This is a genomic window from Streptomyces sp. ISL-87 (assembly GCF_018614095.1).
Lineage (GTDB): Bacteria > Actinomycetota > Actinomycetes > Streptomycetales > Streptomycetaceae > Streptomyces.
Window position 1 is genome coordinate 54,757 of the sequence record NZ_JAGGOY010000032.1, and the last position, 47,566, is coordinate 102,322.

The 47,566-nt window shown below is 70.4% G+C and carries 51 protein-coding genes, 1 pseudogene and 1 riboswitch (1 of these 53 cut by a window edge); of the genes and pseudogenes, 23 read left to right on the forward strand and 29 right to left on the reverse strand.

Translation table 11 applies throughout. The annotated features are described in order from the left end of the window. Window positions 1–310 carry the 3' portion of an MFS transporter gene (locus J7I97_RS12395; protein ID WP_214933826.1) on the forward strand. The gene continues 977 nt to the left of window position 1, outside the view, so only the last 310 of its 1,287 coding nucleotides appear in the window; its start codon lies beyond the left edge, outside the window; it ends in the stop codon at window positions 308–310. Window positions 311–435: 125 nt separating this feature from the next. Here J7I97_RS12395 and J7I97_RS12400 read toward each other — a convergent pair. Further along, window positions 436–708 (reverse strand): annotated as a pseudogene (locus J7I97_RS12400) (Tn3 family transposase); the annotation flags it as partial. Between the two features lie 235 nt (window positions 709–943). On the opposite strand from J7I97_RS12400, the gene J7I97_RS12405 reads away from it, so the two are divergent. The 6 genes from J7I97_RS12405 (at window position 944) to J7I97_RS12430 (ending at window position 4,478) form a co-directional block, all read left to right on the forward strand. Beyond that, window positions 944–2,059 (forward strand): YihY/virulence factor BrkB family protein, encoded by a 1,116-nt coding sequence (locus J7I97_RS12405; RefSeq protein ID WP_214933828.1) that lies wholly within the window; start codon window positions 944–946, stop codon window positions 2,057–2,059. A 62-nt stretch (window positions 2,060–2,121) separates the two neighbouring features. Next, window positions 2,122–2,670 (forward strand): phosphatase PAP2 family protein, encoded by a 549-nt coding sequence (locus J7I97_RS12410; RefSeq protein WP_214933830.1) that lies wholly within the window; start codon window positions 2,122–2,124, stop codon window positions 2,668–2,670. Window positions 2,671–2,774: 104 nt separating this feature from the next. Next, window positions 2,775–3,212, forward strand: a complete 438-nt coding sequence (locus J7I97_RS12415) for a phage holin family protein (RefSeq protein ID WP_214933832.1) — start codon at window positions 2,775–2,777, stop codon at window positions 3,210–3,212. Next, on the forward strand, window positions 3,209–3,670 hold the full coding sequence (locus J7I97_RS12420) for a DUF3618 domain-containing protein (protein ID WP_214933834.1): 462 nt from the start codon (window positions 3,209–3,211) through the stop codon (window positions 3,668–3,670). The genes J7I97_RS12415 and J7I97_RS12420 overlap by 4 nt, the downstream gene beginning before the upstream one ends. Next, on the forward strand, window positions 3,667–3,924 hold the full coding sequence (locus J7I97_RS12425) for a DUF4235 domain-containing protein (RefSeq protein WP_214933836.1): 258 nt from the start codon (window positions 3,667–3,669) through the stop codon (window positions 3,922–3,924). Before J7I97_RS12420 ends, J7I97_RS12425 begins: the two co-directional genes overlap by 4 nt. 362 nt (window positions 3,925–4,286) lie before the next feature. Beyond that, complete coding sequence (locus tag J7I97_RS12430) at window positions 4,287–4,478, forward strand: cold-shock protein (protein WP_214933838.1); 192 nt, start codon at window positions 4,287–4,289, stop codon at window positions 4,476–4,478. Here J7I97_RS12430 and J7I97_RS12435 read toward each other — a convergent pair. Further along, complete coding sequence (locus J7I97_RS12435) at window positions 4,470–4,733, reverse strand: hypothetical protein (protein WP_251058733.1); 264 nt, start codon at window positions 4,731–4,733, stop codon at window positions 4,470–4,472. The two genes, J7I97_RS12430 and J7I97_RS12435, sit on opposite strands and share 9 nt — an antisense overlap. 742 nt (window positions 4,734–5,475) lie before the next feature. Further along, entirely contained in the window at window positions 5,476–6,123 is a 648-nt protein-coding gene (locus J7I97_RS12440) for a carbonic anhydrase (RefSeq protein ID WP_214933840.1), read from the reverse strand. 145 nt (window positions 6,124–6,268) lie between these two features. Here J7I97_RS12440 and J7I97_RS12445 point away from each other — a divergent pair, with 145 nt between their 5' ends. Together J7I97_RS12445 and J7I97_RS12450 are read left to right on the forward strand one after the other, a co-directional pair. Next, a complete protein-coding gene (locus tag J7I97_RS12445) occupies window positions 6,269–6,637 on the forward strand; it encodes a methyltransferase domain-containing protein (RefSeq protein WP_374103576.1) in 369 nt (122 codons plus the stop codon). 632 nt (window positions 6,638–7,269) lie between these two features. Continuing rightward, window positions 7,270–8,862 (forward strand): PHB depolymerase family esterase, encoded by a 1,593-nt coding sequence (locus tag J7I97_RS12450; protein WP_214933842.1) that lies wholly within the window; start codon window positions 7,270–7,272, stop codon window positions 8,860–8,862. Window positions 8,863–9,048: 186 nt separating this feature from the next. Here J7I97_RS12450 and merB read toward each other — a convergent pair whose 3' ends face one another. Beyond that, window positions 9,049–9,351 carry an organomercurial lyase gene (merB, locus tag J7I97_RS12455; protein WP_214933844.1) on the reverse strand — a complete coding sequence of 101 codons (303 nt, stop codon included), beginning with the start codon at window positions 9,349–9,351 and terminating at the stop codon, window positions 9,049–9,051. Window positions 9,352–9,392: 41 nt separating this feature from the next. Here merB and J7I97_RS12460 point away from each other — a divergent pair, with 41 nt between their 5' ends. Continuing rightward, complete coding sequence (locus J7I97_RS12460; protein ID WP_251058734.1) at window positions 9,393–9,620, forward strand: hypothetical protein; 228 nt, start codon at window positions 9,393–9,395, stop codon at window positions 9,618–9,620. A 57-nt stretch (window positions 9,621–9,677) separates the two neighbouring features. On the opposite strand, the gene J7I97_RS12465 is transcribed toward J7I97_RS12460, so the two are convergent. Together J7I97_RS12465 and J7I97_RS12470 are read right to left on the reverse strand one after the other, a co-directional pair. Continuing rightward, window positions 9,678–9,866, reverse strand: coding sequence for a helix-turn-helix domain-containing protein (locus J7I97_RS12465; RefSeq protein ID WP_214933846.1), 189 nt, complete (start codon window positions 9,864–9,866; stop codon window positions 9,678–9,680). After that, window positions 9,848–11,365: a PucR family transcriptional regulator ligand-binding domain-containing protein gene (locus tag J7I97_RS12470; protein ID WP_214933848.1), complete on the reverse strand. Its 1,518-nt coding sequence runs from the start codon at window positions 11,363–11,365 to the stop codon at window positions 9,848–9,850. Before J7I97_RS12470 ends, J7I97_RS12465 begins: the two co-directional genes overlap by 19 nt. 150 nt (window positions 11,366–11,515) lie before the next feature. Between J7I97_RS12470 and J7I97_RS12475 the strand changes: the two genes are divergently transcribed. The 3 genes from J7I97_RS12475 to J7I97_RS12485 all read left to right on the forward strand — a co-directional run bounded on the left by J7I97_RS12475 (window position 11,516) and on the right by J7I97_RS12485 (window position 14,372). Next, window positions 11,516–13,072, forward strand: coding sequence for a cytosine permease (locus J7I97_RS12475; RefSeq protein WP_214933851.1), 1,557 nt, complete (start codon window positions 11,516–11,518; stop codon window positions 13,070–13,072). Next, on the forward strand, window positions 13,069–13,470 hold the full coding sequence (locus J7I97_RS12480) for a nuclear transport factor 2 family protein (RefSeq protein ID WP_214933853.1): 402 nt from the start codon (window positions 13,069–13,071) through the stop codon (window positions 13,468–13,470). The genes J7I97_RS12475 and J7I97_RS12480 overlap by 4 nt, the downstream gene beginning before the upstream one ends. Before the next feature lie 86 nt (window positions 13,471–13,556). Beyond that, window positions 13,557–14,372, forward strand: a complete 816-nt coding sequence (locus J7I97_RS12485; protein ID WP_214933854.1) for a lysyl oxidase family protein — start codon at window positions 13,557–13,559, stop codon at window positions 14,370–14,372. Window positions 14,373–14,523: 151 nt separating this feature from the next. Here the strand turns inward: J7I97_RS12485 and J7I97_RS12490 are convergent, their stop codons facing one another. Both J7I97_RS12490 and J7I97_RS12495 read right to left on the reverse strand, forming a co-directional pair. Then, window positions 14,524–15,096, reverse strand: coding sequence for a hypothetical protein (locus J7I97_RS12490; RefSeq protein WP_214933856.1), 573 nt, complete (start codon window positions 15,094–15,096; stop codon window positions 14,524–14,526). A gap of 84 nt (window positions 15,097–15,180) precedes the next feature. Next, the gene (locus J7I97_RS12495) at window positions 15,181–15,795 is read right to left on the reverse strand and encodes a cysteine hydrolase (RefSeq protein ID WP_214933858.1); all 615 of its coding nucleotides are present in this window, start codon (window positions 15,793–15,795) and stop codon (window positions 15,181–15,183) included. A gap of 91 nt (window positions 15,796–15,886) precedes the next feature. On the opposite strand from J7I97_RS12495, the gene J7I97_RS12500 reads away from it, so the two are divergent. Continuing rightward, on the forward strand, window positions 15,887–16,345 hold the full coding sequence (locus tag J7I97_RS12500) for a pyridoxamine 5'-phosphate oxidase family protein (protein WP_214933932.1): 459 nt from the start codon (window positions 15,887–15,889) through the stop codon (window positions 16,343–16,345). Here J7I97_RS12500 and J7I97_RS12505 read toward each other — a convergent pair. Beyond that, window positions 16,342–17,253 carry a LysR family transcriptional regulator gene (locus tag J7I97_RS12505; protein ID WP_214933861.1) on the reverse strand — a complete coding sequence of 304 codons (912 nt, stop codon included), beginning with the start codon at window positions 17,251–17,253 and terminating at the stop codon, window positions 16,342–16,344. The genes J7I97_RS12500 and J7I97_RS12505 overlap by 4 nt on opposite strands. 74 nt (window positions 17,254–17,327) lie before the next feature. Here J7I97_RS12505 and J7I97_RS12510 point away from each other — a divergent pair, with 74 nt between their 5' ends. Beyond that, entirely contained in the window at window positions 17,328–18,314 is a 987-nt protein-coding gene (locus J7I97_RS12510) for a DMT family transporter (protein ID WP_214933863.1), read from the forward strand. Window positions 18,315–18,436: 122 nt separating this feature from the next. Here the strand turns inward: J7I97_RS12510 and J7I97_RS12515 are convergent, their stop codons facing one another. Next, window positions 18,437–19,768 (reverse strand): aminotransferase class I/II-fold pyridoxal phosphate-dependent enzyme, encoded by a 1,332-nt coding sequence (locus J7I97_RS12515; RefSeq protein WP_214933865.1) that lies wholly within the window; start codon window positions 19,766–19,768, stop codon window positions 18,437–18,439. 37 nt (window positions 19,769–19,805) lie between these two features. Here J7I97_RS12515 and J7I97_RS12520 point away from each other — a divergent pair, with 37 nt between their 5' ends. Further along, a complete protein-coding gene (locus J7I97_RS12520) occupies window positions 19,806–20,498 on the forward strand; it encodes a pyridoxamine 5'-phosphate oxidase family protein (RefSeq protein ID WP_214933867.1) in 693 nt (230 codons plus the stop codon). Here J7I97_RS12520 and J7I97_RS12525 read toward each other — a convergent pair. Then, window positions 20,480–21,511 carry a DMT family transporter gene (locus J7I97_RS12525; RefSeq protein ID WP_308369251.1) on the reverse strand — a complete coding sequence of 344 codons (1,032 nt, stop codon included), beginning with the start codon at window positions 21,509–21,511 and terminating at the stop codon, window positions 20,480–20,482. The genes J7I97_RS12520 and J7I97_RS12525 overlap by 19 nt on opposite strands. A 163-nt stretch (window positions 21,512–21,674) precedes the next feature. Beyond that, window positions 21,675–22,631 (reverse strand): DMT family transporter, encoded by a 957-nt coding sequence (locus J7I97_RS12530; RefSeq protein WP_214933869.1) that lies wholly within the window; start codon window positions 22,629–22,631, stop codon window positions 21,675–21,677. Between the two features lie 171 nt (window positions 22,632–22,802). Between J7I97_RS12530 and J7I97_RS12535 the strand changes: the two genes are divergently transcribed. Beyond that, window positions 22,803–23,231, forward strand: coding sequence for an SRPBCC family protein (locus J7I97_RS12535; RefSeq protein ID WP_214933872.1), 429 nt, complete (start codon window positions 22,803–22,805; stop codon window positions 23,229–23,231). A gap of 94 nt (window positions 23,232–23,325) precedes the next feature. Here J7I97_RS12535 and J7I97_RS12540 read toward each other — a convergent pair whose 3' ends face one another. Beyond that, entirely contained in the window at window positions 23,326–23,946 is a 621-nt protein-coding gene (locus tag J7I97_RS12540; protein WP_214933874.1) for a PadR family transcriptional regulator, read from the reverse strand. A 276-nt stretch (window positions 23,947–24,222) separates the two neighbouring features. Between J7I97_RS12540 and J7I97_RS12545 the strand changes: the two genes are divergently transcribed. Then, window positions 24,223–24,894: an SUMF1/EgtB/PvdO family nonheme iron enzyme gene (locus J7I97_RS12545; RefSeq protein ID WP_214933876.1), complete on the forward strand. Its 672-nt coding sequence runs from the start codon at window positions 24,223–24,225 to the stop codon at window positions 24,892–24,894. A gap of 364 nt (window positions 24,895–25,258) precedes the next feature. On the opposite strand, the gene J7I97_RS12550 is transcribed toward J7I97_RS12545, so the two are convergent. From J7I97_RS12550 to J7I97_RS12560, 3 genes are all read right to left on the reverse strand, one after another. After that, window positions 25,259–25,423, reverse strand: a complete 165-nt coding sequence (locus J7I97_RS12550; RefSeq protein WP_214933942.1) for a hypothetical protein — start codon at window positions 25,421–25,423, stop codon at window positions 25,259–25,261. 147 nt (window positions 25,424–25,570) lie between these two features. Next, window positions 25,571–26,455 (reverse strand): aldo/keto reductase, encoded by an 885-nt coding sequence (locus tag J7I97_RS12555; protein ID WP_214933878.1) that lies wholly within the window; start codon window positions 26,453–26,455, stop codon window positions 25,571–25,573. Between the two features lie 14 nt (window positions 26,456–26,469). Next, on the reverse strand, window positions 26,470–27,411 hold the full coding sequence (locus tag J7I97_RS12560; RefSeq protein WP_214933880.1) for an NAD-dependent epimerase/dehydratase family protein: 942 nt from the start codon (window positions 27,409–27,411) through the stop codon (window positions 26,470–26,472). A gap of 70 nt (window positions 27,412–27,481) precedes the next feature. Here J7I97_RS12560 and J7I97_RS12565 point away from each other — a divergent pair, with 70 nt between their 5' ends. Both J7I97_RS12565 and J7I97_RS12570 read left to right on the forward strand, forming a co-directional pair. Beyond that, entirely contained in the window at window positions 27,482–28,390 is a 909-nt protein-coding gene (locus J7I97_RS12565) for a LysR family transcriptional regulator (RefSeq protein WP_214933882.1), read from the forward strand. Window positions 28,391–28,464: 74 nt separating this feature from the next. Continuing rightward, the gene (locus tag J7I97_RS12570; protein WP_214933884.1) at window positions 28,465–29,292 is read left to right on the forward strand and encodes a PhzF family phenazine biosynthesis protein; all 828 of its coding nucleotides are present in this window, start codon (window positions 28,465–28,467) and stop codon (window positions 29,290–29,292) included. Here the strand turns inward: J7I97_RS12570 and J7I97_RS12575 are convergent. Continuing rightward, complete coding sequence (locus J7I97_RS12575) at window positions 29,289–30,086, reverse strand: CPBP family intramembrane glutamic endopeptidase (RefSeq protein WP_214933886.1); 798 nt, start codon at window positions 30,084–30,086, stop codon at window positions 29,289–29,291. The two genes, J7I97_RS12570 and J7I97_RS12575, sit on opposite strands and share 4 nt — an antisense overlap. 101 nt (window positions 30,087–30,187) lie before the next feature. Further along, on the reverse strand, window positions 30,188–31,723 hold the full coding sequence (locus tag J7I97_RS12580; RefSeq protein WP_214933889.1) for a glutamate-cysteine ligase family protein: 1,536 nt from the start codon (window positions 31,721–31,723) through the stop codon (window positions 30,188–30,190). A 494-nt stretch (window positions 31,724–32,217) separates the two neighbouring features. On the opposite strand from J7I97_RS12580, the gene J7I97_RS12585 reads away from it, so the two are divergent. Then, window positions 32,218–32,832: a hypothetical protein gene (locus J7I97_RS12585; RefSeq protein WP_214933891.1), complete on the forward strand. Its 615-nt coding sequence runs from the start codon at window positions 32,218–32,220 to the stop codon at window positions 32,830–32,832. Window positions 32,833–33,100: 268 nt separating this feature from the next. Next, window positions 33,101–33,307, forward strand: coding sequence for a DUF5999 family protein (locus J7I97_RS12590; protein WP_285441086.1), 207 nt, complete (start codon window positions 33,101–33,103; stop codon window positions 33,305–33,307). 169 nt (window positions 33,308–33,476) lie between these two features. Here the strand turns inward: J7I97_RS12590 and gcvP are convergent, their stop codons facing one another. After that, window positions 33,477–36,362 (reverse strand): aminomethyl-transferring glycine dehydrogenase, encoded by a 2,886-nt coding sequence (gcvP, locus tag J7I97_RS12595; protein WP_214933895.1) that lies wholly within the window; start codon window positions 36,360–36,362, stop codon window positions 33,477–33,479. Window positions 36,363–36,559: 197 nt separating this feature from the next. Then, a riboswitch (glycine riboswitch) is annotated at window positions 36,560–36,658 on the reverse strand. Between the two features lie 118 nt (window positions 36,659–36,776). Between gcvP and J7I97_RS12600 the strand changes: the two genes are divergently transcribed. After that, window positions 36,777–37,178: a PRC-barrel domain-containing protein gene (locus tag J7I97_RS12600; RefSeq protein WP_214933897.1), complete on the forward strand. Its 402-nt coding sequence runs from the start codon at window positions 36,777–36,779 to the stop codon at window positions 37,176–37,178. Window positions 37,179–37,328: 150 nt separating this feature from the next. Here the strand turns inward: J7I97_RS12600 and J7I97_RS12605 are convergent, their stop codons facing one another. From J7I97_RS12605 to J7I97_RS12650, 10 genes are all read right to left on the reverse strand, one after another. After that, window positions 37,329–38,846, reverse strand: a complete 1,518-nt coding sequence (locus tag J7I97_RS12605; RefSeq protein WP_214933899.1) for a DNA polymerase IV — start codon at window positions 38,844–38,846, stop codon at window positions 37,329–37,331. Between the two features lie 90 nt (window positions 38,847–38,936). Further along, window positions 38,937–39,575, reverse strand: a complete 639-nt coding sequence (locus J7I97_RS12610) for a MerR family transcriptional regulator (RefSeq protein ID WP_214933901.1) — start codon at window positions 39,573–39,575, stop codon at window positions 38,937–38,939. A gap of 180 nt (window positions 39,576–39,755) precedes the next feature. After that, window positions 39,756–40,229, reverse strand: coding sequence for a bifunctional nuclease family protein (locus J7I97_RS12615; protein WP_030009777.1), 474 nt, complete (start codon window positions 40,227–40,229; stop codon window positions 39,756–39,758). A 52-nt stretch (window positions 40,230–40,281) separates the two neighbouring features. Beyond that, complete coding sequence (locus tag J7I97_RS12620; RefSeq protein ID WP_214933903.1) at window positions 40,282–41,046, reverse strand: MerR family transcriptional regulator; 765 nt, start codon at window positions 41,044–41,046, stop codon at window positions 40,282–40,284. A 77-nt stretch (window positions 41,047–41,123) separates the two neighbouring features. Then, a complete protein-coding gene (locus tag J7I97_RS39565; RefSeq protein ID WP_285441084.1) occupies window positions 41,124–41,666 on the reverse strand; it encodes an FHA domain-containing protein in 543 nt (180 codons plus the stop codon). Between the two features lie 480 nt (window positions 41,667–42,146). Then, on the reverse strand, window positions 42,147–42,953 hold the full coding sequence (locus J7I97_RS12630; protein WP_251049661.1) for a DUF881 domain-containing protein: 807 nt from the start codon (window positions 42,951–42,953) through the stop codon (window positions 42,147–42,149). Between the two features lie 5 nt (window positions 42,954–42,958). Beyond that, window positions 42,959–43,291, reverse strand: coding sequence for a small basic family protein (locus tag J7I97_RS12635; RefSeq protein ID WP_214933907.1), 333 nt, complete (start codon window positions 43,289–43,291; stop codon window positions 42,959–42,961). After that, a complete protein-coding gene (locus tag J7I97_RS12640) occupies window positions 43,288–44,193 on the reverse strand; it encodes a DUF881 domain-containing protein (protein ID WP_214933909.1) in 906 nt (301 codons plus the stop codon). The genes J7I97_RS12635 and J7I97_RS12640 overlap by 4 nt, the downstream gene beginning before the upstream one ends. Window positions 44,194–44,290: 97 nt before the next feature. Beyond that, window positions 44,291–46,786, reverse strand: coding sequence for a mannose-1-phosphate guanyltransferase (locus J7I97_RS12645; protein ID WP_214933911.1), 2,496 nt, complete (start codon window positions 46,784–46,786; stop codon window positions 44,291–44,293). A 99-nt stretch (window positions 46,787–46,885) separates the two neighbouring features. After that, window positions 46,886–47,476: a CDP-alcohol phosphatidyltransferase family protein gene (locus J7I97_RS12650; protein ID WP_214933913.1), complete on the reverse strand. Its 591-nt coding sequence runs from the start codon at window positions 47,474–47,476 to the stop codon at window positions 46,886–46,888. Window positions 47,477–47,566 lie beyond the last annotated feature (90 nt).

A 47,566-nucleotide genomic window follows, 5' to 3' on the forward strand; every position in this document is an offset into this window, starting at 1 on the left:
GATGGTGCTCGGCCCCTCCCTCCGACAGGCGATCGTCCCCGCCCACCTGATGGGCCGGGCCGCCTCCACCTCCCGCATGCTCGCCATGTGCGCCGCCCCGTTCGGCGCCTTCCTCGGCGGCTGGCTGGCCACCACCTACGACGTACGCACCCCGCTCTACACCGCCGCCGGCCTCCTCCTCACCATGACCGCCGTCACGTCGACCATGACCAGCAACCGCCGGGTCGAGGCGGCGCTGCGTGCCGCCGCCCCGGCCGATGATCCAGATCACCCGGAATCCTGGGATCCCGTTCAGGAGGGTGCCATTTAGGGCTCCGCGAGGTCGTTGAGCCAGTGCTAAGCCCAGCTCGCCGTTCCTCGCCTCGGCCCCGGAGCGTCGGACGCCTGGCCTTCACGGGATGCAACGAGTGGCCCAGCGGGCCGGGTGCGCTGCCGTCAATCCTCGTCGTCCTCGACAGCCTCCGGGTCCCGGAAGGGGCGCAGGCCGTGGCCGGGTCCGCTGGCCTTGATGTTGAACAGGTAGCGGCACAGGAAGTTGATGTGCCGGTCCTTGAGCGGGGAGAGGCGGGCCACGTCCTCGTCGCTGATGTCGTGGCCCTCGGCGCGGAGCTGGGCGACGGCGGCGTCCAGGTAGCGGGTGTTCCACAGGACGACGGCGTTGAGGACCGGACCGAGGGCGGCGAGCTGGTCCTCCTGGCCCTCGCGGTACGCAACGGCCGATCAGTGCTCTGAGGCGAGCTAGTGCCGTGGCCGGCCAGGCGACGGGCCTGGGCCAGGAGCGCGCCGTTCGGGGCCAGCGCCCCGGGATCGCCCGGACCGCGCCTGTATGCCGGGTGGGCAGTTCGTCGAGGTACTCAGGACCTGCACCCCCATCGAACGCACACTGCGGGCTCACTACCTGGTCCGCGTGCGTGAAACGCCGGGCAGGGGTACTGGTGGATACATGACACGAATACGGAAACTGGGACATAAGGATCGGACGTCTGGTGACGATGGTACTCATCAGCGAGGACACCCGGAGGTTGAGCGTGGGTCGCACGGCACGCCGCGTGAGAGTGGGGAGCGGGATACAAGGTACGGCCCGGAGCCGGAGGTGGAGCGACGGGCGCCGGACGCTCCGACGGGGCTGGGCAAGAAGTCGTGGTGGGCGGTGCTGCGCCGGACGATGAAGGAGTTCAAGAGGGACGAGCTCACCGACCGCGCGGCGGCGCTGACCTACTACGCGATCCTGGCGCTGTTCCCGGCGCTGCTGGTGCTGGTCTCGCTGCTCGGGCTCGTCGGCAGGTCCACGACGGACAAGGTGCTGAGCAATCTCACCAAGTTCACCCCCGGTTCTGCCCGTGACGTGATCACGAATGCGGTGCAGCAGTTGCAGGGCAACGCCGGGATCGGCTCGGTGATGGCGATCGTCGGCCTGGTGCTGGCGGTGTGGTCGGCCTCCGGCTACGTCGCGGCGTTCATCCGTACCGCCAACGCCGTCTACGACATGCCCGAGGGTCGGCCGATGTGGAAGGTGCTGCCGGTCCGCGTCGGTGTCACCGTGGTGCTGATGATTCTGGCGGTGGTCAGCGCGCTGATCGTGGTGTTCACCGGTCCTCTTGCCCGCCAGGCCGGCACCGCGCTGGGCATCGGGGACACTGCACTGACGGTGTGGTCGATCGCGAAGTGGCCGGTGCTCGTGGTGCTCGTCACCATCATGATCGCGATTCTGTACTGGGCGACGCCGAACGCCAAGGTCCGGGGCTTTCGCTGGGTCACCCCGGGCAGCTTCCTGGCGCTGCTGATCTGGATGATCGCCTCGGCCGGGTTGGCCCTCTACGTGGCGAATTTCGCCTCGTACAACAAGACCTACGGCACGTTCGCCGGGATCATCGTCTTCCTGGTGTGGCTGTGGATCACCAACCTGGCGATCCTCCTCGGCCTGGAATTCGACGCCGAGACCTCCCGCCAGCGGGTCATCGTCGGCGGCCACCCCGAGCAGGAGGAGCCGTACGTCGAACCGCGCGACACCCGCAAGTGGGACGAGCAGGACAAACAGCGCCTGAAAGGCCAGGACTAAGTGGAGCACACGGTGGTCCCGGTCATGGTGTGAGGATCACGGGTACGGGAAAACGGCAGGTCATGAGAGTGCTGGCGGGTCTGCGCGACGGTGAGCGGCGGCTGACGAAGCGGATGGCGTCGTGGGACTCCGCGTGGGCGCGGCGGGTGCTGCCCGCGGCGGAGGAGGCGGCCGAGCACACCAAGCTGTGGTGCGGTGCGGCGCTGGCCTTGGGCGCGCTGGGCGGCTGGCGGGGCCGGAAGGCCGCGGTGGCGGGTCTGGCGGGCATGGCCGTTGCGGAGACGCTCTCCAACGCGGTGGTCAAACCGTTGTGTGACCGGCGCCGGCCGCCGAAGGAATGGTTCGAGGATCAGGATGTCGATGACCGCCCCGACAGCTCCTCTTTCCCGTCCGGGCATACCGCCGCGGCCGTTGGCTTCACCACCGCGATCGCGCCCATCTGGCCGTGGGCGGGTGCCGTCTGCGCCGTGCCGACGGTGACGGTCGCCGCCGAGCGGGTGCACAGCGGCGCCCACTACCCCTCGGATGTCGTTACCGGGGTGGTGATCGGTCTGGCCGCGGCCGGGCTCGTACGGGCCGCGCCCCGGCTCCTGCTGCGCCACCTGCGGTGAAAAGCGGCGCGCCGGGCCGAGTGGACCCAGGCCAGGCCGGGTAGCCGCGCACTGACAGGGACAACAGATGACCGCTTTGTGAGGCAACGGGCAGGTGAACGAGCATGGCCACCGTCGATCCGAACGGCAGCGCCCGCAACAGCGGGCGGCAGTCCCGCTCCGAGGAATCAGTGAGCGAGCTGGTGCAGCAGGCTTCACAGCAGTTGTCCCAGCTGGTGCGTGACGAGATGCGCCTCGCACGGGCGGAGATGGCGCAAAAGGGCAAGCGATATGGGCGCGGCGGCGGTCTGTTCGGCGGCGCGGGCCTGTTCGGGGTGCTGACCCTGCAAGCTCTGGCGGCCACCGCGATCGCCGCACTGTCCCTGACCCTGGACGTGTGGCTGGCGGCGCTGATCATCACCGCACTGCTCGCCGGGATCACCACCGTCATGGCCGCAACCGGCAAGAAGGAGATCGACAAGGCCGGATCTCCCGCGCCACAGGAAACCGTGGACAGCGTGAAGGCCGACATGAACGAGATCAAGGAGAGGGCGAAGCGATGACCCAGTCCCAGGACAAGCCACAGGGCACCGACGCCCAAGCACCCGAGGAACTGCGCGAACAGGTCGAGCAGGCCCGCCAGGAACTGGGAGAGACGGTCGAGGCGCTGGCCGCGAAAACCGACATCAAGGCCAAGGCGCAACAGAAGACCGCCGCCGTGAAGGAACAGGCGGGCCACGCGGCGACCCAAGCGCGGGACAAGGCCGCCCACGCCGGGCAGACCATGTGGGAGAAGACCCCCGAGCCCGTGCGGGAGAAGGCCAGCCAGACGGCCGCGCAGGTCCGCGACAAGGCCACTCACGCCGGGCATCTGATGCAGGACAAGGCCCCCGAACCCCTGAGGCAGAAGGCCGACCAGGTCGCCCGCGTGGCGCGGGAGAACCGCACCGCGCTGCTCGCCGCCGCGGCCGGGCTGCTGGCCCTGGCGCTGATGCGCCGTCGCAGGAAGGGACGCCGATGAAAGCCGCCAAGGTCGCCTACAAGCCGGTCGGCCTGGCCCTCGGCGCCGGCAGCGGCATGATCTCCGGAGCCCTGTTCAAGCAGGCATGGAAGAAACTCGGCCACGACGAAGACGCCCCCGACGCCACCGACGAGGAACGCACCTGGCGCGAGGTCCTGCTCGCCGCCGCCGTGCAGGGCGCCATCTTCGCGGCCGTCAAAGCCGCGGTCGACCGCTCCGGCGCCACCGCCACCCGCCGCCTGACCGGAACCTAGCCCGGCTGACGCCGGCCCGAGCCGTTACATCGCTGCTGACGAAGGGAGCGACGGATGGCACCTGGCCGTGGCCCGTACGCCGTGAGCGCGGCGGCGTCACCGTCTGCGTCCTGCTGGCACGCTGGTCGGCGACCTCCGCCTTCCGGCGCTGGCGCGCCATTACGGCCCGCCTGCCGTGGCGCCGCACAGCCTGCCCGCCCTCACCGCCCGGGGCCGGGCGGGACGCCGCGCTACACACCCTGCCGCTGGAGGGCAACCAGGACCTACGCGAGACCGAGGCCCAGCTCCAGCAGTACCCACGGCCGTATGGCACGGTGCCGCGCCGCCTGATCATTGCCGAGGGAGGCCGATATGGCACTGGCATGGTGAAGTGGTTCAACGCGGAGAAGGGATCCGGGTTCATCGAGCAGGACGGCGGTGGCCCCGAGGTGTTCGTCCACTACTCGGCTATCGCCGGCGGCGGTTACCGGGAGCTGCGTGAGGGCCAGGAGGTCCTTTTTGACGTGGCGCAAGGGCAGAGAGGGCCGCAGGCCGAGAACGTCACGTCAGCTTGACGCATCTCCTGGTCTGGCAGTCTTCACGGCGCGGGTGAGGGGTTCGAGGTCTCCGTAGAGGGCGGCGTGCAGCGCGGCGGCCAGTTCGCGGGCCCGCTGCTCGCCCTCCACGTCGTACAGCACGAAGTAGACCGGCCCTGCGGAGGAGTCCGGGCGGTTCTCGCGGGTGCGGATCAGGTGGATGACCGCGGCCCGGACGGCGTCGTACACCGCGTCATCGACGACGTGCGGGGCAACGGTGAGCGTGTCGGCCACGACCGTCCACCGCCCGACCTGGCGTTCAACGGCGATGGATACGGCGTGCTGCTGCTTGGCCTGCTTGTAGGCGGCGTTGAAGGCGTCGATCCGAGCCCGACGTCTCGCTCCGGGGGCTGGGCGACGTGTGCGTCGAGGTCTGGGACGACGAGCAGCCCGTGCAGTGGTGGACTCTCGCCGATGCGGTTGTGGTGGCCCATCAGCCCCACCCAGCCGACCCGGCACGCTACGGAAGACACACGTGACCTCGAACCAGCTCCTCGACGCCCGCACCCCGCACATCGCGCCAACCCCTCCCTCTCAAGGGCGGGCCGCAGCCCGGCGCACCCGCCTGGCGCGCAAACGGTCGCTGGCCGCCCGCTACGTCGGCTCCTTTGTCGGCGCCGGCCTCAACAGCGGCGCCGTCGTCCACCACCCCGCTCGACCCCGACCGCTACGCCCGCATCGCCCTCTACGGCGCCCTGGTCTTCCTCGCCGCCACTATCCTTTTGCCGCGAGCTGCACGTCGAGGGCACGCTCAACGACGCCATCACGCTCCTAGAAGGCGACGGCAGGATCGGGGCTGCTGATCCCCATGAGCGGGCCCAACCGCAAGTCGCGCCCAGCGACGTCAGGACGTCACCCAGACGCCGGGCTGTCCAGGACCAAGACCATCCAGCTCGCGGCAGCTGGGCGCACACCCGGCTCGCCACCCCGAGGGGGTAGCCGTCCCGCGGGCGCCGCCCACTGCAGAAGCGGCACCTCAGCCCGGCTGCCCGGCGACGGCAGCCGAGAGGTCCCGGCCGTGGGTGGTCACCAGACGGGCGCTGCCGTCCGCGAGCCGGTAGGACAGGCCCACGACCGCGGTCCGCCCGGCGGAGACCTGGTCTGCCAGAACGCGCGAGCGGTCCATGAGCAGGTCGACGGTGTGCCGTATGTGCTCGTCCACGATGTCGTCGCCCGACGTGAGGCCGGCGGCGCGGGCGGCCAGGACACTGGGGGTAACGCGCTCGATCACATCCCGGATGAACCCACTCGCCGTCACCCCGTCCTCGAGCGCGGTCCTCGTGGCGGCCACCGCGCCGCACGAGTCGTGCCCGAGTACCACGACCAAGGGGGCCCCGAGGACGCTCACACCGTACTCGATGCTGCCCAGCACCTCCGGGCCGGCCACATGGCCGGCCGTACGGACCACGAACAGGTCGCCGAGGCCTTGATCGAAGATGATCTCCGCGGCAAGGCGGGAGTCGGAGCAGCCGAACAGCACGGCGAACGGGCGCTGCAGCGGAGCGGTCTCGGCGCGCCGCGCGGCGTCCTGGTTGGGGTGCTGCGGCGTACCAGCAACGAACCGCTTGTTGCCGACCAGTAGCGTCCGCAGCGCGGCGGACGGGGTGAGGGAAGCGTCGCTCATGGCCGCAGACTACGTCCCTCCCACGGACGGCGTACCACGGGGCCCTGCAACAGGGTGGCCCCGCTCCCGCGTCCCGAGGCGCCGCATCGCCCGTCGCACGCCTTGACGATCGCGGGTACGGCACCGTCGGCTCGTATGAGCGCGCATCCGAGATGGCAGGACACCGGACTCACCGGAGTGCAGGTCCGCCGCGAAGGCCAGGCCGTCCGGGCGATCCGCCTCGGTGCACGACGTGCGAGAGCCGCTGCCGCTGGCAGACGCGTCGGTGGACGCGGTCTTCGCACACATGCTGCTGTGCATGGCCCTGTCCACGAAGGAGATCCACGCCCCGACGGGCGAGGTCCGCCGGGTACTGAGGCCGGGAGGGGTGTTCGTGTACACGGTCCGGCACACCGGCGATGCCCACTACGGCACCGGTAGGGCGTACGGCAATGGCGACGACATCTACGAGCACGGCGGCTTCGCCGTGCACTTCTTCCCACCCGACTTGGTGGACTCGCTCGCCCACGGGTGAACGCTGGAGGAGGTCCACGCGTTGAAGGAAGGCGATCTGCCCCGTCGCCTGTGGCGCGTTACCCAGACCCTGCCCCAGTAACCACGCCGCTGGCACCCGCGGCAGTAACCCTGTCCGTTCACAAGGAGGGCTGGCAGCACTACGTGGCCCAGCTCGCGACCCGCGCCGAAGCGGCGACCCGGCTCCGATGCCTGGATGGGGCAGCCCGACCAGTGCCCGCCCCAGAAGGCGGCGTCCCGCAGAGTTCGCCGCCAGGCATGTTTCCGGGCGTAGCACGGGGCCCAGACCCGAGCGCGGCCGCCTGGCTTCGGCAGGCCTCGCGGCAGCCGTGCCTCAGCGCGCAACCGTGGCGGCGACCCGCGACCAGCGGCGTTCGCTGGCCGGCACATCTCGGTGACACGACAAGTGACCGCCGGTAGATAAGGGGGCCGGTCGACGGAGCGCCGGTCCCCTCCACCCTGCGAACACGGTCCGGCCGGCGGCTTGCAGCGGCGGCTTCGCATCGGGCCCGCAGGGTGGCCGGATCCACACGGGTCGGCCCGCTGGTTGTGGGTGCCGCCGCCATAGGAGGAGGGGTCATGCGGCCGTAACCTCCCGGAAACCACGCCCTTCGAGCCCCCCATGGAGAGTTCATGAGGTCGTCACCCACTGCCCGGTTCCGCCGATTCGCAGCCGTCCTGCTGCTCGCGGGCGCGGCCCTGCTCGCGCCGGCGTCTCCAGCGGCCGCGGCCGCCCCCGTGGACGGTGAGATCAAGCCGTACACCATCGACGCCGTGTACAGCGCCGGGGTCTCTTCCGGGGGTTACATGGCCACCCAGCTCCACGTGGCCTATTCCGGTACGTTCAGCGGCTCCGCCGCGTTCGCCTCCGGCCCGTACTACTGTGCGCAGAACGACCTCAACAAGGCTCTCAACGCCTGTATGAACACCTCCCAGGATCTTCAGGCGAACACACTGGAGCAGACCGCCCGGGACTGGGCCGCCCAGGGCCTGATCGACCCGCTGGCCAACCTGTCCAGCGATCCCGTATACGCCTTCAGCGGCTCCAACGACTCGACCGTCAAGCGTCTGGTGGCGGACGCGCTGGCCGATTCCTACGGACGCTTCGGCTCGCAGGTGCTCTACAACAAGAGCACGACCGCCGGCCATGCCTGGATCAGCCCGCTGGGCCCCAACTCCTGTACCGTGACGCAGAAGCCCTGGGTCAACAACTGCGGCATCGACGCCGAACGGGACCTCCTCACCCACCTGCTGGGGTCGGTCAGCACGCCGAGCGGCAGCCCCGGCGGCACCCTGACCCGGTTCGACCAGAACGCCTACGTCCCGGGCGGGAACGCAGCAGCCATCTCCATGAGCGACAAGGGCTTCTACTACACCCCGAAGGCTTGCGCGGACGGAGCCGTCTGCAAGCTGGTGGTGGCGCTGCACGGATGCAAGCAGGGCTACGCGTACCAGGGCTTCGGCACCCAGTTCATCGACAACGCCTACCTCAACGAGTACGCCGACACCAACCAGCTGATCGTGCTCTACCCGCAGGCCATCGCCACCACCACCCTGGACAACCCCAACGGCTGCTGGAACTGGTGGGGCTACCTCGGCGACTCCGCCTACGCCCGGCACGGCGGCAAGCAGATCGAGACGATCATGGCGATGGTCCATGGTCTCAGCGGCGGGACTCCGCCGCCCGCCAAGAACGCGGTGACCATCGGGAGCACCGACGCCCAGGACGGCTACCTCAAGGCCGCCGCGGACGAATCGGGCGCTGTCGTCGGCACGCTGGAGGACTCTTACGGCCTGGCGGTCGGCCGCGGCAGCGACGGCAAGTTCAACCGGACCGTGCTCTCCTTCGACACCTCGCAGATTCCCGCAGGCAAGGAGATCACCCGCGCCTACGTGACCGTCACCCGTAGCAGCAGCTCCGGTGACCCCTGGTCCAGCCCGCCCGGCAATCGCCTGCTCGTGGACACGCAAAGAGGGTGCTTCGGCGGCTGCGCCGTGGAGACCACCGACTGGGCCGCCACCCCCACCGTGGCAGGCGCCGCCGAGATCGCCTCGTTCTCCTCGGGCAGCAAGGCGTCCACGGACCTGTCGGCAGGGGGGCTGTACGCGATCAACCGCACCGGCACCACTCAGCTCCGGCTCCGCTTCGAGGGAAGCCAGATCTCGACGGCCTACCTCTTCGTCAACAAGGACACGCAGGCGACCCTCACGGTCGAGTACCGGTAACACCTCGGCCGGGCCGCCCCCTCCGCGAATTCCGCGCGCTCGTAGGGGCGGCCACGGGTACCCGAACTCCGCCGAGGGCCGGGGCCGCATAGGCGGAGATCGCCCAGCCGCCGCCTGATGCCGCGTGCCGCCTCGCGGCCCCGGCTCTGATCAGCTACTCAGCGCTCGCGGCGTCGACGTGTCCGGCTATCCGTCGGACAGCAGCCGGCCGAAGACCTGCTCACCCAGGTCCTGTGCGCGCCGCCTGCCGATGATCTCGCCTCGCATAGCGGGGTGCCGGCCCGCCCAGGTGTGGGCGGAATCCGGACCGGCGAAGAAGTTCAGCGCGTCGCAGCAGTCCAGGGCGGCAGTGCCGTAGCACCCGCGACGGCCGACAAAGACGACGGCCGCGGCCGGCTCCCAGTCGGCGGCCGAGCCCGTGACGGTGACCCTGACACGCTCCCCGGTCTCCGGGTCCGCGGACGAGATAACCGCGTCCTTCCCGAGCATCGCGGGGATACGCGGCGATCAGGCGCGACCACCGCAGCGGCATGAAGATCCGAGAGATCGAGCGCAAGTGCAACGTGTTGTGGCGGACCGTCCGCAAGGCCGTGGACTCGGTCTGCCCGGAGCCGCGGAAGCAGTTGTCGCCACGGCCGACCGCGCTGGACCCGTACAAGCCGTTCATCGACGAGATGTTGCGGACGGACCTGGACGCGCCGCGCAAACAGCGGCAGACGATCACACGGATCTTCCACCGCTTGCGGCCGATGCTGTGACGGACGTACAGAAATGGTGCACTCCCGGATCGTGTGGCAAGCGCGACCCTGCCCGGGTCAGCCGTCGGCCGTGCCGCCGGTCAGCAGCAGCTCCGCCAAGGGCGTACGCGCGTGGTGCACCGAACGGCCCGTGCGGGTGGTGGTGAGGAGACCAGCGGCACGTAGCGCCGAGGCGTGGGCTGAGGCCGTGGCGTTGCTGACGCCGATACGCCGCGCCAGTCCCGTGGTCAGGGCAATCGGTCGCACAGGTGAGCCGCCCGTAGCGCGAGCCACACCTCGGTGAGGTCGGCTGTCGATGACAGGTTCTTGCCGCTGAGTCCGGCGAACCGGCGCAGGCGGTAGAGCAGGGTGTTGGGGTGGATGTGGAGTGCGCGCGCCGCCTCCTCGGTGGACCGGTCCCGCTCCAGCCAGGTCAGTGTCGAGAGGAGCAGTGCGCTGCCGTGCTCGGTGTCGTACCGCAGCACCGGGCCGAGCACTTGGTCCACCAGCCCGTGCAGGACGGAGGGGTCGTCGTGTAGCCAGCGTTCCGTCATGTCGTCGCTGAACACCACCATGGATTCGCCCGAGGCACCCGCCCGCCGGAGCGCCAGAACGGCTTCGCGGCGGGCGAGGCCCAGGGTGGCGCCGGGAGTGAAGGGGCGTGAGACGCCGGCTCTGGTGCGGGGCACGGCTGTGAGGGTGGAGCGGGCGTCGGGGGAGTCGGCGAGGAGCACGTACAGCCCATCGCGGCGGCGCAGCACCAGGTGGGGAACGGCAGAGTCGTCAAGGGCCTGCACCACCGCCGCGTCGTCGAGCGGTCCGTCGTCCGCTCCGTCGAGGACGGCGAGGAGGGTGGCCGCGTCGGCGGGGAATCCCAGCCGGGTGAGGTGCCGGCGGGCGGTGTCCGGGTCCAGGGCGACCTGGAGGAGTTCCGCGAGCGTCTCCGCCCCCTGGCGGCGAAGCGTCTCACGCTCGTGGCGCACCATGGACACCTGCAGTGCCGCGACGGTCGCTATGTGCTGGACGACACCGAGGCCGGCCGGTACCACGCCTTCCGCTCTCCGGTCACCCTGCCGTTCCAGGGCCAGCAGGTATCCGGCGGGTCTGCCGGGCGCTGGTACGGGCAGGACGTAGCCACCGGGGACGGTCGGGGCGGGGTCGGCTGAGTCGGGCAGCAGCGCTGCGTGCCGCGCGGCGGGAACGGGTACGCCTGGCAGCAGGGGGCCTCCGGCGGGCGTGCACAGGTAGAGCGAGTAGCCGGACAGCCGCTCCAGCCTGCGGAAGAGTTCCGCGGCGGTGAGGTCCTCGGCGGCGAGCCAGCGCAGGGCACCGAAGACCTGGAGCTGTGCACCCAGTTGACGCCGGGCGTCGGCCTGCAGGGCGGCGGCCACCTCCTGGGCCACGGCGATGAAGGGCACCTGCAAGGGCAACTCAAGCACCGGCAGGGACCGTTCCTCGGCCGTGGACAGGAACTCCTGCCGCAACGGGGGAACGTGGAGGTGGGCGGAGAGGGCGAGCGCGGACACGCCGGCGTCGGCCAGCCGCTCGACGTAGGCGCGCTGCCGGACGGCGGTCCGGGGGATCGCAATACCCGTCGTCATGATCAGCTCCGCGCCGAGGAGCCACGGGGAGGGATCCTCCAGCTCGCTCACGTGCGCCCATGACACAGGCCGGTGCAGCCCGTCCTCACCGGCCAGGACGCGAAGCTGGAGGCCGGGGGAACGCACGAGGTCGTGGACCCGGAGGGCGGCTGTCGGTGCTGTCATCGCGCACATGCTGCATCGTGGCGCCCCACAAAGGAAGGGGTCGAGTTTGAGCGTTGCACAATTGCCGCCCGGCTCACGGTGACCGCACACTCAGGCCCTCCGGTTCCGGGTCGTGGTGTCCCGGAGTGAACGGCAACGGGAGGGTCCATAGTGATCCGGACTGACCAGCGCTCAAATACCCTGCACAGCGGCGCGGATGTCATCGAAAGCCTCTCCATCCAGCACGTCCCCTTCGCCGAACGGCACGGCAAGCTGTGGAAACAGGGCCCCTTCTGGTTCCAGGGGAACTTCCAGCCCTTCACCCTGTCCCTCGGCTTCATCGGCCCCGGGCTCGGCCTGTCCATCGGATGGACGGTACTGGCCAGTGCACTCGGGCTCGTGGTGGGCACCTTCTTCATGGCGTTCCACGCCAGCCAGGGCCCGCAGCTAGGACTACCCCAGATGATCCAGTCCCGGGGCCAGTTCGGCTACCGGGGGGTGATCGTGCCCCTGGCGGCAACGCTGTTCACCTTCGTCGGCTTCAACATCGTCGACACGATCATCATCGACAACGGTCTGAACGCCGTGTTCGGCTGGGACGTCACCGCCGTCGGGGTCGGCATCACCGTCGCCGCGGTGGTCCTGGCCGTGTACGGACACGACTGGCTCCACCGGGCGTTCCAGGTGCTCTTCTGGTGCTCGGCCCCGTGCTGGCTGATGTTGTCGATCGGCATCCTCAGCGGCCGGGTGACCGGCCCCGCCGACGCCGCCCCGGTTGCCGGCGGCTTCACGCTGGTCGCCTTCATGGTGCAGTTCACCGCCGCCGCCGGCTACAACATCTCGTACGCCCCGTACGTCTCCGACTACTCGCGCTATCTGCCGCGCGACACCCCGACGTCCCGCATCGTCGCCTCCGTCTTCGGCGGCGCCGCGGGTTCGCCGATGTGGCTCATCCCCATCGGCGCCTGGATGGCCGCCACCCTCGGTGTGAACGACCCGCTGGCCGGCACACGCGACGCCGGGGACCAGGTGGTGGGCGGCCTGGGCGCCGTCCTGACCGTACTGTCGGTGCTCGCGCTGGTGGCGACCATGGGGCTCAATGCCTACAGCGGCATGCTCACGGTCCTCACCGGAATCGACTCGGTCCGCCCGCTCCGCCCCGGCCGCCGGGCCCGGGTGCTGACCATCGTCGGCCTCGCCGTCGTCTGGTGCGCCGTGGGCCTGGGCGTCTCGGCCGACTTCTCCACCGCCTTGGGCAACGCCCTGCTGCTCATGCTGTACCTGCTCATCCCGTGGACCGCGGTGAATCTGGTCGACTACTTCTTCGTCCGGCGCGGCCACTACGCCATCACCCACCTCTTCCGCACCGACGGCATCTACGGCACTTGGGCCTGGCGCGGTCTGCTGGCCTACGGCACGGGCCTGCTTCTGATGGTGCCGTTCATGGTGATGGGCCCCTTCACCGGGCCCGTCGCCCAGGCCCTCGGCGGGGTCGACGTGGCGTTCGTGGTCGGGCTCGCCGTTTCCGGGACCCTGTACTACGCCCTGACGCGCGGGATGGACCTCTCGGCGGAGGAACCCGCGGTGGCCGCCAGCGAGCGTGAACTCGCCCAGCGGGAACCGGCGGCCGCCGACGCCGCGCCGCTCCCGGCGCAGGTCGCCGGCAGCCGAACGGCTTCGGCGGACGGGCTCCCGCCCGTGGAGGGCCTCCCGGCGGTGGACCGATGAGCGCCGACGCCGAAGCCGAGGTACGGGCCGCCGCCGCCGACCTGGTGGCCGCCTTCGCCGCCCACGACACGGACCGCTACTTCGCGGCCATCGCCGAGGACGCCACATTCCTCTTCCCCACGCACCCCGGCCTCCTCGCCACCCGAGCCGCTTACGAGGCCGCGTGGCGTGCCTGGGAGCTGGACGGGTTCCGCGTGCTGGGCTGCCGTACGGACGACACCGAGGTACGCGTCGTCGCCGACGGCCTGGCCCTGCTGACCCACCGGGTGCACACCCGCCTCGCCGCGAAGGACGCCGCCGACGGCGAAGAAGTGCGGGAGCGGGAGACCGTCGTCTTCCGGCGGTTCTCGGACGGGCGCTGGCTCGTCGTCCACGAACACCTCTCGCCCGAGCCGTGATACCGGCTCCCCGACTCGGTCGGGAGGGCAGGCCACGGGCACCGCGCCCGGGCCACACGGCATCATCCACCACAGGAAGGACAGTCATGAGACGCACAGCACGGAGCGGACGCACGGCCCGCACCTGGATCGCCGCGGCGGCGATGGCACTCGGCGCGCTGCTGGCCACCGGCACCGGCCCGGCCTCGGCCACCGACGGCCCGACGGATCTGCTACCCGCCCTCGAACCGCTCCAGCGGGAACTCGCGGACAACGATCTGGTCCGTGAGCCCGTCACCGGCATCACCTGGCTCCGCTTCACCGGCGCGCCCGCGAACCTCGGCACCGGCGCACTGGAGGTAACCGGGCGGCGCACCAGGGAGGAGGCGGCCGCCGCCACTCCCGGAAACAATGTGTTGCCTGCCTACCAGCGGATCACCCACTCTGACGGTTCCTCCTACGAGGTGCCCGTCGGGCAGATGACGTACCACGACGCGCACAAGCACTTCCACATGGAAGGCATCTCCCGCTACCGGCTCATCAACGCCGCCGGCCAGGTGGTGCGGGAGTCGCCGAAGGTGGCGTTCTGCCTGGTCGACCTGGAGATCGCGGACTCCACGCTCCCCGGCACCCCGGTCAACCCCGTCTACAGCTCCTGTTCGCACAACGCCAACGCGACGTCCCTGACGATGGGCATCTCCGTCGGCTGGGCGGACGTGTACGCCAAGGATCTGGTCGGGCAGTCCTTCGACGTCAGCGCGCTGATGAATCTCCCGCCGCAGGAATACACGCTGGAGATGACGACGAACCCGCTCGGCGTCCTGCACGAGTCCAACCGGACCGCCCCCAGGACCACATCCGTGAACGTCACGATCGGCCAGGGAGTACCGGTGGGGGTCGGCGGCCCGCGTCCGGGCGCCTGACCGGAGCTGCATCCGGCATACAGCGAACCGTCCCTACGCGAAGCCGACTTCCGCGTAGGGACGGTTGTCCCGATGCCGCCAAGCCGGCGGATTACGTACGTAGTACGTCAACGCAGTCGATGTCGCCGTCCCGCTGGTGCGGCGCCATTAGCTACATCGACACTGGGAGGACTGGCTTTAGCTGACCACCGTGATCGACATCGCATCCCGCCGCCTGATCGGCCTGATCGGCCTGATCGGCTGGGCCACCGCAGACTACCTGGGCTCCCTGGCCGCCGACGCCCTCACAGCCGCCTGCCACCAACGCCGGCCCGGTCGTCTTGCATCCCGGCTGGCCAGCCAATACACCAGCCACGAATACGCGCGCCTCGCCGCCGCCCACAACATCCCGCTCGCCGTCGGGCGCACCGGCGTGTGCCGGGACCTCGGACCCGACGCCCGTTGTCCTGCTCGTGCTGGCCTGAAGAACAGCCAGAGACGGCCTTCCGTACAGAGCCTTGCTCAGTGCGGCCAAGGACGGCGCGCCATCACCTTTACCGTCGCGGTCGCGGTAGGTGCGGCACGACAGGCTTGGGACAGCACCCACGACGGCGAACGGGTCGATGCCGTCAAGGAGAATCGTGGGGGAGCCGGTCATACCCCAGCGCACGGCGTCGGCCTCCTCGCGTACCTCGACCCGTTCCACCTGTGCGATCCGCCCGGCCAGCGCGGCGGTGATCTGCACGATCCTCACCCGGCGGGACGTACGGTGCGTGCCGATCGCGCTGGTCGTCGGCACGCTGCTGTCCCTCGTGAACCAGGGCGGGCGTCAGCGCGGCGGGGCCCACTCCTTGATCAGGGCCTCGGCCGTGGTGATGGTCGCGACGAGCGCGAGGGAGTTGCGGATCACTTCGGCGGTGTAGGCGGCGGGCACCCCGGTGACGGCGTCCGACGGGACCACGACCTGGTAGCCGAGGTTCACGGCGTCGAAGACAGTGTTCGGGATCGCGATGTTCGATGAGACCCCGGTGACGACGAGCGTGCGGATGCCGAGGTTGCGCAGCAGGGCGTCCAGATCGGTGCCGGCCATCGGGGAGAGCCCGTGCAGCCGCCGTACGACCAGGTCCCGCGCACCCACCTCGATGGGCGCCGCGACCTCGACCGCCCGGCTGCCGGTGAGCTGGCGCACCGGCAGTCTCCCGGCGGCCCGGAACAGCCGCGCGTTGGAATTGGCCCCCAGCCCGTCCGGGCGCCGCTCCGCGACCGCGTGCAGCACCTGTACGCCGGCCCCGTGCGCGGCGTCGACCAGCGCGGCCACCCGCCCCAGCATCCCCGAGTCCCGGGCCTCCTCGGCCAGCTCGGGCAGGGCGCTCTCCTCGCCGACGACGCCGTTCTGGCATTCGACGGTGAGCAGCGCGGTGGTGGCGGGATCGAGTTCCGGCATGGCTCCCCCTGGCGTGGCGGCCGAAGAGCCCTCATGATTCCTGACACATAGTCAGATGTGAAGGGGTGCGGGACGGATGGACGAGACACGCGTGGACGGGACGCAGCGGCGGGGCCGCCGCATCATGATGACCGACGAGGAAGTGGACGCCTTCCTGCGCGAGCAGCGCACCTGCCGGGTGGCGACGGTCTCGCCGGACGGGCGCCCGCACGTGGGCGCCCTGTGGTTCGCCTGGGACGGCAGCTCGCTGTGGCTGTACTCGATCACCCGCAGCCGCCGCTGGTCCGACCTGCGCAAGGACCCGAGGATCTCGGTGGTCGTGGACGCAGGCGAGGCCTACGACGAACTGCGCGGGGTCGAACTCTCCGGCTCCGCGGTGTTCGTGGGCGAGGCCCCGCGCACCGGTGAGCCGTGCCCGGAGCTGGCGGAGGCCGAACGGATCTTCCCCGTCAAGAACTTCGGCATCGAGGAGATGCCGCACGACGGGCGGCACGCCTGGATCCGCCTCACCCCGGAGTCGATCGTCTCGTGGGACTTCCGCAAGCTCTAGGAACCCGTCTGGACGTTGAGGGCGGCCACTTGGAGGGCCTCGACGGCGGCCCGGATCGAGGGCCGCCGGTCGGCGTCCGCCCGCCAGACGACGTACACATGGCGGCGCACGGCGTCGCTCACCGACAGCAGCCGGACCCCGTCGGGCACGGGACCGCGGCCCAGCCGGGGCGCCACGCTCACCCCGAGCCCGGCCTCCACGAAGGCCAGCTGGGTGTGGTGCTCCTCGGCGATGTGGGCGATGCGCGGCTCGATTCCCATGCCGCGCAGGGTGGAGACCAGCCACTCGTGGCAGAACTGACCCTCGTTCCAGGAGACCCAGTCGTCGTCGGCGAACTCCGCGAGGGAGATCTCGGCGCGGTCCGCCAGCCGGTGGCCGTTCGGCACCGCGATGTCCACGGAGTCGTCGAGGAGGTGCGCCCGGGTGAGCTCGGCGGGCACCGGCATCCGCTTGTTGTGCCAGTCGATGGCCAGGGCCAGGTCGAGGTCGCCGCGGACGACCGCCGCCATACTCTCCTCGGGCTCCATCTCCCGCACCAGGGCCCGCAGTTCCGGATGCCCGGCGCGCAACGCGGTCAGCGCCTTGGGCAGCAGCCCGCGCATGGCGGTCGGGAACGCGCCGATCCGAAGCTCCCCGACGGCGCAGCCCCGCTGGGCCTCGACGTCGGCCTGGGCGAGCTCCACCTGGGAGATGATCCGGGCCGCGTGATCGGCGAGCAGGCGCCCCGCGTCCGTGAGCCGGACCCCACGCCCGTTCTTGGCGAGCAGCGGCTGGCCGATCTCCCGCTCCAGCTTGGCCATCTGCTGGGACACTGCGGAGGTGGTCACGTGGAGTCCCTCCGCAGCGCCGCTGACCGAGCCGTGGCGGGCGAGGGCGTCGAGGGTACGCAGGCGCTCCAGATTCAACATGTAAGCGATGCTACGTCGTCACAGCCAAGAAATCTCGCTTGTCCTACGAGGTTCAGGCCAGCAGAGTAGCCGTCATGAGCGCACCCGCCACTCCACGCCCCACCCCCTCCCCGCCGACGACGCCGAACCGCCGGGGCGCCACCGCCACAGGCGCCGGCACAGGCACCGGCACCACCACCGGCACCCGCACCGGCCTGGACTGGCGCCTGCGCTTCGCGCTCCTCTCGGTGATCTGGGGCTTCAGCTTCCTCCTGATCAAGGTGGGCACGGAGGCGTACGCGCCCTTCCAGGTCGCTTTCGGCCGGGTCCTCTTCGGTGCGCTCGCCCTCCTCGCCGTGCTCCTGTTCCGCCGCGAGCCCCTCCCCCGCGGCCGGCGCACCTGGGCCCACCTGACGGTGGCTGCGCTCCTGCTCAACACCGCCCCGTTCTCCCTGTTCGCCTATGCGGAACTGAGCATTCCGTCCAGCCTGGCGGGCATCTGCAACGCGACCTCGCCGCTGTGGGGCATGGCGCTGTCGATGGTCGCGCTGTCCGAGGACCGCCCGACGCGCCGCCGCTTCGCGGGCCTGGGCCTGGGTTTCCTCGGCGTGCTGACCGTCCTCGGCGCGTGGCAGGGCTTCTCGGGCGTGGACGCCAAGGGCACCGCTCTCGCGCTGCTGGCCTCGCTGTGCTACCCGATCGGCTGGATCTACGTCCGCCGCACCCTGGCGTCCGCCCCTGGCTCCCCGGTGGCCCTGACCGGTGCGCAGCTCCTGATCTCCACGCTCCAACTTCTCCTGGTCAGCACCCTCTTCACCTCCGCCCCGGCCGGCTTCCCCCTGTGGCCCACCCTCTCGGTGATCGCCCTGGGCGCGCTCGGCACGGGCATGGCCCTGCAGATGCAGTACGGCCTGGTGGCGGAGGTCGGCCCGACCACCGCCCAGATGGTCACGTACTTCATCCCGGTCATCGCCACGACGGCCGGCGTCCTGCTGCTGGGCGAACAGCTCCACTGGAACACCCCGGTGGGCGCGGCCATCGTCCTGGCCGGCGCGGCCCTCACCCAAACCCGCCGCGAATAGCCCGGCCGGCAGGCCGACGGACGGGCAGGCCGGGACACGGGAGCCGGGAGCCGAGGCGGCAACCCCCAGTTCCCCACCCCGCCGGCCGGGGCCGGCCCCTGGTGCACGGAGGGAGCGGGGGGTCAGTCGAAGCGGCCGCCGACCACCGGGCGTACCGCCGTGGCCAGCGCGTCCGCGAGCCCCGCCACCTCCCCGATCCGCAACCCGGACACGGTCACCCGCACGCCCGGCCCCGACTCCACCCGGAACCGGCGGCCCGGAGCCACCCCCCACCCCGAGGCCATGAGCCTCGTCACCACCCCGGTCTCATCGGCAACCGGCACCCACACGTTCATCCCGGTGCGCCCATGGGCCCGCACCCCCCGCTCCAGCAGCGCCGCGACCAGCCCGTCGCGCCGCTCCCCGTACGACCGGGCCACCGCCGCCCGGTCCACCGCGTCCCCGGTCCACAGCTCCACCACCGCGTACTGGAGCAGCCGACTCACCCACCCGGGCCCCAGCCGCTGCCGCCCCCGCACCCGGTCGAGCGTCACCGCGTCGCCCGTCAGCACCGCGAGCCGCAGGTCCGGCCCGTACGCCTTCGCGGTGGAACGGGCCAGCGCCCAGTGCCGCGTCACACCGCCGAGCGCATGCAACGGCACATCGACGATGCCGTGCCCGTGATCGTCCTCGACCACCAGCGCCTCCGGATGCCGCGTCAGCACCGCCCGCAGCTCGGCCGCACGCCCCGCGCTCACCGCCGCCCCCGTCGGGTTCTGCGCCCGCGACGTCACCACCAGGGCTCGCGCCCCCTCCCGCAGCGCCCGCTCGACCTCCGCGGCCACCGGCCCCTCGTCGTCCACCGCCACCGGTACCACCCGAAGGCCCAGCGCCGCCGCCAGGTCCAGCACGCTCCCCCATCCCGGGTCCTCGATGGCGATCGCGTCCCCCGGCCGCAGATGCCCGGACAGCACCCGCTCGATCCCGTCCAGCGCACCCGAGGTCACCGCCATCGGCCCGTCCGGCACCCCGTCCGCGTCGAAACCGGCCCGGGCCAGCCGTGCCAGCTCCGGCACCACCGGGTCGTCCCCGTACAGCGTCGGCGCCTGCGCGTACCGCTCCGCGGCGACGGCCAGCGCCCTGTCGAGCGGAGGCAGTAGCCGCACATCCGGGTTGCCCGAGGCCATGTTCCGCACCCCGGGCGGCATCGCCATCCGCAGTTCGTCCCTCGGCGCGCTGGCCGGCCGCCCGCGCACCCTGCTGCCGCGCCGCCCGTCCGTTTCGATCACCCCGCGCTCGCGCAGCGTCCGGTACGCGGCGGCCACGGTGTTCGGGTTCACCCCCAGCACACCGGCCAGCTCCCGCATCGGCGGCAACAGCGCCCCCGGCGCGAGCGCGCCCGATCCCACACCCGCTTCGACACTGGCCGCGATATCCGATGCGCGGCGCCCGGTAATCCGATAGTCTCCTAGCACAAACCCAAGTATGCACTAGTACAACGGAGCCCGCACCATGAGCGCCACCACCGAGACGCACGAGACGAACGAGACGCCCGCGGCGTACGAGCCCACCGACCGCACCGTCCCGAGCCGCTCCCGCGACCGGGCGCGCTACGACCGCGAGACGGTGCACTCGATACTCGACCAGGCCTACCTCTGCCACCTCGGCTTCGTCCGCGACGGCGCGCCGGTGGTCCTGCCGACCCTGTTCGGCCGGGTCGGCGAGACCCTCTACATCCACGGCTCGACCGGCTCCCGCCCGCTCCTCGCCGCCGGCAAGGCGGACCCGGGGCTGCCCGTCTGCTTGACCGTGACGCACGTGGACGGCCTGGTGCTGGCCCGCTCGGCCTTCCACCACTCGATCAACTACCGCTCGGTGGTCGTGCACGGCACCGCCTACGAGGTCACCGACGAGGCGGAGCGCCGGATGGCCCTCGACGCCCTGGTCGACCACGTCGTGCCGGGCCGCTCGGCCGATTCCCGGCCGGCCAACGCCAAGGAGCTCGCGGCCACGGCCGTGATCCGCCTGGACCTCAACGAGGTGTCCGCGAAGCTCCGTACCGGCGGCCCGAACGACGACGCCGAGGACCTGGCCCTGCCCTACTGGTCGGGCGTGGTCCCCGTCGTGCCGGCGTACGGAACCCCCGTCCCGGCCGCCGACCTGGCCCCGGGCATCGCCACCCCGGACTACCTCGCGGCGCTCTGACCGGCTCCCTGACCGGCGCTCCGACCGGCTCCCTGACCAGCGCTCCGACTGGAGCTCTGACCGGAGCTGTCAGCCCTGGCGACGGGCCGCACCCGCGGCCCGTCCGCCGGGCGCCGCGCCTCGGCCGCGATGAGCGCGCCCACGGCCGTCAGCAGCAGTACGGTGCCCAGCACCACGGCGGCCGTCAGCCGCTCCCCGAGCACCAGGACGGCGATCACCGCCGCGCTCACCGGCTCGATCAGCATGATCACGGACACGGTCGCGGCCCGCACCGAGGCGGCCCCGGTGAAGTAGAGCCCGTAGGCCAGGGCGGTCGGCACGGTGGCGACGTACACCAGCAGCCAGAGCACCCGCCCGAGTTCGGCGGTGTGCGGAAGCAGCCCCTCCACCGCGGCGAGCGGCAGCAGACACACCGACCCCACCCCGACCGACCACGCGGTCGTGACCAGCGGGTCCCCGCCCGCTCCGCGCTGCCCGAGCCACCGGGCCCGGAGAGTCATCCCGGCGTACCCGGCGGCCGACAGCAGCGCCCAGCCGACCCCGAGCGGCCGGACCTCGCCGCCCCCGCTGCCCAGTACCAGCACGGCCAGCCCGCCGAGCGCCCCGACGACGGCGACGGCCCCGCCCCGGCCGAGCCGCTCGCCCATCCAGTACCGCGCCCCGAGCGCGATCAGCACCGGCCCGGCGCCGAGGGTGACCACGGTGCCGACCGCGAGGCCGGTCTCGCGCACGGCGCCGAAGTAGGCGGCCTGGAAGACGGTGAACATCAGGCCGGTCCCGATCAGCGACGCCACCGACGGGCGCGGACGCCTCGGTCCTCGGGGCCGGGGCACGGCGAGCACCGCGAGCAGCACCACCAGCCCGCCGGCGCACCGCCAGAACGACAGGGCGAGGGGGCCGAGGTCACTGGCCAGGAAGAGCAGGGAGGCCGCCACTCCGGCGGTGCCCCAGGCGGCTCCGGCGACGACGAGGTACAGCAGACTGCGCCCTGAAGCGGGCGAATGGTTCGACACGTGAAGTCTCCGCGCATGCGTGAAGGATGAAAGATGCAGGTCATCGCTTCGCGGGCAGCGCTCACCCGCCCGGGTACTCCCGGGCCGGGTGCTCGTCGTGTGTGGCAGCCGCCCGCGCTAGGCGGCGGGAGGCGGAAGCACGGTCGAAAGCATGATCGCCACCCTAGGCCGTCGTCGTCTCGCGGTCCAGTACGACCGGATCCGCCGCCCCCGGCGGGGTCGGCCGGGCCGACTGGGCGATGAAGGCCCCGGTCAGCACCAGCGCACCGCCCACGATCTGCGGTGTCGAGAGGTGCTCGCCCAACAGCACCCACGCCAGCACGGTGGCGATGACCGCCTCGAGGCAGGCCACGACACCCGCCACCTGAGGCGAGAGCTTGCGCACCGAGACCACCCCGGTCAGGTACGCGAAGACGGTCGCGATCAGGATCACCCAGCCCAGCAGCACCAGCGCGGGCAGCGCGGTGTCGCCCATCGCGGCCTGCCCGCCCAGCACCTGCCAGTCCATCTCCCAGGGCCGGGCGATGACCGTCATCACCAGGGCCCCGACGATCATGCCGTACGCGATCACGCCGAGCGGGTCGGGAACGTCGTCCCCGTCCGTGCCCTGGTCGGCGAAGACGAAGTAGAAGGCCTGGCAGCAGGCCGCGGCGATGCCGAGCAGCACGCCGAGCGGGTCCAGGCTCAGCCCGGCCCAGATCTCGACCACACAGGCGAGGCCCACGACGGCCACCGCGGCGCCGGCCGCGGCCGCCCGCGTGACCGGCTTGCGCTGTACGAAGCGGATGTAGCCGAGCAGCAGCGCCGGGCCCAGGTACTCCAGAAGCAGGGCCACGCCCACCGGGATCCGGGACAGGGAGGCGAAGTAGAAGGCCTGGACCCCGGCGACGGCGACGAGCCCGAAGCCGGCCAGCAGGAGGGGCTTGCGTCGCACGAGATCGCGGTGCCGCCAGGCCAGCGGGGACAGCACGAGGGCCGCCCCGGCCACCCTGAGCCAGACCATGTGCAGCGGGTCCAGACCCGCCTCGATCAGCGGCTTCGCCGCGACACCCGAACCACCGAACGCACACGCCGAGACGAGGGCGAGGCCCAGTCCGGCGTTCTTCCCTGACGCTTGCATCGGGCCATCATGACAGGGCCCGTCAGTAGCGTCACAGGCGTGACACCTGTTGAGACACGGCCGAGACCCACCGTGACCGGGCCCGCAATTTCTGACAGGTCGTCAGTATTGAATGTTCCACCCGCCGGGACTACGTTCCGCCGCACGTACCCGACGAGAAGGGGTGGTCGCATGGCCGAAGTCACCGCGGAATCACGCATCGAGGCGCCCGCCGCGAAGCTCTGGGCCCAGCTGACGGACTGGGCGGCGTACGGCCAGTGGAGCATGACCCACACCAACTTCCCCAAGGGCGGCCCCGAGACCCTCGCGGTCGGGGCCACCTTCGAGGAGAACATGAAGATGATGGGCTTCCCGGCCGAGGTCGCCTGGACCGTCTCGGAGCTGGAGACCGAACGCCTCTTCGCCATCACCGGCAAGGGGCCGATGGGCGTGGCCATCCTCACCCGGTACACCCTGACCCCGGACGGCGACGCCACCACGGTGCGGATCGACGGGGAGTTCAACGGAGCCGCCGTCTCCCTGATGGCGGGCAAGCTCAAGGACTCCGCCACCGCCGCGCTGAACGAGTCGCTGCGCAAGCTGGCCGGCCTGGTCGCCTGACCCGGCCCGCACGCATCCATATGTACGCCAGCACGTACGCCGGCGCGCCCCGCGAGGTTTCCCGCGGGGCGCGCCGGCTGACATACCGGCCGGCTCAGTGCTCGTCGGCCAGGATCAGGTAGAGCTTCTTGCGGGCGTCGTTGATCACCGCGACGGCCTTGTCCCGCTGCTCGGGCGAGCCGGTCTTCCAGACCTGCGCGAAGGCCTCCATCAGGCCGAAGCCGGCCGTGCGGATCTCGCTCATCGCCTCGCGGTCGAAGCCGCGCCCCGCTTCTTCCCAGGGGGCCGCGGAGCCCGCCTCGGCCTCGGTGCGCCCGGCGTCGGTGAGCGTGAACAGCTTCTTGCCGCCCTCGCTCTCGCTGGTGATGAGCCCTTCGTCCTCGAGCAGCTGGAGGGTCGGGTAGACCGAGCCCGGGCTGGGCTTCCAGGCCCCGCCGCTGCGCTCGCTGATCTCCTGGATCATCTCGTAGCCGTGCATCGGCCGGTCGGCGAGCAGCGCCAGGATCGAGGCGCGCACGTCCCCCCGCCTGGCCCGGCCCCGCGGTCCGCCGCGGCCGCCCCGCCCACCGAAGGGGCCGCCACCGAAGGGCGGTCCGAACGGCCCGAAGGCGGCGCGCCGCCCCTGGAACTCCTCCCGACGGTCCGGCCCGCAGTGGCCGTGGCCCCGTCCGTGTTCATGCCCGTGGCCGTGTCCGTGCTGTCCGCGTGAACGCATGACTGCGCTCCTTTCGTCATTGGTCATTCGTCGGTCCTGTCGTCGGGGCCCATGCCATCGGCTCCGATGCCTCAACTATCGCTGATCGGTCGCGATGCGTCAACGATATATCGGAAACTAACTTACGACTGGGCCAGCAAGCCCCGATCGGTTGTGACCTGTGCCAGTGAACGTTGACCGATTGCCCGTGAAGGATGACGACTTGCAGATTCGTTTCAGCCAAGAACGACGTTGGTGGTGGTTCGCACTGGCAGGTCTCGTTAGGATCTCCTGATCATGGACGTGATGACGGGGAACGAGATGATCGCCATCCCGCCGGGGCAGGTGACGCTGTCGGACCGGCGGACACAGCGCAGTTGGTCGGTCGAGCTTGCGCCCTACCAGCTCGCGGCATCCCCGGTCACCCAGGCGTTGTACGCACAGATCACAGGCCAGCGGCCGAGTACCACCCCTGGGGACCAGTTGCCCGTCGAGTGCGTCTCCTGGTGGGACGCGGCGCGGTTCTGCAACGCCCTGTCCCAGTGCGCCGGGTTCACGCCCGCGTACCACTTCCGTGCCGAGGGCGAAGGTATCGAGTGGGACGCGTCCGCCGACGGGTATCGACTGCCGACCGAAGCCGAGTGGGAGCACGCCTGCCGTGCCGGTACTGCAGGACCGCGTTATGGGGAGCTCGACGAGATCGGCTGGTACCGCGGTAACTCGCACGAGCGCATCCACGAGGTGGGCGGCAAACGCCCCAACTCGTTGGGGCTTTACGACATGCTCGGCAACGTCTGGGACTGGTGCTGGGACGTCTACGACGCCGAGGTCTATGGCGCCTACCGGGTGCTCCGTGGCGGTGGTTGGTTCGATGAGCACTGGAGTTGCCGGGCCTCCGCGCGGCGCCGCAGCCACCCGACTTTCCAGGTCGACGACGTAGGCTTCCGCATCGCGCGTTCCCTCGTGTGACGACCGGTTCCCGCCCGTCCTCAGACGCAATGTCCGCCGATCGGACGGCCTGGGCCCGATCATCTGAGACATCGAGCGAATCGGACCCGTTCCGTCGAGACATGGACCAGATCGTCAGATTCAGTGGCACAAACTAACGTTGATCATCCTTCGGTGGCAATCGATCAACGTTCACTGGCACAGGTCAGTTGACCTGTGACAGCGAACCTTGATCTGTTGCCACCGAAGAAGTGGTGATGCCTGTGACCTGCAGCGACCAGAAGAACTGAGACGCTGTGACGCTGGAAATCTCAGTGAATCTGGTCCCGGACGCACGGTTGCCCGGTGCCGTCTCAGTTGATCTGGTCCGTCGCTGCTGTTCCGGTTAGGGCCGGAGCTTCCGTGCCTGCGGGTCGAAGCAGTTGAGGTCCATCGACGCAGCAACCTCCGCCGCATAGGCAGACGCTTCCTCGGCCATGCTCCAGCGCATGGGGAAGTAGATCAGCGGGCTGCTGGCCTCCCCGATCACATAGTGGCGCGTGCTGTTCACCGAGACGCCGGATGTCATTGAAGTTCGACCGGTTGCTGCTCTACGTTCGCGGCTGTTGGGCTTGCGAGGGGCGGGACGACGGTGGCCACACCTGTACGGGCATTCGGTGACGAGGCGCTTTCGGCGTTTGAGCTAGGACGCGCCGGCTCAGCTGGGCAGTGCGTCCTCCAACTGCGTCTGCTCCGCCTCGCTCAGCTCAAGCTCGGCCGCCTTGGCAGAGTCCTGGATCGATGCCGGGCGGCTGGCGCCGGGCACCGGGATCACCGCCGGGGAGCGGGTCAGCAGCCAGGCCAGGGCGATCTGCTGCGGGCTGACGCCGTGCTCGGCCGCGATGCGGTGGAAGGCGGTGCTCGCAGCGGTCGTGCCGGAGGGTCCGTCGAGGGAGCTTCGGGAGATGCCGCCCAATGGGCTCCAGGGCAGGAAGGCCAGCCCGAGCTGCGTACTCAGCCGCAGCTCGGGCTCGCTGTCGCGGACTGCAGGGGAGTACTCGTTCTGTACGGAGACGAGGCCGTCGCCGAGGATCGCGTGCGCCTCGCGGATCTGGCCGGTGGTGACGTTGGAGATCCCGGCGGCGCGGATGGTGCCGGTGTCGAGCAGCTCGCGCAGCGCGCCCACGGACTCCGCCCAGGGCACGTCCGGGTCCGGCTTGTGCAGCTGGTACAGGCCGATGGCCTCGACGCCCAGGCGCTTCAGGGAAGCTTCGGCGGCGCGCTTGAGGTGGGCGGGGGTGGCGGTGACGGTCCAGCTGCCGTCGCCGGGCCGGCCGCGGCCGCCCTTGGTGGCGACGAGGAGGCGGGAGGTGTCGCCGCCGTAGCGGGCCAGGGCGCGGGCGATGAGGAGTTCGTTGTGGCCGGCTTCGCCGGCGTGCCAGTGGTAGCTGTCGGCGGTGTCGATGAGCGTGACCCCGGCGTCCAGGGCGGCGTGGATGGTGGCGATGGCCCGCTGTTCGTCCGGGCGGTGCTCAATGGACAGCGGCATGGCGCCCAGGCCGATGGCGCTGACGGTGGTGTCTGCGATGGTGCGGTACTGCATGGTGTGTCTGTTCCTCAGGTGGTGGGGGCGGCGGATGCGTCGAGGGCTTCGGCGACGGCACCGGGGAGCCAGTCGGTGGTGTGGGAGAAGGAGAAGCCCAGTTCTTTCGCGCGGGCGTTGCTCATGGCGTAGTGGCGGTCGAAGGAGAACGGCGAGGCCGGCTCGCCCGCGGCGGCGCTCCGGTACAGGGCCTTCCTGCCGGCCTGTTCGGCGATGACAGCACCCAGGTCGTAAACGTCGAGTGGACCGTCGGAGCAGGCGTTGATCGGGCCGGTGACGTCGGTGAGCGTGGCCGCCCACAGCAGCAGGTCCGCCAGCTCCTCGTAGTGGATGAAGACCGTGGGCAGCGCCTCGGCGTGCACGGCGATCTGCGTGCCCTGGGTGACGTGCTCGACGTAGTGCGCCAGCCGGCCGGTGAACTCCGCCGCGCCGCCACCGAGCACGTGGGCACTGCGCACGGCGGCGAAAGCGAACCCGTGATGCTGGGCGAAGACGGCCTCCGCCTGGCGCTTGCCTTCGGCGTAGTGCGCCTCCAGGTACGCCGCGTCGTGCCACGGCAGGTCCATGGCCACCAGCCATGTCGACGGGTCCACGACCTCCTCCAGCACCGGCGTGCCGGGTAGGACGGCCGGCAGTGCGGCGGTCGCCGGGTCGTAGACCTCGATGGTGGAGGTCATGACGTAGCGCCGGGTGCGGCCGCTGAAGGCGCGAGCGGCGATCGCGGCCTGCACGGGGGTGTAGCAGACCTGGTCGACGACCACGTCGAAGGTGCGGGAGCCGAGCGCGGCGATCAGGGCAGCCTCGTCGTTGCGGTCTACAACGAGGTGTTCGACACCGGGTGGCGGCGGGGTCGATCCGCGGTTAATCACCGTGACCTGGTGGCCGGCGGCCTGCAGGCGCTGGACCAGGAGCTTGCCGAAGTACCGGCTTCCGCCGATAACGCAGATCTTTCGCATGCCTCCATCCTGGACACCTACAGTCATCAGCAGAAGTGCCCACCTACTGGATACGTATTAAGGAATACTGTTGATCGATGTGCAGCGGCTGCGTGTCCTGCGGACGGTGGCGGAGCACGGCAGTTTCAACCAGGCGGCGGCAGCCCTCCATCTCACCCCCTCGGCTGTGTCCCAGCACGTCGCTGCGCTGGAGCGCAGCCTCGGCGCCCAGGTCGTGGCGCGCAGCACCCGCGGAGTCACGCTCACCCCGGCCGGTCGGATCATGGTCGGGGCCGCCGAGTCGGTCGCCGCGGAGCTCGAACACGCCAAGCAGCAGGTCGACCGGCTCGGTAGCGGCCGCACCCAGCTCACCATCGCCACCTTCACCAGCGGCGGCAGGCTCCTACTACCCGGCGCACTCGCCCGCCTCACCACCGCCCATCCCGAGACCGTGGTCCACGTCAGGGAGAGCGAGCCCGAGGACAGCCTGCCACTGGTCCGCCAGGGCGCCGTAGACCTCGCCCTCGCCTATCACTTCGACGGCCCGCTGCCCGGCCGGCCGGGCCCGAGCTCCAGCCTGGCGTGGACCGCACTCATGGAAGACCCCCTGCATATCGTGCTGCCCGACGCCCATCCTCTGGCCGGCCGCGAGACACTCGACATCGCTGAGCTGGCAGCCGAGCCCTGGGTACTCGGCTGCCTCAAGACCGAGACGTACCTGCGCCGCTACGCCGAACGCGCTGGCTTCGACCCGGAGGTGCGCGGCACGACAACGGACTACTTCTTCGCCCGCTCGCTCGTCGCTGCGGGCATGGGAATCTCGCTGGTCCCCTCCATCGCGCAGACTCCGCAGATAGCAGGACTACGCACCGTCCCCATCGCGCCGCCGACTCCGATCCGGCACATCGGCGTTGCCACGATCCTCCGCCGCGACCACGCCCAGGTCAGGACACTGGTACAGGCCCTCCAGGAACAGGCAGCAGCGCTGGACGAAACCTGACACACACAGCACGATCTGGCCTCATTCATCCGTACACAGCTGAGGAAGTCCGTGTGTACCCCTACGGTCGGCGGATGCGCCTCCGAATCGTCGACGCCTTCACCGACCGGCCCTTCCGCGGCAACCCCGCCGGAGTCCTGCTCTTCGAGAGCGGGTTCCCCTCGGACGCCTGGCTCCAGCAGGTCGCCACCGAGGTCAACCTGTCCGAGACGGCTTTCGCCCACCCCCTCCCGCCCGGCGGGGACGCCGACTGGGCGCTGCGCTGGTTCACCCCGACCAACGAGGTCGACATGTGCGGCCACGCCACCCTCGCCACCGCCCACGTCCTGGCGGCGAGCGGCCTCGCGACCGGGCTGATCCGCTTCACCGCGCGCTGCGGGATCCTCACGGCAGAGGTCGCCGAGGACGGGACCATCACCATGGACTTCCCGACGTCCTCACTGACGGCGGTCGAGACGGTGGCCGAGGTACAGCGTGCCCTGGGCGCCGAGATCGCGTCGGTCCACGACACGTCCGCGCACATCGGCGACCTGGTGGTCGAGCTGGCGGACGAGCGGACCGTACGCGAGCTCACCCCCGACCTCACCGCCCTGCGCGGCTACGCCCGGCGCGGAGTGATCGTCACCGCGGCCGCCGAGGACCCCTCACGGGGGTACGACTTCGTCTCGCGCGGCTTCTTCCCGGCCTTCGGCATAGACGAGGACCCGGTCACCGGCAGCGCCCACACCGCCCTCGCCCCCTTCTGGGCCGCGCGGCTGGGCCGCACCGAACTCGTCGGACTCCAGGGCGGAGCGCGCACCGGCCTGGTCACGGTCCGGCTCACGGGCGACCGTACGCTCCTGAGCGGCAACGCCGTCACCGTCATCGACGGCACACTGCTCACCCGGCCCCAGGACGGTTAAGGGGTCGGCAGCCAGCCCACCTTGCCCGCCAGCAGCGCGTACCCGCCGAAGGCCACGATGTCGAGAAGGGCGTGCGCGACGACCAGCGGCCCCACCCGGCCCCATCGGCGGTACGCCAGCACGAACACGGCGCCCATCACCGCATTGCCGATGAAGCCGCCGATGCCCTGGTAGAGGTGGTACGAGCCGCGCAGCAGCGAGCTGGCCAGCAGCGCGGCCATCGGCGACCAGCCCAGCTGACCGAGCCGGCGCAGCAGGTAGGCCAGCACGATGACCTCCTCCACCACGGAGTTCTGCAGCGCGGAGAGGATCAGCACGGGGAACTTCCACCACACGTCGGGCAGCGCCTCCGGCACCACCGTCAGGTTGAAGCCGGTGGCCCGCGCCACCAGGTAGAAGGCCAGCCCGGCGCTCCCGATCCCGGCGGCCACCAGCGCGCCCCGGCCCAGGTCCCAGCCCGGCCGGGTGCGGTCGAAGCCCAGCACCCGCAGCCCCGGCGCGCCCTCCCGGGTCAGCAGATGGGCGACCAGCAGCACCGGCACCAGCGCGGTCCCGATGCCGAACAGCTGCCAGGCCAGGTCCAGCCAGGGCCGGCCGGGCGCGTACGAGCCGTTGAGGGTGGCGGCCTGGTCCTTGAGGCCGCCCGGCTTGGTGAGCGCGCCGATGAAGCTGATCAGCGCCGAGACGCCGCTCGCACCCAGCGACAGCGCCAGCACAAGCAGCGTCTCGGTCCGCAGGAACCCGCGCCCGTCCGCGCGCAGCTCCCCGGCCAAAGGCCCCGACTCCGTCCGCACGCCCGACTCCCGTCCCGCCGTCCTCTTCCGACCACCCCATACTGCCTCGTCGGCGGGGGAACGGGATCACCGGACGGGATCGAACGCCCGGCCGGGCGGACTCAGCGCCCGACCGGCACCGACGCGTTCACCTCCTGCTCCGCGAGACCGACGGGCCAGGTGTGCACGGGATCGCCCTTGTGCATCAGCTCGCTGTACCGGCGGGTGGTCGCGGCCAGCGCGGCGTCCCGCTCCAGCCCCGCCGCCAGCGCCCGGTGGTAGGTGTCCACCTGCCAGGTCGCCCCGTTCACCCGGCGCCGGCACCGCTCCTCGATGATGCCGAGGTAGTAGTCCCGGTCGGCGGGCTCGATGCCCCACGCGTCCAGTCCGGCCGCCGCCATCGGCAGCAGCTCGTCCAGCACCAGCCGTACGGCGGGCACGCTCGCCAGTCCCCCGCCCCGCCCCCGGCGCGGCCAGCGCAGCCGCGCGTCGATCCCGTAGCGGCAGGCCGCGTCGAAGTTGGCCTCCGCCTCGGCGAACGGCAGCCGGCTCCACACCGGGCGCTGCTCGTCGGCGAGGGTCCGCACCAGCCCGTAGTAGAACGCGGCGTTGGCCACGACATCGGCCACGGTCGGCCCGGCCGGCAGCACCCGGTTCTCCACCCGCAGATGCGGCACACCGTCGGCGACCCCGTACACGGGCCGGTTCCACCGGTAGACCGTGCCGTTGTGCAGCACCAGCTCCTGAAGGCTCGGAACCCCGCCCTCGGCGAGCACCCGCAGCGGCTCCTCCTCGTCGCATATCGGCAGTAAGGCAGGGAAGTAGCGGACGTTCTCGGCGAAGAGTTCGTACGCCGAGTCCACCCAGCGCTCCCCGAACCAGGTGCGCGGCCGTACCCCCTGCGCCTGGAGCTCGGGCGGCCGGGTGTCGGTGGCCTGCGTGAACAGCGGCGGCCGCGACTCCCGCCACAGCTCTCGCCCGAACAGGAACGGCGAGTTGGCGCCGACGGCTATCTGGACGGCGGCCAGCGCCTGCGCCGCGTTCCACACATCCGAGAACCGCGCCGGAGTCACCTGCAGGTGCAGCTGTACGGAGGTGCAGGCGGCCTCCGGCACGATCGACCCGGAGCTCCAGGTGAGCCGCTCGACGCCGTCGATGTCGAGGGTGAAGTCCTCCCCCCGCATCATCAGGATCTGCTCGTTCAGCAGCGAGTAGCGGTCCACCGCCGAGAGGTTGGCGGTGACCAGGTCGGAGCGGGTGATCGTCGGCAGAATCCCGATCATCACCACGCCCGCGTCGATCTCCAAGGCCTGCCGGTGGGCATAGCCCAGCCCCGCACTCAGTTCCTCGGCGAGCTGGTCGAATACCCGGCCGCCGAGCCGGTGCGGAAGTACGTTTACCTCCAGGTTGAACATTCCGAGTTCGGTCTGGAAATCGGGGCTCGCAATCCGCTCCAGAACCTGGGCATTCACCATTCTCGGCAACCCGTCGGCACCCGCCAGATTCAGCTCGATCTCCAGCCCCATCATGTTCTTGGGGCGATCGAACCTCTTCTCCTCCAGAAGCCGCTCCAGCCCCTCCAGGCACTCGTGAAGCTTCCTCCGATACCGTTGCCGATCGGACAGGTCGAATCCGCCTGCCACGACCTTCTCCCCCATCGAAGCGTCCCTCCTCGAGTGGGCCTGGCCCTGGGCACCCAGGCGCGCGTTACGGTCGATGATGCCCCGGCGGCGTGATCGATAACGCCGAGGGGGCGCGCGTGGCGGGGAGCGCGCGCCGGTTTGGCCGACAGGCGCTATGGCACATTCACCTGGCAACTCTCTCCGCGCAAATTCCGTGTAGACATTGCCGGTTCCGGATAACCGACGCTTTCCAGCCGAGCCCCCGTCCGGTAACCTCCGAGGTCAGCGCGGGTTGTTCACGCGCAACCGGCATGAATGCCATGACAGCGGGACCGGTAAGCGTCTTGTCGGCAATAGGCGGGACAGCTAGCCGAAACACTGCGTGAACACATGTCGTATAAACTCCGCAAACGAGGCAGAGAGTTGGCGCGCGGCCATTGCCCCTCAGCCCCCCTCTGGCCCCAGAATGCGACAGCGCCGTCCGCACATTCCCCCGTACCACAGGTCTCCCAAGTGAGAGGCGACCCACCATGCCGCTGCATGTCCCCCCGGCTCCCGCGCCCGCCCTGCGCAGCGTCCTCGCGGCACTCGGTTCCCCCACCGCCGTCCACGAGGCGCACACTCCCTCCCTGCGCGCACTCCAGGGGCCGCTGACCGCCGAACTTCCGCTTCCGGTGCACGTCCTCGACCGGCTGCACACGCCCCACCACCTGGCCACGGAGGGCCGGCCGCCCCGCACCCGGCTCACCGGCTGGCGGTTCCTGATCCGCAGCGGAGAGCGTTTCGTCGCCGCGGCCGACACCCGGCTGACCCCGGACGGCTGGGCCTTCTCCCACTTCTTCGAGGGCCCCTATGTCGCCGCCACCGAACGGGCCCTGCGCCAGGCTGAATCGCTCGGCACGAACTACCAGCCGAGACTCCTGTCCGTACCGGAGCTGTACATGCTCACCCTGTGGCTGCACGGGGCCGTGGGCGCCGACGCCTCCGCCGGCCTGCCGGCCGCCGCGGACCTGCTGATTCCGCTGGCACCGGCCCCGCCCGGCATCGCCCCGTACCGGGCGCACCCCGTGTCCGAACTGCTGCCCGTACTGACCCACCGGCTCACCCCGCCGGTTCCCCCTTCACTGGCTGCCCCGGCCGCCTGACCACCCCGTTGACCCGGACGGACCATTCGGCCTAGCCCACTCGGACCAGTGTCGAACCACCCGAAATGACAGGGGAGTTGACCTGAACCGCCCGCACGAGTGATGCGTCATCAATCAATGAGGACAGCTGCCGGGAAATCCCTGCGGAGTCAGTGCCGTAGGGCAACACTGGGACCCTGACCAAACCAAGACAGTGATACGGGGGGCGGCCATGAACAAGGCTTCGAGCCGCAGCACACAGACCACACCGCAGCGAAAGAACGCATCCATGTGCCAGCACCAGCCAGCGTGCCCGTCAGCCGACTCCGCCGACCGGGAGGCCGCGCAGCCCGTGGCCAACCACCCGGAACAGGGCTGGAGCCTGCTGTGCAATGGCGTCCTGCTCTTCGAGGACACCGGTGAGCTGCTGCCGGACGGCCAGATCATCGCTCCGCACCGCCCGCTCGCGGCGGCGCAGGTGATGAAGGCGGCCTAGCCGACGACAGCGACGTCAGCACCAACAGCGACGTCAGCACGGCAGCGACGTCAGCACCGACAGTGACCGCTGCACCGACAGTGACCTCTGCACCGACAAGGGGCCGGCCCAGGAGCGAAGCTCCCGGACCGGCCCCTTCGTCATGCCGTGCGACTCGGTCGCCGTCGGCTCAGTTGTCGTACTCGTCCAGCGGCGGGCAGGAGCAGACCAGGTTCCGGTCGCCGAAGGCGCCGTCGATCCGGCGCACCGGCGGCCAGTACTTCTCGGCCGGCGTGACACCGCCCGGGAAGACGGCCTCGTCGCGGCTGTACGGGTGGTTCCACTCGCCGCCCAGCGCCGCCGCCGTGTGCGGGGAGTTGGCCAGCGGGTTGTCGTCCACCGGCCACTCGCCGCCCGCGACCCGCTCGATCTCGCCGCGGATGGCGATCATCGCGTCGCAGAAGCGGTCGATCTCGGCGAGGTCCTCGGACTCCGTCGGCTCGATCATCAGCGTGCCGGCGACCGGGAAGGACATGGTCGGCGCGTGGAAGCCGTAGTCGATCAGGCGCTTGGCGATGTCGTCCACGCTCACGCCCGTCGCCTTCGACAGCGGGCGCAGGTCGATGATGCACTCGTGCGCGACCAGGTTGGCCGGGCCGGTGTAGAGCACCGGGTAGTGCGGCTCCAGGCGCTTGGCGATGTAGTTGGCGCCGAGCACCGCCACCTGCGTGGCCCGCTTGAGGCCCTCGCCGCCCATGAGGCGTACGTACGACCAGGAGATCGGCAGGATGCCGGCCGAGCCCCACGGCGCGGCCGAAATCGGGCCGACGCCCGTCTCGGGACCGGCGGTCGGCTGGAGCGGGTGGTTCGGCAGGTACGGGGCCAGGTGCGCCCGGACACCGACCGGGCCCACGCCCGGGCCGCCACCGCCGTGCGGGATGCAGAAGGTCTTGTGCAGGTTCAGGTGCGAGACGTCGCCGCCGAAGTGACCCGGCTTGGCCAGGCCCACCAGGGCGTTGAGGTTGGCGCCGTCCACGTAGACCTGGCCGCCGGCCTCGTGCACCTGGGCGCAGATGTCGGCGACGTGCTCCTCGAACACACCGTGCGTCGAGGGGTACGTGATCATCAGCACGGCGAGCTCGTCGCGGTGCTGCTCGATCTTGGCACGCAGGTCGTCCGCGTCGACCTCACCGTCGTCGGCGGTCTTGACGACGACGACCTTCATACCGGCCATCACGGCGCTGGCGGCGTTGGTGCCGTGCGCGGAGGACGGGATGAGGCAGATGGTGCGCTGCTCGTCGCCGTTGGCGCGGTGGTAGGCGCGGACAGCTAGCAGGCCGGCCAGCTCACCCTGGGAGCCGGCGTTGGGCTGGATGGACACCTTGTCGTAGCCGGTGACCTCGCAGAGACGTTCCTCCAGCTCGGTGATGAGCGTGAGGTACCCCTCCGCCTGCTCGACCGGAGCGAACGGGTGCAGCTGGCCGAATTCGGGCCAGGTGACCGGCTCCATCTCGGTGGTCGCGTTGAGCTTCATGGTGCAGGAGCCCAGCGGGATCATGCCGCGGTCCAGCGCGTAGTCCTTGTCCGAGAGCTTGCGCAGGTAACGCAGCATCGCGGTCTCAGAACGGTGCTGGTGGAACACCGGGTGGCTCAGGTACGCGTCCGAGCGCAGCAGGCCCTCGGGCAGCACGTCGGCGGTGGTCTCGTCGAGGGCCTCGATGTCGGCGGTCACGCCGAAGGCGGTCCAGACGGCCTCGATGCCGGCGCGCAGGGTGGTCTCGTCGCAGGAGACGGAGACCTGGTCGGCGTCGACCTGGAACAGGTTGACCCCGCCCTCGCGAGCGGCGGCGACGACCTCGGCGGCCTTGCCGGGCACCCGCGCGGTGATGGTGTCGAAGTACGAGCCGTGCACGATCTCGACCCCGCCGGCCGTCAAGCCGGCCGCGAGCAGAGCCGCGTAGCGGTGCGTACGGCGGGCGATCGTCCGCAGGCCGTCGGGGCCGTGGTAGACGGCGTACATGCCGGCCATGACGGCGAGCAGCACCTGCGCGGTGCAGATGTTGCTGGTGGCCTTCTCGCGGCGGATGTGCTGCTCGCGCGTCTGGAGCGCGAGGCGGTACGCCTTGTTGCCGTCCGCGTCCACGGACACACCGACGAGGCGGCCGGGCAGCGAGCGGGCGTGCTTGTCCTGGACGGCCATGAAGCCGGCGTGCGGTCCGCCGAAGCCCATCGGGACGCCGAAGCGCTGGGTGGTGCCGACGGCGATGTCCGCGCCCAGCGAGCCCGGGGAGGCCAGCAGGGTGAGGGCGAGCAGGTCGGCGGAGACGGCGACGATCGCGCCGAGCTCGTGGGCCTGGTCGATGACCGGCTTGATCTCCCGTACCGCGCCGGAGGCGCCCGGGTACTGGAGCAGCACGCCGTAGACACCGCGCTCGGCGATCTCGGCCGGGATGCCGTCGGACAGGTCGGCGACGACGACCTCGATGCCGATCGGCTCGGCGCGGGTCTCGATCACGGCGATGGTCTGCGGCAGCGCATCGGCGTCGACCAGGAAGATGTTGCCCTTGGCCCTGCCCACACGGCGGGCCAGCGTCATGGCCTCGGCGGCCGCGGTGCCCTCGTCGAGCAGGGAGGCGCCGGAGGTCGGCAGGCCGGTCAGGTCGGCGACGACGGTCTGGAAGTTCAGCAGCGCCTCGAGGCGGCCCTGCGAGATCTCGGGCTGGTAGGGCGTGTACGCCGTGTACCAGGCCGGGTTCTCCATGACGTTGCGCAGGATCACCGGCGGCGTGAAGGTCCCGTAGTAGCCGAGACCGATCATCGACGTCAGGACCTGGTTGCGGTCGGCGAGCTGACGCAGCTCGGCCAGCACCTCGGCCTCGGTCCGCGCCTCGGGCAGGTTCAGCGCGGCGGCGGTCTTGATCACATCAGGTACCGCGGCGGCGGTCAGTTCGTCCAGCGAGCCGTAGCCCACCTGAGCGAGCATCTTGGCCTGCGCCTCGGCGTCCGGGCCGATGTGGCGCTGCTCGAAGGGGATGCCTCGCTCCAGCTGAGAGAGCGGAATGCGGTTGGCGGTCATGTACGGAGGCCTCCTGGTCGTACGACCTGCGAGGGGCACCACGGCGCGGGCACCCGGACGGCCTCCCCCTCTGTCATCTCAACCTGAGAGTTTCACCGGTCCTCCTGGGTATGGCCCGTGAGGTCCGGCTTTCACCGTCGGTGAGGAGAGGAACCGGCACTGCGCGCCCGGTACCCGCCCCTGCTTTCCAGAGTGGCCTCATCCGTGCGGTACGTATGCCTGAGAGATTCCGGGGAGGATTTGCTCCTTCGGCGCCTCCGTCGAACTCACTCGGAGGACTCTCCCGCACGGGGTCGACAGCCGTCCCCCAGCCTACCAGCGAGGATCCCGGGACCTCCCTCGAGTGGCCCCCTCTGCGAATATGCACTTTTGTAGTCATTACGGAGGAGTTGCGACCAATGGAGGGACGGGACCGTGCAGACCGACATCGATCCGCGCAGCCTGATCGGCCGCAAGGCGTTCGACCGCAATGGCACCAAGATCGGCACCGTTGACGAGGTCTACCTCGACGATGCCACAGGCGTCCCGGAATGGGCCGCCGTCCGAACGGGCCTCTTCAGCCGGGACGCGTTCGTGCCCCTGGAGCCGAGTGAGGTGGTCGGAGACACCCTGCGGGTGCCCTTCGAACGCTCCCTGATCAGGGACGCCCCCGATTTCGGCGTCGGCCGCCACCTCTCCCCCGAGCAGGAGCTCCAGCTCTACCACCACTACGGCCTGGACCTGGCCCTCCCCTCCGACTTCCACCACTCCCCGCCCCTGCCCCCGCTCCCCGCGGACGACCGCGACTTCGGCCGCCTGGCGGGCGAGGAGGGCTGACCGCCCGGGCCAGGGCCCGCACCCGGTCCTCCCGGCGGGCGCCCGCCCAGGCCCTGCGAGGCCGGCTCCAGGCCGCCGGCGCCGTTGGGCAGTCCCACGCAGCTCCGTCCACGCCCAAGGCGGCCCCGCCCGGCACCCGGCCCGGCCGGGTCAGCCGCCGGTCGGTCCCCTGGGGTCTGCGGTTGCCTGTCCCGGCTCCCCCACCAGCGGCAGTGGGTCGGACGGCTCCAGCTCGGGGTCGTCCACCCGGAAGGTGCGCACGCGGCCCGGCGGCGACCCGGGCTGCTCGAACCGCACGGTCACCCGCCCGACCCCGCTGCCCTGCACCCACCCCGGCCCGTACACCGCGTGCCGTACGTCGCTCCCTGCCGCCCAGCGCCGCTCGGGAGCGACCTCGGGCTCCCCCGGCAGCTCGGGCGCCTCCCGGTCCGCTACGGGACCTGTGGCCCCGCCCACCGCACTGGACACTTCCGGCGCGCCCGGCGCGCCCGCCGCATCCGCCGCATCCGCCGCATCCGCCGCACGACGGTCATCCACCCCGTCCGGCCCATCCACGTCGGCCCCGGAACCCGCGCCGGCCCCCTCCCCACCAGCGGCGAGCGCCTGGGCGAACAGATCCTCCTGCGTGTAGTCCGCCAGCCCTGTCACCCCCACCCCCAGCAGCCGCACCCCGCCCGTGGTGTCCACCGCCTCCAGCAGCCGCGCCGCCGCCTCCCGCACCACCGACGGGTCGTCCGTCGGCCCGCGCAGCGTTTCGGACCGGGTCAGCGTCGAGAAGTCGTAGCGCCGCACCTTGAGCACGATCGTGCGCCCCGAGTGCCCGGACCCCCGAAGCCGCTGCACGCACCGGTCCGCGAGCCGCTGTACCTCGTTCCGGATCCGGACCCTGTCGTGCAGGTCCACGTCGAAGGTGTCCTCCACGGACACCGATTTCGCATCCCGCTCCGCGACCACCGGCCGGTCGTCCAGCCCCAGCGCCATCCGGTACAGCCCGACCCCGTGCGCCCGACCCACCATCCGGACCAGCTCGTCCTCACCGGCCTCGGCCAGCGCGCCCACCGTGGTGATCCCGGCCCGCCGCAGGTGCTCCCCGGTGGCCGGTCCCACCCCGGGCAGGGTCCGCACCGACATGGGCGCGAGCAGCTCCCGCTCGGTTCCCGGCTCGATCAGCAGCAGCCCGTTCGGCTTGGCCTCCTCGGAGGCCACCTTGGCCAGCATCTTCGACCCGGCCAGCCCCACCGACCCGCTGAGCCCGGTGGCGGCCAGGATGTCGGCCCGCAGCCGCTCCCCCGTCGCCCGGGCGGTCCCGGAGTCGAAGGCGGTGCCGCCCGCCTCCAGGTCGACGAAGGCCTCGTCCAGGCTGAGGGGCTCCACCAGCGGGGACAGCTCCCGCAGCAGCGCCATGACGGTGTCGCTGACCGCCCGGTACAGGCTGAAGCGGGGGATCAGATAGGCGCCGTTCGGGCAGAGCCGCCTGGCCTGGGCCGTCGGCATCGCCGAATGCACCCCGAAGCGCCTGGCCTCGTAGGAGGCGGTGGCGACGACCCCGCGCGGGCCGAGCCCGCCGACGATCACGGCCTTCCCGCGCAGACTCGGCTTCGACGCCTGCTCCACGGAGGCGTAGAAGGCGTCCATGTCCAGATGCAGGATGGTCGGCGCGGCTCTCACAGCACCGATGCTGCCCTACGCCACTGACATCGCGGCGGCACCGGAGCGGGAACCGGGGCCCGCCCTGAGGATCAGGCCCCGGGGCACGCCCTAACCGGCCCGGTTGCGCCGCGCCGCGAGCTCGTCGGCCGGGTTGTGCCCGACCATCGTCTCGCCGGTGTCGACCCGTTCCCCGTGCAGCTGCGACAGCGCGTTCTCGACATCGCGCCAGACCACGCCGACCGCGATGCCGAAGATTCCCTGCCCGCCCTGGAGCAGGCTCACGACCTGGTCGGGCGAGGTGCACTCGTAGACGGTGGCGCCGTCGCTCATCAGCGTCATCCGCTCAAGGTCCGCGATACCCCGGTCATGCAGGTGCTGCACGGCCGTGCGGATGTTCTGGAGCGCGACCCCTGTGTCCAGGAAACGCTTGACGATCTTGAGGATGACCACGTCCCGGAAGCTGTACAGGCGCTGCGTGCCCGAGCCGTACGCCGGGCGGACACTGGGCTCCACCAGCCCGGTCCGCGCCCAGTAGTCGAGCTGCCGGTACGTGATACCGGCCGCGGCGCACGCCGTTGGTCCCCGGTAGCCGATCTGCTCGGGCGCCGGCTCGCCGCCCACCGGAGCGACCGGCGTCGACTCCGGCTGACGGCGCGCGGAGCCGACCGCTCCACCGCGCAGCGGGTACGGCCCACCCTCACTCCGTACGGGGATGCCCCCGGTCGTACCGTCGCCCGTGATCCTCACGCCGACCCTCCGTCCTTGACCTGCCACCTTGAAGGTAGGCAGTCACCAGGGGTGCGTCAACGATCGCCACACTCGGCACGCCGAGTGATAATCACCCTGAGAGTGGTTTCCCGTGCCCCTTAACGGGGAAAGGCTACTCGAATGGGCTGACACTCCCCGGTGGACGACTCGGCCGACGCCTCACTGCGGCCCGGTGCCGAAGTCCTCGGGCGAGATCTGGTCGAGGAACTCACGGAACTTCTCCACCTCGTCCTCCTGCTCGTCCGGAATGGCGATTCCGGCGTCGTCGAGCACGCCGTCACTGCCGTAGATCGGCGTCCCCGTACGCAGGGCCAGCGCTATGGCGTCGGAAGGCCGCGCGCTCACCTCGACCCCGCTGGCGAAGACAAGCTCCGCGTAGAAGACGCCCTCCCGCAGATCCGTGATGCGGACCTCGGTGAGCTCCTCGCCGATCGCCTCCAGCACGTCCTTGAACAGGTCGTGTGTCAGCGGCCGGGCAGGGGCCATGCCCTGCTGCGCGAAGGCAATGGCGGTCGCCTCCCCTGGTCCGATCCAGATGGGGAGGTACCGGTCGCCTCCCACTTCACGCAGGAGCACGATCGGTTGGTTGGAGGGCATTTCCACCCGGACACCCACAACGTCGAGCTCGTTCACACAGCAACCCTAGGACCTGCCCGGCAGGTTTGGGTAGTCGGGCCCCTCGAGGTCAGTGCAGCCGGACCCCGAGAGCGGTCTGTACGAGGGCTTCGTGCAGCCTTACCGAGAGCCCCGCGAGCTCTTTCATGGTGGCTTCGGCATGCGCCCTGGTCTGCGGGTTGCGATGCCGGCGCAGTGGTGCCACGACCTGCTCCACCAGCCCGGCCTCCCGGTCCGCGGCAGCCTTCATCGCCCGCAGATGCCTGGGCTCGAGCCCGAATCGGCCCAGATCGGCCACCAGCCGGGCCACAGTGACCGTCTCGGCGTCGAATCCGCCACCGGGAGCCTCGGCGATGAGGCCGTACGACTCCCACTCCACGAGTTGGACCTCGTCCACCTCGGCGGCCGCCATCAGCTCGGCCCGCCCCACGCGGGCCACGGTCGGCCGTTCCCGGCCCACCTCGCCGTACACGGCCGAGGGGCTGTTGGGATCGACGGACTCCCCGTGCGCCGCGGGCGCCGGGATGCGGATCTGCTCGCCCCGGTCAAGCGCGTCGAGCTGCTCGCGGATGACCTTCAGTGGCAGGTAGTGGTCGCGCTGCAGGCGCAGGATGCGGGCGAGCCGCTCCACGTCGTCGGTGCTGAACTTGCGATATCCGGAAGGTGTGCGCCTGGGCTCGACGAGCCCCTCCGCCTCCAGGAAACGGATCTTCGAAATCGTGACTTCGGGGAACTCGTCGCGCAGTGTGGTGAGCACGGTGCCGATGCTCACCAGCCGTCCGGACGAGCCGGCGGTGCCGTTCTTGGGGGCACCGCCGGTCGGGGTACGCAGCATGGGACCTTCCCTGGGGTGAGGGTCCCCCCGGACAGAGTCTGGGGGGCGGGGGTCCCCCCGGACGGAGTCTGGGGGCGTCAGACGCTCCGCAGGCTCGCGTAGAAGACCAGCCGGTACTTGCCGATCTGCACCTCGTCGCCGTTGTGCAGGGCGACCGAGTCGATCGGCTCACGGTTCACGTACGTGCCGTTGAGGCTGCCCACATCGGAGACGGTGAAGCCGCCTTCCTGGCCCCTGCGGAACTCGACATGGCGCCGGGAGACGGTGACGTCGTCCAGGAAGATGTCGCTCTGCGGGTGCCTGCCTGCCGTGGTCAGCTCGCCGTCCAGCAGGAAGCGGCTGCCGGAGTTGGGCCCGCGCCGCACGATCAGCAGAGCGGAACCCGGAGGCAGTGCTTCCACCGCGGCCTGGGCCTCGGGGGACAGCGAGGACGACGCGTGCGCTTGTCCCGACACCTCGGCCTCGTAGGCCTCAAGGCCCGAGATCGAGATGGTGGACGTGGTCTCCGAGGCACGCTCCGGCGTCAGACCCGCCCGCAGCGGCGCCCCGCAGTTGGAGCAGAATCGGCTGGCCGCATCGCTGCGGTGCCCGCACCTGCTGCAAACCTGCTCGGCCGACATGGACGGCTCCTCGCGCCGCGGCTGCCCCGCGGAGGCATTGGTGGCATACGGGTCGGAGGCAAACCCTCCACCCGTACTTGAGGTTGATGGTTCACCGAAACCTATGCGTCCGGTACCAGCAGGGTCAACAGCCGACGCGCCCTGCGCGCCCGAAATATCCCCTGCGCCGGCCACCTCGTCACGGAAGAGCGGCCGGTCGCCCTGCCCTTCCACGTCTCCATGCCCCGCGCGGTGCCTGGCCGCACCACTCTCCTCGCGGTTCTTCTTGCCGAACAACTTCTCAAACAACTTCACGGGCGATTCCCCTTGACCGAAACAGACCCGCCCGTGGGGCAGGACGAACTCCGAATGCAACACCTGCCGACCCGGACATACTGACAACGTCCGTAACCACCAGACAGTTTCCACCACGCACCGCGACTTCAGTGCGCCGACCCCCCGCAGGCTTCAGCCCGCGTGAGCTCCACCTTCCGTCCCACCTCACGGTGATGACGACCGAGCGTAGTCAGGCTGCTTCGCAGCCCGCAAGGCATCCACAACGATCTTCGCCGACCGTGTGACGGCGACGGTGGCCTGTTCCTTCTCCAACGTCTGGACGACACCGCCGGGAATGTTGAGCGCCGGCTCCAGATCCTGCGACTTGCCGATCACCCTGAATTCGTAGGGTTGTGAGATCTTCGTACCGTCGATCCCGATCCCATTGCCCTCGTCCGAGAAGTACGAGCTCGCCACGATGCGCACACCATTGATCTGGATCGCCTCGGCGCCGGCCGCCCTCAGCTCCTGGAGGGTGTCCAGCAGCTGATCGGACTGCACCTGGCCCTTGAGATCGGTGATCTTCAGGGTGATACCCGGTCCCTGCGCTGCCACGGTACCGGCCAGAATGCCCAGTTGACGTTCCTTCTCCACGGTCTGCTTCCGAGCCTCCTCCGCCTGGTTGGAGCTGCTCTCCAGCTCCCTGCGCTGGTCCTCCAGCTTCTGCTTCTCGTCCTCCAGGCGCTTGGTCCGACCGTCGAGTTCGTCGAGGATCCGGACCAGGTCCTCCTGGCGGGCTCCGCGCAGCGCACTGGAATCGCTGTTGGAGCGCACCTGGATGGCCAGGCCCAGACCGAGAAGGAACAGCAGCGCCGCGACGATCAGTTGGGCACGGCTCACCCGCGGCGGCCACAGACCGGCCGCCAGTCGCTGTCGGCCCGTCTGCGCGGGCTCCGCGGCCTGCGCCTGCCCCTCTTTAAGAGGCTGCTCGGGAACGTTCGGTTCCTCGGGCGGAGTGTCGTTCGTGTTCATCGGCCTCACGCCCGGAAAACGTGCCTGCGGATGGCCGCGGCGTTGGAGAAGATGCGGATACCCAGAACGACGACCACACCCGTGGACAACTGCGAGCCGACACCGAGCTGGTCGCCGAGGAAGACGATCAGCGCGGCCACGACCACGTTCGACAGGAACGACACCACGAAGACCTTGTCCACGAAGATGCCGTCCAGCATCGCGCGCAGACCGCCGAACACCGCGTCCAGCGCCGCCACCACGGCGATCGGCAGATAAGGCTCCACCACGGCCGGCACTTCGGGCCGGACCAGAAGTCCGGCCACCACTCCGGCCACGAGGCCCAGTACCGCGATCACGATGCACCCTTCTTCGGCTCTACTGCTGTAGCTGTACGTACGGTCAGACTGGACGCGGCCGGCAGCCGCACCTCGTTCACGGCGGACAGGGTGTAGCGGATCCCGTAGCTCTCCTGGAGCACATGAAGGTACTGGCCGTCCGCGGAGTCCTGGAACTTCGTGCCGAGCCGCTTCTTGTCACCGATCGCGAGCACCTCGTACGGCGGCACCAGCGGCTTGTTGTCGACCAGTATCGCGTCACCCGCGGCCCTGATGGCCGACAGTGCCGTCAGCCGCTGCCCATTGATGGAGACCGCCTCCGCCCCGGACTGCCACAGCCCGTTGACGATCTTCTGCATGTCCCGGTCCCGCAGCCGGCCGGTGTCCGAGAACCCGGCGCTCTCACGCGGACCGTCACCGCCGCCCGACGAGGAACCCTTCGCATCGTCCACGACCAGCTTGACGCCGGGTCCGTGGACCTCCGTGGCACCCGACAGCAACGCCACCAGCTGGCCCTTGTCCCCGCCCTGCTGCTTGAGCGCCTCACGCTGGCGGTCCGCGACGTCCCCGCGCAACCGCTCGATGTCCCGCTCCACACCGTCCGCGTGATCGTCCGCCCGCTGCACCCGGTCGATCAGCTCCTGGCGCTCCTTGGCCAGCACCGGCGCCGACACCCGGGCCTGGGCGGCGCCCAGCGTGACGACCATCGCTGCGAGCACGAGCCCGGCGGCGAGCGCCAGCTTGGCCTTCAGGGTCCGGGGCAGTCCCGCCGTACCCTCCGCCTCACGCCGGGCCGAAGCCTCCGCATAGCCCTCGTCGAGAGTGTGGTCCATCACGTGCGTCAGCAGCGACATGGAAGCGTCCGGGCGCGCGGGGGGCGTGGCCGAACTCCGGTTGTTGGGCGGCTGCGACATGCCGCACATCGTCGCATGTCGGCGCCGCCCGCACCGAATGCACCCGTCCGGCGGGCCAGGGCCGCAGACTCGCCGCCCCGGCCCGCCGGACTCCGGTCCTACGTCCTCAGTGCCCGGCTCCGTCCACCACGGCCGCCCACTCGTCCAGCAGCGCCTGCGCGGACGCGTCGTCGGGACCCTCGGCCCACAGGTGCGTCACCGCCTCCGCCGGGTCCGGCAGCACGAGCGCCCACCGCCCGTCGGTCTCGACCACCCGCACCCCTTCGGTGGTGTCCACCTGCCGCTCGCCGGCTACCTCCACGACCCGCCGCATGACGAGCCCCTTCACCGCCCACGGCGTCGGCACATCCCGCTTCAGCACATGCGCCCGCGGAATCCTGGCGTCGATCTGGCTCAGCGTGAGCTGCGTCCGCGCCACCAGACCGATCAACTGGACGAAGGCCGCCGACCCGTCGAAGACACTGCTGAACTCCGGGACGATGAACCCGCCCCGGCCGTCCCCGCCGAAGATCGTGTTCTCGGCACGGCCCACCCGGGTCAGATCGTCGGGCGAGGTCGTCGTCCACTCCACCTGGGTCCCGTGGTACGCCGCCACCTGCTCGGCGACCCGGGTCGTGGTCACCGGAAGCGCCACCTTGCCGCTGCGCTTCTCGGCCGCCACCAGGTCGAGCAGCACCAGTAGCGCCCGGTCGTCCTCGATGATCCGCCCGCGCTCGTCCACCAGGGAGATCCGCTCCCCCACCGGGTCGAAGCGCACGCCGAAGGCCGCCCGCGCCGAGGCGACGATCTCCCCGAGCCGCACCAGCCCGGCCCGCCGGGACTCCGCGGTCTCCGTCGGCCTGGTCTCGTCGAGCCCCGGGTTGATCGTCAGCGCGTCCACCCCGAGCCGGCCCAGCAGGCTCGGCAGCACGAGCCCGGCGCTGCCGTTGGAGGCATCCACCACCACCTTGAGCCCGGAATCGGCGATCCCGGTGGTGTCCACCCGCCGCAGCAGCGACCCGGTGTAGGCATCAAAGAGGCTTCCCGGGAACTGGAGGTCGCCGATCTCGCCGGGGAACGCCCGCCGGTACTCCTGGCGCGCGTACACCCGGTCTAGCTTGCGCTGCTGCTGGAGCGAGAGATCCGCTCCGCGCTCGTCCAGGAACATGATGTCCACCGAGTCCGGCACCCCGGGCGAGGTCCGCAGCATGATCCCGCCGGCAGTGCCTCGGGCCGTCTGCTGCCGCGCCACGGGCAGCGGCACGTTCTCCAAGTCCCGGACGTTGATGGCGCTGGCCTGAAGCGCCGAGATCACCGCCCGCTTCAGCGCTCTCGCACCGCGGGAGTGGTCACGGGCCGTGGTGACCGTGGCCCCCTTCTTCAGGGTCGTCGCATAGGCGCCGGCGAGCCGGACCACCAGCTCAGGGGTGATCTCCACGTTCAGGATCCCGGAGACACCGCGTGCGCCGAAGAGATGTGCCTGCCCGCGCGACTCCCAGATCACAGACGTGTTGACGAAGGCACCCGCCTCGATCGTCTTGAAGGGGTAGACCCGCACATTCCCCTGAATGATCGATTCCTCGCCGACGAGGCACTCGTCACCGATGACGGCCCCGTCCTCGATCCGGGCGGCCCGCATGATGTCGGTGTTCTTGCCGATGACGCAGCCGCGCAGATTGCTGTGGGGCCCGATGTACACGTTGTCGTGCACGACCGCCTTGTGCAGGAAGGCCCCGCTCTTGACGACGACGTTCGACCCGATGACCGTGTGCTCGCGGATCTCCACGCCGGCTTCGACCTTGGCGTAGTCCCCGATGAACAGCGGCCCGCGCAGCACCGCGTCAGGGCTCACCTCGGCACCTTCGGCGACCCACACCCCGGGCGAGATCTCGAAGCCGTCCATCTCGACCTGGACCTTGCCCTCGAGTACGTCGGCCTGCGCCTTGACGTAGCTCTCGTGCGTGCCGACGTCCTCCCAGTAGCCCTCGGCCACATAGCCGTAGATGGGCCGGCCTTCCTTCATCAGCTGCGGGAAGACATCGCCCGACCAGTCCACCGGAACATCCGGGTCCACGTAGTTGAAGACCTCGGGCTCCATCACGTAGATACCGGTGTTGACGGTGTCCGAGAACACCTGTCCCCAGGTCGGCTTTTCCAGGAACCGCTCGACCTTTCCTTCCTCGTCCACAATGGTGATGCCGAATTCCAGCGGATTCGGCACCCGGGTCAGGCATACCGTGACGAGTGCGCCCTTCTCCTTGTGGAAGTTGATGAGATCGGTGAGGTCGAAGTCGGTGAGCGCATCTCCGGAAATGACGAGGAACGCATCGTCCTTCAAGGCTTCCTCGGCGTTCTTCACACTGCCGGCGGTGCCGAGTGGCTTCTCCTCGTTGGCATAGGTGAGCTCCATCCCGAGCTCCTCGCCGTCACCGAAGTAGTTCTTGACCAGGGATGCCAGAAACTGCACGGTGACCACGGTCTCGGTGAGCCCGTGCCGCTTGAGCAGCCTGAGCACATGCTCCATGATCGGCCGGTTGACCACCGGCAGGAGCGGCTTGGGCATGCTCGAGGTCATGGGGCGAAGACGCGTGCCTTCGCCACCGGCCATCACGACGGCCTTCATGTCGGAAGAGTCCTCCTTGAGAGACGACGTTCTTGCCGACCTCACCCGTCCCGACGGTGACTCCGCAATTCTTCCGCGTCAGCCCGGCGCCGAGCGAGATCAATCGGCCGCGGTGTCCGCCTTCACGAGTCGGCGGACTTGCACCACGTAAAGGATTCCTGCCCACCAGTAGAGGGTTGTACCCCATCCGGCGAACGCCCATCCGAAAACTGCCCCCGTCCAGGCCAACCAACCCGTACCGTCACTGAGCAGTAGCAAGGGGAACGCGTACATCAGGTTGAAGGTCGCGGCCTTGCCGAGGAAGTTGACCTGCGGCGGCGGATAGCCGTGGCGCCTGAGGATCCAGACCATGACCAGGAGCATCAGCTCACGGGCCAGCAGCGCCCCTGTGAGCCACAACGGCAGAATCTCGCGCCAGGTCAGACCGAACAGCGTGGACAGGATGTACAACCGGTCCGCGGCAGGATCGAGCAGCCGTCCGAGGCTGCTGATCTGATTCCAGCGCCGGGCCAGCTTCCCGTCGAGGTAGTCGCTGACCCCGCTGAGCATCAGGACGGCGAGTGCCCATCCGTCGTGCTTCGTCAGGATCAGCCACAGGAACAGGGGTACGCCGGCGAGGCGAGCCATGCTCAGGATGTTCGGAATGGTGAAAATTCGGTCAGTCTGAACCCGAGTCTCCTGGACCTCCACCCGGGGGCCTCCACTGTGACTGTAGAAATATCGAAACCTGTCCCCTGACCCTACAGGAGACCCGGCGTGGGTCCTGAACGCAGAAAAGCC

Excerpts from the sequence above, each read along its gene's own strand:
- J7I97_RS12405 (WP_214933828.1), top strand. The coding sequence starts at position 944 with ATGACACGAATACGGAAACTGGGACATAAGGATCGGACGTCTGGTGAC.
- J7I97_RS12530 (WP_214933869.1), bottom strand. The coding sequence starts at position 22,631 with ATGCAAGCGTCAGGGAAGAACGCCGGACTGGGCCTCGCCCTCGTCTCG.
- J7I97_RS12430 (WP_214933838.1), top strand. The coding sequence starts at position 4,287 with ATGGTGAAGTGGTTCAACGCGGAGAAGGGATCCGGGTTCATCGAGCAG.
- J7I97_RS12440 (WP_214933840.1), bottom strand. The coding sequence starts at position 6,123 with ATGAGCGACGCTTCCCTCACCCCGTCCGCCGCGCTGCGGACGCTACTG.
- gcvP (WP_214933895.1), bottom strand. The coding sequence starts at position 36,362 with ATGACCGCCAACCGCATTCCGCTCTCTCAGCTGGAGCGAGGCATCCCC.
- J7I97_RS12585 (WP_214933891.1), top strand. The coding sequence starts at position 32,218 with ATGCCGCTGCATGTCCCCCCGGCTCCCGCGCCCGCCCTGCGCAGCGTC.
- J7I97_RS12620 (WP_214933903.1), bottom strand. The coding sequence starts at position 41,046 with ATGCTGCGTACCCCGACCGGCGGTGCCCCCAAGAACGGCACCGCCGGC.
- J7I97_RS12630 (WP_251049661.1), bottom strand. The coding sequence starts at position 42,953 with ATGAACACGAACGACACTCCGCCCGAGGAACCGAACGTTCCCGAGCAG.
- merB (WP_214933844.1), bottom strand. The coding sequence starts at position 9,351 with ATGCTCGGGAAGGACGCGGTTATCTCGTCCGCGGACCCGGAGACCGGG.
- J7I97_RS12590 (WP_285441086.1), top strand. The coding sequence starts at position 33,101 with ATGTGCCAGCACCAGCCAGCGTGCCCGTCAGCCGACTCCGCCGACCGG.
- J7I97_RS12480 (WP_214933853.1), top strand. The coding sequence starts at position 13,069 with ATGAGCGCCGACGCCGAAGCCGAGGTACGGGCCGCCGCCGCCGACCTG.
- J7I97_RS12415 (WP_214933832.1), top strand. The coding sequence starts at position 2,775 with ATGGCCACCGTCGATCCGAACGGCAGCGCCCGCAACAGCGGGCGGCAG.
- J7I97_RS12520 (WP_214933867.1), top strand. The coding sequence starts at position 19,806 with ATGAGCGCCACCACCGAGACGCACGAGACGAACGAGACGCCCGCGGCG.
- J7I97_RS12640 (WP_214933909.1), bottom strand. The coding sequence starts at position 44,193 with ATGTGCGGCATGTCGCAGCCGCCCAACAACCGGAGTTCGGCCACGCCC.
- J7I97_RS12470 (WP_214933848.1), bottom strand. The coding sequence starts at position 11,365 with ATGACAGCACCGACAGCCGCCCTCCGGGTCCACGACCTCGTGCGTTCC.
- J7I97_RS12425 (WP_214933836.1), top strand. The coding sequence starts at position 3,667 with ATGAAAGCCGCCAAGGTCGCCTACAAGCCGGTCGGCCTGGCCCTCGGC.
- J7I97_RS12460 (WP_251058734.1), top strand. The coding sequence starts at position 9,393 with ATGAAGATCCGAGAGATCGAGCGCAAGTGCAACGTGTTGTGGCGGACC.
- J7I97_RS12570 (WP_214933884.1), top strand. The coding sequence starts at position 28,465 with ATGCGCCTCCGAATCGTCGACGCCTTCACCGACCGGCCCTTCCGCGGC.
- J7I97_RS12485 (WP_214933854.1), top strand. The coding sequence starts at position 13,557 with ATGAGACGCACAGCACGGAGCGGACGCACGGCCCGCACCTGGATCGCC.
- J7I97_RS12510 (WP_214933863.1), top strand. The coding sequence starts at position 17,328 with ATGAGCGCACCCGCCACTCCACGCCCCACCCCCTCCCCGCCGACGACG.
- J7I97_RS12450 (WP_214933842.1), top strand. The coding sequence starts at position 7,270 with ATGAGGTCGTCACCCACTGCCCGGTTCCGCCGATTCGCAGCCGTCCTG.
- J7I97_RS12545 (WP_214933876.1), top strand. The coding sequence starts at position 24,223 with ATGGACGTGATGACGGGGAACGAGATGATCGCCATCCCGCCGGGGCAG.
- J7I97_RS12535 (WP_214933872.1), top strand. The coding sequence starts at position 22,803 with ATGGCCGAAGTCACCGCGGAATCACGCATCGAGGCGCCCGCCGCGAAG.
- J7I97_RS12645 (WP_214933911.1), bottom strand. The coding sequence starts at position 46,786 with ATGAAGGCCGTCGTGATGGCCGGTGGCGAAGGCACGCGTCTTCGCCCC.
- J7I97_RS12560 (WP_214933880.1), bottom strand. The coding sequence starts at position 27,411 with ATGCGAAAGATCTGCGTTATCGGCGGAAGCCGGTACTTCGGCAAGCTC.
- J7I97_RS12410 (WP_214933830.1), top strand. The coding sequence starts at position 2,122 with ATGAGAGTGCTGGCGGGTCTGCGCGACGGTGAGCGGCGGCTGACGAAG.
- J7I97_RS12420 (WP_214933834.1), top strand. The coding sequence starts at position 3,209 with ATGACCCAGTCCCAGGACAAGCCACAGGGCACCGACGCCCAAGCACCC.
- J7I97_RS12580 (WP_214933889.1), bottom strand. The coding sequence starts at position 31,723 with ATGGGGGAGAAGGTCGTGGCAGGCGGATTCGACCTGTCCGATCGGCAA.
- J7I97_RS12505 (WP_214933861.1), bottom strand. The coding sequence starts at position 17,253 with ATGTTGAATCTGGAGCGCCTGCGTACCCTCGACGCCCTCGCCCGCCAC.
- J7I97_RS12495 (WP_214933858.1), bottom strand. The coding sequence starts at position 15,795 with ATGCCGGAACTCGATCCCGCCACCACCGCGCTGCTCACCGTCGAATGC.
- J7I97_RS39565 (WP_285441084.1), bottom strand. The coding sequence starts at position 41,666 with ATGTCGGCCGAGCAGGTTTGCAGCAGGTGCGGGCACCGCAGCGATGCG.
- J7I97_RS12540 (WP_214933874.1), bottom strand. The coding sequence starts at position 23,946 with ATGCGTTCACGCGGACAGCACGGACACGGCCACGGGCATGAACACGGA.
- J7I97_RS12555 (WP_214933878.1), bottom strand. The coding sequence starts at position 26,455 with ATGCAGTACCGCACCATCGCAGACACCACCGTCAGCGCCATCGGCCTG.